The following is a 55,712-nucleotide window of genomic DNA, read 5'->3' as shown; positions in this document are numbered from 1 at the left end:
CCAGCCCGGCCGCCGGCCGCGCGCCAGTCAGCGCGGGTCTGATGAGGCAACACCCCTGCCCGCAGCTGATCCCTCCAACTCCGCGGTTCACGTCCTCCGCCACCAGGCGCCAGGTCGAGCAAACCCCGAACGCCGAACGGCCACCACCAGGCCGAGCCCAGCCAACCCCGTCCGAATCCACCGTGGCCCCACAGCCTTGCGCGGGACAGCGGGCGAGCCGGGCCAGGGCAAGAACAATGCCTCCGGCGGGGGCGCTCAGGCTCCGGGATGACGGGGGCCGGCACTGCGGGTGCGGGCCGGTTTGTGGTGGAGGTGGGGAGCTGTCATCCCGTCTGCCGTCGACCCAGGCAAGCCATAGCAGACCAGGCTTCTGGGGCCCAGGTCGTTCGTCCAGCAGGGCGCTCCACCTGGGCCCCAGAAGCCTGCCCCGCTATCACTCCGTGTGGGTCGACGGCAGACGGGATGACAGCCAAGAAATCTATGGCTGAGGCGGTCGGATCCACCAGCATCCCTTAACTCAATGAAATCTCATACCAAAGAGGCCGCCACTGTCATAGGCGTCAGTCAATTGGGCGGATTCATGGAACTCTGCACTAAAACCCTCATCTTCCGCCTTCTTGAAATCATCGGAGTTGAGCGTGACCACGTACTGCATGCCTTCGCGTTCAGCAACACTAGCGGCGAGGGTCAGCGCGCTGGCCATCTGCCGACCTTCGACATCAGAGTAGAGATGACTGTCGTGTACCAGGAAGTCTGGCCCTCGGCCACTCCTGCGCGCCGTAACCGCCATCGTCAGGTCAAAGCAGAAGAGAGCCATGCTTTTTACTCCCTCACTCCGATCGCCCCCGATGGTCGGAACGAAGTTGTAGCCTGCTTTTGACGGTTCCACACTAAGGGCCGCAGGCCGGTCACTACCGTAAATCTCGTAGGCGTATGAAGAATACAGTTGGGCAATTTCATCGATCTGAACCCGCCGGTCATTCAGGTCCATACTGAAACGGAGTTCCATTTCTGCCGAACGCAACTGAAGGTGGCGGTTTGCGTTCTCCCACTTGTCAATTGTTTCGCGACGTTGCTGAAGCTCGCCGATTCTAGTGCGAACCTTAACCAGCTCCAACTGAAGTTCCTTGTACGTCTCCAATGCGCCGCCCGCCTCCAGGATGCGCATCACCTCAGAGCGTTGCGAGTCTGCGAGACTGAGCTCTTCCCTTTTCTTGTTGAGGGAATCAATTAGCGCTGCCCGTTCACCCTCTAGATAACGCCTGCGGTTTTCAACGACCGACTGATGAAAGGCGGCAACTTCATCAAATCGACGAATCACCCCCTCGGGCAGAGTGATCTGCAACTGCTCATACATCTGCTGCACGTACGAGTGGTCCGGCTGGGCTTCATCCTCCTGATTGATGGCCGTCTCTACGTCACCCAGGCGCCGTTCTTCCATGACGAGTGAATCGTTAAGCCTCCGTATGGCACGACTCAACTCATCGGCCTTTGCGCGATGCTGGGAATATTGCTCAACGACTCGAAAATCGGCTAGTTCGCGGTCGAGATTCGCGACCTGAATGCCGAGAGTGCGAATCTGAGCATCAATGTCTTGCGCCTTGCCAAGCGTCATGCCAAGCACGGGATCGTTTGCTGCCTTGCGTAGCTCATTCAGGCTTTTCTCGGCAGTAGCAATCTCTTTCGCCTGGTCAAGAAGCGCAAGGTCCAACCCGAAGAGATAGGCCAGCGGCGACTGAGATGCTGCTGCAGCCTGCTTTCGGTGAACCTCCGTCGCTTTCTCAAAGGCTCCATTCTCAACATCGCGCAGGTAGAAGGCTAGAAGAGACCGCACTGAGGGTTCGCTAGCCGCCCCAGAGAGCCCAAAGAGCTGACTTCCGAGAGCCTGCCTCCAAGCTGCCGTCTTGAACGTGACACCGTCGACCTCAACAGAACCTGGATCTGCACCAGTTCTCCTGACTTTGACTACTCGGTCACCCATGTCCAATTCGAGCTCAAAAAATGCCTCAGCCAATTCGGGCCGCCGCAGGATGTGATTCGGCCGGGCATCCGAACCCAACAGGAAATCGAGCGTGCGAATGAAGCTCGTCTTACCTACCGCATTGCGACTGTCTTGCCTTCTAGCAGATTTTGTCCGCTTGGCGATGACAATGTTCAATCCAGGCCGAAACGAGGCACTCTTAAAGTCAGGCAGATCGCTCGTTAGATTACGAAACATGACGCCCCCTTGTCAGTTCCCCGTCGCGAATCGCTACAGCACCTGTTGCGTATAGAAGATCGAGCGAAAGGGCGAACCACCAGAACGGGATGGCCGATGGCATAGATTTATCCTGGCGCCAATCGATCAGCCGCTGCCAGACAGCACTAACACTTCCCGGCCTATCCAACTGCATGAGGATCTGGGCACCTACGGCGATCATTGCTTGATCCGATGGGATAGCTTTGCTGGGAAGCAGCATTATCCACCTACCGGCGCTTCGAAAATCTCACACGTTTCGAAGAAATGAGTCACGACCATCATTGCCGCACTACGCTGCTGGTTGAGGTCACCAAATTCGGCACGCCCAAATGCTTCCTCAATCAGGTCATCACAGAGGGCATGGAAAACTGCGTCAGAGTCCTCAAGGCGAGCACGATGTCCATCGTATCGCGCTCTCAGATTCTCTGAAACTTGAGCCTGCTCCCCAGGTGACGCCTGGGAAAAATAAAAGCGCACATGCCCTGTGTGAACCTTGAACGTTTTCAGAAAATCCGACACTTCTGGACCGAAATTATTGTGCTCAATCTTCCCGAACGGAACTTCAACGACATCGCTTTGATCAGCGGGCAAACGGGTGCGCGCCAGCGACTCAACACAGCGAGCAATGTACGACATTCCCGCAGGATGCTCAGAAGGCGGAGCTCCCACTATCAGGGATAGCCTATCCCGCTCAATATCCCGCCCCACACAATTATCCCAGAGGACTTGTGGAGGACAATTCTCGATCGTGATAGCGGAGTCTTTCTTGTTTTTCCTTAGATCCATGAGCCCAGCAGCCGCCATGGTGGGCAAGCCTGCCGCATTGTTGTAAACAAAAGCCCACCTTTCCATGTGGCTTCCCCAGTACTGCTCCGCAGTTTCGAAGTCTGCCTTTATCTTATTTGCTACATATTTTTCCGATGGGCTTGAAGCTCCATAGCAGGCCAGCATGAGGCCATCCACCCAGCCGTCGCACCCCTTGTCGCCCCGGCCGGCCGGATCGATCTGCACGAAGTCGGCTCCGTGCCGGAGGTGCATCAGGGCCGTTACGAAATCCTGCCACTCGAAACCCGTCTTCCTGACACATAGAGCCAAGAACTGACTGTGGAACCAAGCTCGGTCTTGATCCAGTGACACTTTTCCCCCCATCGGCTACCCCCTGTGACGTACAACACTACTCACGCTGGTCGGCCGAGGGCACCTGTTTGAGAGCAGGAGGGATGGTCCAATCTCAGTCACTAGAACCCGACTTGACGATCTTGATGGGCCTCGTCCTGGCGGGACGACTGAACCTATGCTCCCCCGGGCGCAGTGGAGCGCCCGAGGCAGCAGCGGTGCGATGCGCGCAAGGCGCAGGCAGCCAACTGGGCGACCAGGTTGGGGCAGCCTGCACGCCGCCCGGCAGCCATGGCCTATTCGTGGACTAGTACGGCCGGTCAGCCAGTCTCCAAGCCCCTGACCTTCGGAAACGTGCGAGACACACGGGGCCTCCGGAGCCGTCTGCGGGTCGGGGTGAACACGAGCAGCGAAGCCCCGCACTGGGTCTGGGGCTTCGCTGTCGGTTGCGTGATGCTGTCACGCCGACGGCCAGCGTGGCACGTCGCCGCGTCGTTATTGCTATGGCTGCGTTGGTATCGGTAGCCGGTGGCCGCGGCTGGTTGCTACGTGGACTGCGTCCTTGAGGGCTCCGGTCAGATCCGTTGCCAGCTGGTGGAGTTCCTCCGTGTCTGCTTCCTTATCGGCCAGTACTTCGAGCGCGTGGTCCAGGAGCTCGGTAGCCAGTCCTAGTTGTGTCGCTTCGATGTTGTCGGCCAGGCGGGACAGGTAGCCGCCGTTGTCGTCGGTGCTCAGGAAGCAGGGCTTGCCGTCGGGGTCCGTCCAGGGGAGGAGTCGCAGCTCGCTGTGGGGTGTCATCCCTTTGTGCTCCTTGCTTCGCTCGTGTGGTGGGTGGTGAAGACGGCGTCAGCGCGGTCGCTGGGGAGGGCCAGGAGGGTCGCCTCGACCACGCGTCCCGTGATGTCCGTCGCCACGCGGGTGATCGAGAGGACAGCCAGGGTTGAGCTGATACGAAGGGTCGTCGCTTCGTCCGGGGTGGGGAGACGGGCGCTGACCTTCTCTTGGACTTCGGCCAGATGAGGGTTAAGGGCCGCCAGCCGCGCCGCCGCTACCCCATCGGGCAAGGAAGAGCCAGCGGGCATGTCGGCGGGCGCCCGGTCTTGGGGGACGTAGATGCGGGCCACGCTGTGGGGCGACTTGCCCTCGTAGGTGACACAGAAGAACTCGGTCAACGGGCTGTGTGGCGACACCTTGAGCAGGGCAGCCAGGTAGCCCTGCGCTCGAAGGTGTGTGGTGTGCACGCTGACTTGGTGAGCCGTGTTGAACAGGCCCGGTGTGGCGCCTCCGCCGAGGTACGTGACTCTGGGGAGGTGATGGCGGACGAAGTTGCCGCTGCCGTGGACCTTCTCCACCAGGCCTTCGCTCTGGAGGAGGGCGAGGGCATTTCGGAGCGTTGGGGTGCTGACCTTGTAGTGGGCGGCGAGTTGCGCCTCAGAGGGGAGGCGTTCGCCAGCCTTCAAGCGGCCCGCCGAGATCTCCTTTCGGAGGTCGTCGGCGATGGCGTGGCGTCGGGAAGGCACGCGCTGGATCACCACTTCCTCATCATCCGGAGCGCGACGAGCCGGGTCCGGGCGTGCATGGTGAGCAGCTCGCCCGACTCGAAGATGAGTCGCTTGGCTCCGGCCGGCAGCTGGATGACGTCAGCTACACGGCATGGCTGTCCGCCTAACTGGATGACGTCGCCGCGTTGCACGCTGATCGAGGTGATCTCGACGTTGATGGCGAGCGCACCACTCGGTGCCCATCCCCTCACCGGGCCACCTGCCGCGGCTCGCACGGATCAGCCGCCGTGTGGCACGAGCAGTCGCATGCCTCGTAGATCACGGGAACATCGACCGGTCCCGTGGTGGGGGACGACTGCGCGCACTCTCGATGTGTGCCGATCGAGCATGAGACCGACCGGAAGGGCCCTGCCCCCGCGTAGGCCACGCGGGGCTGCTTGTGGGGAGGCATCAGAGGACCCCCTCCCGGCCGGACCAGGTGAAGGCCGAGCGGCGGCGTGGCCGGCGCTTCGGTAGGCGGCGCCCCCTGGTGCGGGCGGCCGTGGGGACCATACGGTTGAACACGCTGATCAGCTCCTATCGCTGATGGCCAGGTCCCCGGACATCGCCCGTCGCGGGGACCGCTTTGCGTACGGCGGCCCAGAGGGTGCGGCCGGTCAAACTGCTGGCGAGGAGGCCGAATCGATCGGCCTCCGCCACCACTTCCAGGACCTCCCGCCACGAATCGGCGGGCAGCGCTTCCGGCACCTCCGCTTCGATCGACGTGTACGTGGCGTGCCGCTCCACACGTGTGGTCAGTCCGAGGGCGGACAGCTGGGCGACGATGACCTCGGCCCTTGCTTCCGAAGCGGGCACAGAAGGGCCTCCGTCGCCGATTGATCACGTTAAGTGAAGCTAGTTAACTAGATTAGAGCTAGTGGACTAGATTTTCCACATGCCTGAGCAGCCGCCCTATCTCCGCATCGCCGACGTACTGCGGCAGCGGATCGCGGAGCACGAGTGGACCCCCGGTGATCGGCTCCCCTCACGTGCCCAGATCGCCGCGGAGTGCGGTGTCGGCGAGAACGTGGTCCGGCGTGCGCAGGAGTTGTTGATCTCCCAAGGCGTGCTGGAGGGCCGCGCAGGTTCGGGTACGTACGTCGCGGAGCCCCGGCAGCGTGTGCGCGTAGTGCGTTCCTCAGCCCGGGAGCAACGCGGCGGATCTCCGTTCCGTGCCGATATGCAGGTCCTGGGTAAGCAGGGCAACTGGGAGAGTCGCACCGAGGCCAAGGTCCCCGCGCCGGCCGAGATCGCAGCACGCCTTGGGATCGCCGAGGGCGATCTGTGTGTCCGCACGGTCTATGAATTCCTGGCCGACGGTCGGCCGGTGCAGTTGTCCACGAGTTGGGAGCCGTACGAGCTCACCGGCGGCACCCTCGTTGTGCTGCCTGAGGGCGGGCCGCACGCCGGGGCAGGCGTCGTGAATCGTATGGCCGAGATCGGCATCTCGGTCAGTCACGCCGTCGAGCAGCCGGAGCCGCGACAGGCCACGGCCGAGGAGGCGTCGCTCCTGGGGATCCAGAAGGCGGCCCTGGTAACCCATATCCGACGGACCTACTACAGCGATCAGGGTCAGCCCGTGGAGACGGCGGACATCGTCATTCCCGTCGCGCTGTGCGAGATCGTCTACGAGGTCCCGATCAGTCGCCAGTGAGCGACTCCCCCGACCTGGGCCCCTTCCTCACCCGTCCATAGGCTCAGCGGCATGACGAGCGAGAACCGGGCGTGCCCCGAGTGCGGACAGGACCTGAAGTTCGGCGGGTTCGTGCTCTGCGGGCGGGAGGACGACGGCCGTCGGACGTGTCGTTCGCTGTGGAAGTGCCCGGGGCGGCATGTGTGGTGGAACTGGGCCGATCGGCCGGACGAGCCGTTGGAGGCCTGCCCGGTGCCGCAGCTGTTTCGCTGACATCCACTGCTGACATCAACGGGCACGGACAGGCGCAGCAGTAGGCGGTTACTGGTAGCCCGGTTGGGCGCGCGTCCGGGACCGCCCACAGGGTGTGGATCGAACTCCTAAAGCGGGTGTCGCAGGTTCGAATCCTGCCGGGGGCACCGTCTCCGAGGCCTCCAGCCGTTTCGGCTGGGGGCCTTTGGCGTGTGCGGTGTGCGAGAGCCCTCCCGGGTGGGCCGGAAGGGCTGGGTCACGGGGATGTGGGGATCAGCTCAGGCCTCTGCTGCGCTCGCCGATGCGGTCGCCCTGCGGGGTGCCGGCCCGCTTGAGGTCCGCCTTCGTGTGCGCTCCGCCCTTGACCTTGCTCCGCAGCGGGCCTTCGAAGCCGTGGCCTGCCGGGTGGGGCGGGCGGTCCGCTTCGTGGGCCTGGGGCTGGAGGGCCGCCTTGACGTCCTGCTTCTGCGCTCTGCTCATCCCGTCGTCAACTCCTCGGGAAGCACCCAATCGGACTATTGGGATGGTATGCAGATATGCGGACCACCGCACCCGGACCGGACGTAAAAACTGCCGATCAAGGACCCGGCACCCCGCGGACCAGCTCCTCCGGGCACGGCGTTCCGCGCGGCAGCTGGTACTTCGCCGCCACCCGGTACTGGCCCGGCGCCGGGGCCAGCAGCTCCGTCCAGACGTCCCCCGACTCGTCGGGAGCCGCCTTGAACAGACAGCCGGCCGTGTTCGCGTACTCCTTCGGCAGCGTCCCGCCACGCCCGCTGCGCGCCTTCGAGGCGAAGGTCTCCTGCGGCGGCGCCACCGGCCTGCCCGCCGCGTCCAGCAGCCCCAGCCACGGCGAATGGGGGATCCGCACCAGTACGCGCCCGGCCGCGCGGACGTCGATGACCAGCTGGTCCGCGCCCGCCCGGACCACCTCGGCCTGCCCGGACACCAGCTCCGTCGGGGCGTCCACCTTGAACAGCTGCCAGTTCGCGTCGCCCCACACCAGCTGGAGGTACGGGAGCCCCTCACGCACCAGCTTCGCCTCGTCCTCACCGCCCGAGTCGGGTTTGTCGGCGGGCAGTACCACATAGCGCACGGCCCAGCGCTCCAGCCAGGTCCGGTAGTTCTCGGCGGTGAGGGTGTCGTCGTAGAAGAGCGGATTGCGTTCGAGGTCCGCCTGCCGGTTCCAGCCGCGGGCGAGGTTCACGTACGAGGGGAAGGCCGAGGACTCGCGGTGGCTGCTGGCCGGGACCACCTCGACGCGCCCGCGCTCGGCGCCCGCCTTCTGCAGCTGGTCCACCAGCGGGGCCAGCTCGCGGTTCCAGGCGGCCACCGGGGTGGTGCGCACGATGTCCGTGATGCTGTTGGCGGTGATCCACCCGGCCAGGCCCACACAGGCGACCACCAGCGCGTACCGGTGCCGCGAGCGCGGGACCGCGTACGGCAGGGCCGCGCACAGCACCGCCCCGCCGAACAGCATGACCAGACGGGTGACGTTCGACCCGACCTGTGAATCGATCGCCCAGGTCAGGAGCACGCCGAGGGTGTAGACCGCCGAGGCGATCCGGACGGTTTTCCACCGCTTCGGCACGAGGACGAAGATCAGGATCCCGAACAGGAACGGCGGCGCCGCCGAGCCCAGCTTCATCGGCTGCGTCCCGGAGAACGGGAACAGCCAGGCCGACAGCCCGACCACCGCCACCGGGGCCAGGCCCAGCGCGTACGCCCCCGGCCGGCGCCCGCTCAGGAACAGCGCTGCCGCGATCACCCCGAGGAACAGCCCGGCGACCGGGCTGGCCGCGGTGGCCAGCCCCGCGAGCGGGGCCGCGACGGCGGCCTTGGCCCAGCGCCGCTCGGCCCATTTGCGGGGCCAGCAGAAGACCGCGGCGACCGCGCCGAGCGCGAACATCGCGCCGAGCCCGAAGGTGACGCGGCCCGACAGCGCGTTGCAGAGGAGCCCGTACACACCGGCCAGCGCCGGCCACAACGGCTCGCGGACGGCGCCGCGGCACCGGGTGAGGATCAGCGCGAGCAGCCCGGCCGAGACGGTGCCCGCGACCATCATCGTGGTCCGTACACCGATCATGTACATCACGTACGGGGAGACCACGCTGTACGAGACGGGGTGCATGCCGCCGTACCAGGCGAGGTTGTACGCCGAGTCCGGATGGCGGCCGACGAACTCCGCCCAGGCGTCCTGCGCGGCGAGGTCCCCGCCGCTGTTGGCGAAGCAGAAGAACCAGACCACGTGCAGGACGGCGGCCAGAACGGTGGCGACGGCCACCGGATGCCGACGGGCCCACCCCACGGCCCCGGCCCGCGCCCCGGCCTGCGACACAGCCGGTGCCCCGGCCGAAGCGGCCGCCGCCCCGGGTACCCCGGGCACGCCGGAGCCACCGGCTTCGGCGGCCGGCACGCCCTGGCTCTCTTGCTCGGCGGTCGTCACTGCGCTACTCCGGTGCTCCCCGGCACAGGCACATGGCCATGCGTCATCAACACGTCAACACCTGCGTCCCGGTCCCAAGACGCGCGGCGGCGCCCCGGGGTTGCCCGGGGCGCCGGAACCACGCGGTCAGCGATCAGCCGACACGGGTCAGTTTGCTGCCGATACCGGGAGCGGCGAGATCACTCTGCAGCGCCACCGGCACCTTCACCTGGCTGGCCCCCTCGCCGACGGTCAGCATGCCGATCTCGGTGCCGGCCTTGGCGGTCTGGGGCAGCTTCCCGTCGCCGCCGACGAGCTTGACGTCGATGTGGAGCGACGGCCAGCCGACCGCCTCGACATCGGCAGTGGCCACGACCGGGGTGTGGCCGCCGAGGCCGTCGTCCACGTACCCGACGACGTCGCCCTTCTTCAGGACGGGGGCGCTCGTGAGCATCTTCTGCGTGGCGAGCATGACGTTCTTGCTCGCGGTGATGGCGGTGCCGAGGATCGGCACGCCGTGCTGGCCGAGGACCGCGCCGACGATCAGCTGGTTGGTCTTGCCGACCTTCTTCTCGGCGGCGAAGAGCAGGTTGCCGCCGGCCTTGGTGGTGGAGCCGGTCTTGATGCCGACGGCGCCGTTGTACGGGACCAGGTCGTTCCAGTTGCGCCAGGACTTGCCCGAGGGGTCGGTCCAGCTCGGCAGCTTGGTGATGGCCATCAGCTCGGACATCTCGACCACCTTCAGGCCCAGCTTGACCTGGTCCTCGGCGGTGCTGACGGTGGTCGCGTCCAGACCCGAGGGGTCGGTGTACGTGGTGTTGGCCATGCCGAGGTCCTTGGCGGCCTCGTTCATCTTCTTGACGAAGGCCTCCTGGTCGCCGCCGGTGTCCCAGCGGGCCAGGAGCCGCGCGACGTTGTTCGCCGACGGGATCATGATCGCGGCGAGGGCGTCGTACTCGGAGATCTTGTCGCCCTCCTTCAGCGTGTTGACCGTCGACTCGCCGTCGGAGTCCTTCTTGCCGTCGTCGACAGCGGTCTTGTCGATGTCGATCATCGGACCCTTTTCCCCCTTCTTGAGGGGGTGGTTCTTCAGGATCACGTAGGCCGTCATCGTCTTGGCGACGCTGCCGATGGCGATGGGCTTCTGCTCGCCGAAGGTGCCGACGGTGCCGAGGCCGGCCGCGGCCATGTGGCCCTGGCCTTCCTTGGGCCAGGGGAGGGACGGGTTGCCGCCGTCGAAGGTGTACGAGTTCTGCGCGGTCATCTTGAGCTTCGGCTCGGGCAGCGGCCGGACCAGCTGAACGACGGCGATGATGATCGCGAGGAGCACGACGAGCGGGGCGTAGATCTTGAACCGCCGGATGACGGTACGCAGCGGGCTCGGCGGCGGGGGCGGGTTGTTGGTGAGGTCCGCGAGCAGATCGAGCGGCGGCATGGGCGGCAGCGGCTGCTGCGTGGTCCGCTCGGTCCGGTCGAGGGCCGGGGCGGTGTCCTTCGGCGGAGCCTGGACCGACGGGGCCGGGGTCTGGGCCGAGGGCTGGGCCGGGGCCGGGGCCGGGGCCGCGGTGGCAGCGACGGGCTTCGCGGAGCCCTCACCGCCCTTGCGCAGCGGGACGAAGGTGCTCGCCCGCTCCCCGCCGCCGGCCTTCGGCGGCACGGGCCGGGAAGCGGCGGGCTTGTCCGCCGCCGGGGCGGAGCCGGGCTTCACGGCGCGGAACACGGCGGTGCGCTCGCTGTCGGCGGGCTCGTCGGAGGCCGCCTCCTTCGCTTCCGGTGAAGCCGAAGCGGAACCCGGCTTCACCGCCCGGAAGACGGCCGTACGCTCACTGTCCGCGGCCTTGTCGGCAGCCGGGGCCGCGGGCTTCGACCCGGGCTTCGGAGCCCGGAAAACGGCGGTCCGCTCGCTGTCGGCCGGCTTGTCCTCGGCCGCCGGGGCCTCCGGCTTCGGCGCACGGAAGACGGCGGTCCGCTCGCTGTCGGCCGCCTTGTCCTCGGCCGCCGGGGCCTCCGGCTTCGGCGCACGGAAGACGGCGGTCCGCTCGCTGTCGGCCGGCTCGGCAGCCTCCGGCTTCGGCGCGCGCGCAGCCTCGTCGGCCGCGGCCGCAGCGGGCTTCGCCCCGTCCGCCTCCGACACGGAACCGGAACCCGTAGCGGAACCCGAAGCGGAACCGGCATCCGGCTCCGAACCCGACCCCGCCGAGGACTCGGAAGCCCCAGAAGCACCGGAGGCCTTGGAGGCACCGGAAGCGCCGGACGCTTCCTCCGGCTCGGGGGCTTCGACCACTTCGGACGCTTCGGAAACACCGGAAGCTTCGGAGGCTTCGGCCGGCTCGGCGGCTTCGGCTACCCGGGAGTCCTCGGGGGCACCGGAAGCTTCCGCCGACTCGGGGGCTTCGGACACACCGGAAGGGGCGGCCGACTCGGGCGCATCGGCCACTTCGGAGGCTTCGGCCGACTCGGAGGCTTCGGAAGCGTCGGCCCCGTCGGCCGACTCGGGCGCATCGGCCGAGGGCTTCGAAGCCTCGGCGTCGGCCTCGGCCTCCTCCCCCGAACCGCCGGAGGCCCCGGCGCCGGCCACCCACGCCGCCACCGCCGCCCGCAGCGGATCCGGCCCGGCCTTCTCGGCGGAGGACTCGGGCTCCCGCGGCCGGAACACCGACAACCTCGGGTCACGCTCCGCGGAGGACCGCGCCTCGCCCGACGTTCCTTCATCTACCGACTTGTCGGGGGACTCGCCCGCCACCAGTTCCTCCTCGATCGCCACCACGTCCGGCTGTCCGAATGTCTAACAGTGTCCCGTCTAGGGGGCATCGCCCCCGTGCCAGACGAGAACGACATAGCTGCCGGTTCCCCCATAAAGCGACCAGGCGCTCTCGACAGATGAATGTGAGAGGCGTCACCCTGTCACTCATCCACGCGGGGAGGCATGGATGGGCAGGAGCCGCAGAACAATTCCGGAGGAGCTTCTGCTGCTCGCTTTGGACCCGACCACGGGTACCACGGCGCAGCCGCAGTCGCTCGACCTCGGCCTGGCCGGGGCACAGCTAGTGGAGCTGGCTCTGGCAGGACGGATAGCCCCTGACGGGGATCGTATCGCCGTGGTGATGCCACGGCCGACAGGAGATCCGACTCTGGACTCCGCATTGGAACTGCTGCGCAGGCGCGGCAGCCCGGTACGGGCCGTCCACTGGATCGGCGGACCCCGGCTGGGGCTCCGCCAGATTTACCTCGCCCACCTGGAGCGTTGCGGCATGGTCCATGCCGTGGCGGGCCAGATGTGCGGGGTGCTGCCGACGACTCGCTACCAGGCGACCGACACGGCGATCAGCCGGGAGATCCGTACCCGGCTCGACAATGCGATCCGCACCGGTGTACCGCCGGACCCGCGGACCGCGGCGCTCGCCGCACTGGCCCATGCGGTCGGACTCGGCAAGCACCTGTACCCCGGTAACGAGGGGCGCTCGTCCAGGTCCCGGCTGCGGGACCTGATCCGGCACGACCCCATGGGCGGTCTCGTGGCGCATGCCGTCATGGACGTCCAGAACGGTGTGGCGCAGCCACGCCGTGACCGCGCCCCGGCACCGCCGGCCGCCCGGGCCACGGCGAGCGGCGTTCCGCTGCAGCCGCGCCGGACGGGTGCGATGGCCCGGGTGGCCGCGCACTGATCCGACCGACCGCCGCACGCCCGAACGACCCTGAACCACCCCGAACGGCCCCGAACCACCCCGTACGAGCCCGTACGACCCCGTACGACCCCCGAACGACCGCTGCACCCCCTGCACGACATAGCACCACGCGCAGATCCACCGCTCCACCGCAACGCCATCGCCGCAACCGGCGTGCCCGGCGCGCGGGGTGGCGGGGCCGGTCCACCGGTCCCGCCACCCCGCGCGTCCGTATTTCCGGGCCGTTCTCCGGCGCCGCCGCGCCCTTCGGTGGCAGTCTGCTCACCATCAGACACGCAGAGAGACAGAACCAGAGAAGAAGGCGGAGGTGCCGTTCACGTGGCGTCCAATGTCAATCCCACCGTCCGACGCCGCCGACTGGGCATGGAGTTGCGCAAGCTCCGCGAGGACAAGGGCATGACGGCCGAGCAGGTGGCCGAGCGCCTCCTCGTCTCCCAGTCCAAGATCAGCAGGTTGGAGAACGGCCGCCGTTCCATCAGCCAGCGCGACGTCCGCGACCTGTGCGACGTGTACGAGGTAGAGGACCGCCGGCTCGTCGACTCGCTGATGCAGATGGCGAAGGACTCCCGACAGCAGGGCTGGTGGCACGCCTTCGGCGACATCCCGTACAGCGTCTACATCGGGCTGGAGACGGACGCCGCCAGTCTGCGCACGTACGAACCGCAGATGGTCCCGGGCCTGCTCCAGACCCCGGAGTACGCCCATGCCCTCATCCGCGGCGCGCTGCCGGAGACCGCCCCGGCGGACGTGGAGAAGCGCGTCAACGTGCGGATGCACCGGCAGAAGCGGCTCTCCGAGACCGACAACAACAACCCGGAGGTCGGCCCGCTGCGCCTGTGGGCCGTCATCGACGAGGCCGCCCTGCGCCGCCACGTGGGCGACGCCCAGCTGATGATCAGGCAGCTGGAGTACTTGATAGAGCAGTCGGAGCAGCCGTACATCACCGTGCAGGTGATGCCCTTCTCGATGGGCGCCCATCCGGGGGTGAACGGGCAGTACGCCATCCTGGAGTTCCCGGACGCGTCCGACTCCACCGTCGTCTACATCGAGGGCGTGACGAGCGACCTGTACCTGGAGAAGGCCAATGACGTGCAGAAGTACAGCGTGATGTACGAGCACTTGCGCGCCCAGGCGCTCAACGTCGAACAGACACGGCAGTTCATCTCCGAGATCATCGACCAATATGCGGGCAAGGCCAAGTAAAAGCGGAGGAAACCGGGCAGGTGGCGAGGGGGGCGCGCACGGTACACCGTGACTCCCCGGCCACAGAAGGCCTGAATGGAATATGCCACTCGGTCGGGTGAATGACCCCTTCACCCCTCGGAAGGTGCCGGTAGCGTCGATCACGTCGGCCGGGAAAGCGAATTGGCCGACGTCCCACTGGCACTGCTCGCTGAACCGGAGAACACCATGGCTATTCGTCAGGGCGCCACCGACAACTGGACCAAGTCCTCCTACTCCGGCGGGAACGGCGCATGCGTCGAGGTCAAGTCCCCCGTCGTGGAGGCCATCGCGGTCCGCGACTCGAAGGTGCAGGACGGCCCGTCGCTGACCTTCGCCCCGGACTCCTGGACCTCGTTCGTCGCCGATGTCACCGAGGGCCGGCTGGGGCGCCTCGTCTGAACGTCAGGCGTACGCCCCGACCGTCCCACCGGCAAAACAAGCAGCACCGGCACCACACGCAGCACACGCAGTACCAGCACCACACGCAGCACCAGCAGCACCAGCAGCACCTGCACCTGCACCACCTGACTGAAGCCCTCTCGACTGGCCCGCCGTCCCGGCCGAGGGGGCTCGGCCATGTCCGCCTCCTGCACTCCTACTGCCGGAGCCGGTCCACGTACCGGTCGGTCCCCGGCACGGTCGGGATGAAGGGCGCCACCAGCTCCACCCGCCCCAGACCCGCTTCCGCGACTTCCGTGTCCAGCCCTTGGAAACGGTCCCAGCAGGTCAGCGGATCGGCCTCCAGGAACCACAGCAGCGTCAGCCGGGTGTCGACCCCTTCGACCTGCTTGACGTACGCCATCCGGTCGCCGGGCAGCGGCGTCGGCCGGAAGACCGTCACCATGGCGGCCGGGGAACCCACGAGGCGCCTCGGCAGGGCGCGCGAGCGCAGCCACTCCAGCAGCTCCGCCCGCTGCTCGGGCCCCTCGGCGTCCACGACCTGGAGGACGAGCCCGGCGTAGGGGTGGTCGAGCGCGTGGAAGTCCCGCGGCCCGGCGGCGCCGTCGCGGTAGACGGTCGCCTCGTGGTCCTGGAAGGCCGTGAAGACATGGGTGCGGTCCTGGTAGACGCGGCCGTCGCGGTTCAGCCGCTTGTTGATGCCGACCGTCCACTTCATGTGCTCGTCGTAGCGGCCCTCGGTCACCCAGTACGTCGACATGTAGCATCCGGCGGTGATCGGCTGGGCGACGGCCGACTTCTCCGGATAGCGCAGCTCCTGCAGCTCCCGCGTGGCCACCCAGCGGCGGCCGGCGTACATCCAGGGCATGGCCATGGCACCGGCGTAGTAGTGGTCGTCCTCGTACCAGCGGTTGTACGCGTACTCGTGCCCCGGGTGCGGTTCGACCATGGTGATCAGCGCATGGCCGGGCCGGACGCCGTACGGCCCGACGGCCGCGAGTGCGGCGTAGTCGTCGGTGCGGGTGTCTTCGCGGTTCTCCGGGTGGGGTGTCATGGGAACGGTGTATCTGACAACACGTCACATGAGGAGAGGTGCGACGGGTTCCGCACTCCCCACACGCGCTCCCCGCCCTTACCGCCGACCCGTCCGCCCCCGGCCGCACCCCTTCCCTCCCCCCGCCCGGGCGCCTATTCTGACGGATCGTCAGATCACCTCCGTCCTCCCCACCCCCTCCAGGAGGCTCCGCATGCCGACACCGCCTGCGCTGTTGCTGCAAGGCAGGACCGTCATCGTCTCCGGCGTCGGGGCCGGGCTCGGACACCAGGTGGCTGCCGCCGTCGTGCGCGACGGGGGCAATGCCGTGCTCGGAGCGCGGACCGAGGCCCATCTCGCCAAGACGGCCGCCGAGATCGACCCCGACGGCGCGCACACCGCGTACCTGCCGACCGACATCACCGACGAGCGCCAGTGCTCCGCCCTCGCCGAACTGGCCCGGGAGCGCTTCGGCGGGATCGACGCCGTCGTGCACGTCGCCGCCTGGGACTCGTACTTCGGCGGGCTGGAGGACGCCGACTTCGGGACCTGGCAGCAGATCCTCGACGTGAACCTGCTCGGCACGCTGCGCATGACCCGGGCCTGCCTGCCCGTCCTCAAGGCGGGCGGCGGCGGGGCCGTCGTCATCATCGGCACCCAGTCGGCCGTCGCCGCCCCCAACGAGGTGCAGCAGGCCGCCTACGCCGCCTCCAAGGGCGCGCTGACCTCCGCCATGTACTCCATGGCCCGGGAGCTCGGGCCGCACCGGATCCGGGTCAACACCGTGCTGCCCGGCTGGATGTGGGGCCCTCCCGTGCAGGCCTTCGTCACCTTCACCGCGCACTCCGAGGGCATCCCCGAGGCCGAGGTCCGGGCCCGCCTCGCCGAGCGGATGGCGCTGCCCGACCTCGCCACCGACGGGGACGTCGCCGATGCCGTCGCATTCCTCGCCTCCGACCGGGCACGGGCGATAACCGGCCAGTCGTTGCTGGTCAACGCCGGTGAACTGATGCGATGAGGCTGATCGGCGCCCCCGCCCCCGCATCCTCGGATCGTATGCTCACGGCATGACCACTCCGAGTGACGCTCCGACCGACAACGCGATGCGCCGCGCGCTGCGGCGGGCCCGCGACGGCGTCGCGCTCGACGCGACCGAGGCGGCCGTACTCCTCCAGGCGCGGGGCGCGGACCTGGAGGACCTCGCCGCCTCCGCCGCCCGGGTGCGCGACGCGGGCCTGGCGGCCGCCGGGCGCCCCGGCGTCATCACGTACTCGAAGAGCGTGTTCATCCCCCTCACCCGCCTGTGTCGCGACAAGTGCCACTACTGCACCTTCGCCACCGTCCCCGGCAAGCTGCGCCGGGCCGGCCACGGGATGTTCATGTCCCCCGACGAGGTGCTCGACATCGCCCGCCGCGGCGCGGCGCTGGGCTGCAAGGAAGCGCTCATCACCCTCGGCGACAAGCCCGAGGACCGCTGGCCCGAGGCGCGCGAGTGGCTGGAGGCGCACGGCTACGACGACACCATTTCCTACGTGCGCGCCATCTCGATCCTCATCCTGGAGGAGACGGGCCTCCTCCCTCACCTCAACCCGGGTGTGATGTCCTGGGCGGACTTCCAGCGCCTCAAGCCGGTCGCCCCCTCCATGGGCATGATGCTGGAGACCACGGCGACGCGTCTGTGGTCCGAGCCCGGCGGCCCGCACTTCGGCTCCCCCGACAAGGAGCCGGCGGTGCGCCTGCGCGTGCTGGAGGACGCGGGGCGTTCCTCGGTCCCCTTCACCAGCGGGCTGCTCATCGGCATCGGCGAGACCTACCAGGAGCGCGCCGAGTCGCTGTTCGCGCTGCGCCGGATATCGCGCTCCTACCACGGCATCCAGGAGCTGATCATCCAGAACTTCCGCGCCAAGCCGGACACGGCGATGCGCGGGATGCCGGACGCCGAGCTGGACGACCTGGTCGCCACGGTGGCGGTCGCCCGGCACATCATGGGCCCGTCGGGCTGCCTCCAGGCCCCGCCGAACCTGGTCGACGGGGAGTACGCCCGGCTGATCGGCGCCGGTATCGACGACTGGGGCGGTGTCTCGCCGCTGACACCCGACCACGTGAACCCGGAGCGTCCCTGGCCGCAGATCGACGTGCTGGCCGACCAGTCCGCGGCGGCCGGTTTCGAGCTGCGCGAACGCCTCTGCGTGTACCCGGAGTTCGTGCAGCGCGGTGAGCCGTGGCTGGATCCGCGGCTGCTGCCGCACGTACGGGCGCTCGCGGATCCGCAGACCGGCCTCGCCCTCCCGGACGCCGAGGTCACGGGCCGTCCGTGGCAGGAGCCGGAGGAGGTGTTCACGGCGGCGGGGCGCACCGACCTGCACGCCGCCATCGACACCGAGGGCCGTACGGGCGACCGCCGTGAGGACTTCGACCTCGTCTACGGCGACTGGGAGGCGCTGCGCGAGGCGGCCGCCCCGGGCATGGTGGCGGAGCGCATCGACACCGACGTACGGGCCGCGCTCGCCCGGGCCGCCGACGATCCGACGAAGCTCACCGACGAGCAGGCGCTGGCCCTGCTGCACGCGGACGGCCCGGCGCTCGACGCGCTGTGCCGGATCGCGGACGACCTGCGCAGGTCGGTGGTGGGCGACGAGGTGACGTACATCGTCACCCGGAACATCAACTTCACGAACGTCTGCTACACCGGCTGCCGTTTCTGCGCCTTCGCGCAGCGCCGCACCGACGCCGACGCGTACACGCTGTCGCTGGAGCAGGTCGCCGACCGGGCCGCGCAGGCCTGGGACGTGGGCGCGGTCGAGGTGTGCATGCAGGGCGGCATCCACCCGGACCTGCCCGGGACGGCGTACTTCGACATCGCGCGCGCGGTCAAGAAGCGGGTGCCCGACATGCACGTGCACGCCTTCTCCCCGATGGAGGTCGTCAACGGCGCCACGCGGACGGGCATGTCCGTACGGGACTGGCTGACGGCGGCCAAGGAGGCCGGGCTGGACACGATCCCCGGGACGGCGGCGGAGATCCTCGACGACGAGGTCCGCTGGGTGCTGACCAAGGGCAAGCTGCCGACGGCGGACTGGATCGACGTGGTCACCACCGCCCACGAGCTCGGCATCCGGTCCTCGTCGACGATGATGTACGGGCACGTGGACCAGCCGCGGCACTGGCTCGGACACCTGCGCACGCTGGCGCGCATCCAGCAGCAGACCGGCGGTTTCACCGAGTTCGTGACGCTGCCGTTCATCCACACCAACGCGCCGGTGTACCTGGCGGGCATCGCCCGGCCCGGCCCGACGGTCCGCGACAACCGGGCGGTGACGGCGATGGCCAGGCTCCTGCTGCACCCGCACATCACCAACATCCAGACGAGCTGGGTGAAGCTGGGTGCGGAGGGCGCGGCGCAGATGCTGCGGTCCGGGGCGAACGACCTGGGCGGGACGCTCATGGAGGAGACGATCTCGCGGATGGCGGGGTCGAGTTACGGCTCGTACAAGTCGGTGCAGGACCTGATCGCCGTGGCGGAGGCCGCCGGGCGGCCCGCGAAGCCCCGTACGACGCTGTACGGGGAGGTGCCGCAGGAGCGGCAGGACGCGGCGCGCGCCTCGGACGGGCACCTGCCGGAACTGCTGCCCGTACTGGACTAGGCCGAGCCCCCGGCCGGGCGCGGGCCCGGCCGGGGGCACGGCGTCGGCAGGGTGCACGGCGCCGGCCGTGAGCCGTACGAACCGCGGCCGTCACCGCCGCCACGCTCGTGTCGTGGCGGTGGGCGGCCGAGGAACCCCACCTGAACGAGACATGGCCGAAACCGGCTCATCCCAAGGCGAACGGCAAAACGTGCCACCCCTTGCGGTTTCCCCTCACGGATTCCGGCCTTTCTCTGCTCGGGCTTTCGAATTCGACCGAGCCGGTCCACTACAGTGCGCGCCAGAGCAAGGGGGATCGCGATGGACACGGACACAGCGACGGCCACACCCGCGAGCAGGCCGACGGCCGGCGCGCAGCACACCCTCGCCGGCCGCCCGGCCGTGACCACCGGCCTGTGGGGCCGCGCCGGACAGCAGGACTTCCGCAGCCGCGTCCGCGGCACCCTCCTCGGCTCCGCGATCGGCGACGCCCTCGGCGCGCCCCTGGCCGCCCTGTCCCTGGACGCCATCCGCGCGGCCCACGGCTCCGAGGGGCTGACCGCGCCCGCCCCCGCCCACGGCCGGCGCGGCAGCATCACCGCCGCCACGCAGCTCACCCTGTTCACCGTCGACGGGCTCATACGGGCGCACGTACGCCGTGACACCGGAGCCTGGCACCCGCCCACCGACCTCCACCGCGCCTACCGGCGCTGGGCCGCCACCCAGCACGACTGGGGCCCCGACGAACGCCGCAAGGACAACGGCTGGCTCGCCCGGGAGGAATGGCTCTACGCCCGCCGCAGCCCGGACCGCGCCTGCCTGACCGGCTTCGCCGACGAGGCCCTCGCCACCCTCGCCCAGCCGAAGAACCCCACCGACCAGGGCGCCGCCGCGGCCACCCGCTCGGCCCCCTTCGGGCTGCTGGTCGGCTGGGAACCCGCCCTGGTCCTCCAGCTCACCGTCGAATGCGCCGCCCAGAGCCACGGCCACCCCAGCGCGTACCTCTCCGCCGGGGCCTTCGCCGTCATCGTCCACGGCCTGACCCGCGGCGCATCCCTCGACTCCGCCCTCCAGCAGGCCCTCGGCCTGCTCGGCTCCCGCCCGGGCCGGCAGCCCGTCACCGACGCCCTCCAGCGGGCGGTCGCCGCCGTACCCGAGGGTGCCCCCTCCGCGGAGATCGTCGAATCCCTCGCCACCGGAGACGGCCGGAGCGCCGAGGACGCCCTCGCCGTCGCCGTCTACTGCGCCCTGGTCGCCGAGGACGTCCCGCACGGGCTGCGCCTCGCCGTCAACCACGGCGGCGACTCCACCGCCACCGGCGCCCTGTGCGGAGCCCTGCTCGGCGCCCTGCACGGCGAGACCGCCCTCCCGGGCGCCTGGCTCGCGGACCTCGAAGGCCGCGCCACGCTGCTGGAACTCGCCGACGACTTCGCCCTGGAGATGACCCAGGGCCCCACCCTGCACGGCCCGGCGGCGGACTCCCCGGTCTGGCCGGCCCGCTATCCCGTCGGCTGACACCCCCTCAACAATCCGGGCACGAGCCCGTACCGTGAGGTCTCGCCAAGCCCAGGAGCCCCGGAGCGCCACGGAGGTGCCCTCACCCATGCGGATCGCCACGACCATCTTCCTGACCGACCAGTCCGTCTCCCCCGTCCGCCTCGCCCGCAGCCTGGAGGAACGCGGCTTCGCCGGCCTCTACCTCCCCGAGCACACGCACATCCCGGTCAGCCGCGACACCGACGCGCCGATGGGCGGGGAGCTCCCGCAGATGTACGGGCGCACCCTCGACCCCTTCGTGGCCCTCGCCCAGGCCGCCGCCGTCACCGAGCGCCTCCACCTCGGCACCGGCATCACCCTGGTCGCCCAGCACGACCCGATCGACCTCGCGAAGCAGATCGCGACGCTGGACCACCTGTCCGCGGGCCGCTTCACCCTCGGTGTCGGCTACGGCTGGAACGTCGAGGAGGCCGCCGACCACGGCGTCGAGTGGCGCACCCGCCGTGAGCTGGTCCGCGACCGGATGGCCCTGATGCGGGCCCTGTGGGCGCCCGAACCGACCGCGTACGTGGGCCAGTTCTGCTCGGTCAGGGCCAGCGCGGCCCACCCCAAGCCGGTCCAGCCGCCCCGCGAACTCGCCCCGGGCGAGCCCCTCCACGGCCCCCGCACCCTGATCGGCGGCCAGGCCGGCCCCAAGCTCTTCGCGGCCATCGCGGACCACGCCGACGGCTGGCTCCCGATCGGCGGCGGCGGCCTCTCGGAGTCCCTGCCCGCCCTGCGCCAGGTCTGGGAAGCCGCGGGCCGCGACCCCAAAACCCTCCAGGTGGTCCCGTACGCGGTCCAGCCCAACCCGGGCAAACTGGCCCACTACGCCGACCTGGGCATCGAGGAGGTCGTCCTCCAACTCCCCTCGGCCCCGGAACCGGAAGTCCTCCGCGCCCTGGACGACTTCGCCCAATACCTCTGACGTCGCACCGGCGGCGCCGCTCGGCCCGGACCGTCTTGCCGATCAGCCGGTAACTGCCCCGCACTCGTGATCCACGGCCTGCCTCGGGGGCTTCACCACCACGGTCCGCGAGTTCCTCGCGAGCGTCTGAAGGCTGCCCCCGCTGCCTACGAGGCGGAGACCAGGGACTGGCTGGTGACCAGCTCCCGGTATGGGGCGCACTCGTCCATGAGGGCGCCGTGAGTCCCCGCATCCACCGCTGTTCCGGCGGCGAGCATGATGACGTGGTCGGCGTTTTGCACGGTCGAGAGCCGATGGGTGACGACCAGGACGGCCCGGGTCGCGGCCATGTCGTCCACGACCTGGCGGAAGCGCTCCTCGTTGATGCTGTCCATCTGGGAAGTGGGCTCGTCCATCAGGACGATCTCGGCGTCGGTGAGCAGGACGCGGGCGAGGGCCAAGCGCTGCCGCTGCCCGCCGGAAAGGTCGTTCTCCCGGCCCAGCACGGTGTCCAGGCCGTCCGGCAGCGCCTCGATGTCCTCCCGCAGTCCCACCGCGGCCAAGGCCTCGGCCAGTTCGGAGTCGGAGGCCGGACGACCGCACCCGAGCTGCAGGTTGTCGCGGACCGAGCCCTCCAGCAGGGTGAACTGCTGGTCCACGTACGCGATGCGGCGGCGCAGATCGTCGAGGGGCCAGTCCCCCACGGGGTGTCCGAGGACGGATATCCGGCCCCCGTCCGGGTGCACGAAGCGGTCGATGAGGTTGAGGGCTGTCGTCTTTCCCGCTCCGGAGGGTCCCACGAAGGCCGTCAGGCCGGTACGCGGCGCGCTGAATCCGAGCCCGGCGAGGGTCGTCGTACCGGTGTAGGAGAACGACACCGAGTCGAAGACGACTGCCGGTGCACCTGGTACCGGCTCGGGACGGGGCGTTCCCGGGGACCTGTCGTCCGATTCCTGTGGCAGGGAGAGCAACTCCTCGAAGCGCACCCGGGCGGCGAGCCCGGCCTGCAGGCGGCCGATACCGGTGGCGACCACTGTGACCGGCCCGACCAGCTGCAGGAGGTAGAGCAGGAACGCCGCGAAGTCCGGGGCGGACAGCTTGCCGTCGGCCATCCGGGCGCCGCCGCCGACGATCACCGAGACCAGGGCGACCTGCTGCCCCAGCCCCATGACGGGAGAGATGAACGACTGGAGCCGGGCTCCGGCCATGGAGGTCGAGGTGAGCTGCCGGGCGTCCTCGCCCAACCGGTCGGCCGCCCCCCGCTCGAAGCGGTAGGCCTTGATGGTGGTGAGCGCGGACAGGTAGGTGGTGAAGCGCTGGGCGAGTTCGCCCATGGCGCCCTGCTGTTCGACGACGTTGCGCTTGACGCGCACCAGGACGAACCCGATGGCGATGCCGGCGACGGCGAAAGACGCGATGCTGATGAGCACCAGCGCCCAGTCCAGGAACGCCATGACCGCCAAGGTGGCGACGACCGTCAGGACGGCGAGGGGCAGCTGTACGACTCCCACGTCTATGACTGCCCGCAGCAGGATGGCGTCCGAGGTGATCCGGGCCACGAGGTTCCCGATGCCCTGGACCCGGAGGGTGGCCATGGGCAGCCGCAGCGCGTGCGCCATGACACGGCGGCGCAGTCGCAGGATCATGTGCTCACCGACCCTGGCCAGGAGGTAGCCCGAGACCGCCAGCGTCACCGCTGCGGCGAGCGCCGCACCCGCCATCATCAGAATGGGGCGGACGATGGGTTCGTCCTTGGCGAACGCGTCGATGACCTCCTTGACGATCAGCGGCACGGCCAGGGTGCCGGCCGTCGAGACCAGGGCCAGCAGCAACGCCACGGCGAGCATGCCCCGGCCCGAGGCGAGGATGTCGGCACCGATGCGGATGTTTGCCCGAGGCCGACTCGTGGACGGCGGCACCTCAGCGCTCCGCCGCGAGCGTGACCAGAGCGACCGCTTCGCCGAGGCCGAGACCCGGAACGGCCTGGCGAAGCTTCTTGATGGTGCGGGCGCTGGTGTCGCCGGCAGGGACGCCGGCTTCGTCGAGGTACTGGCGTGCCCAGCGGATCTTGATGTCGGTGTCGCTGTGTCGGTACTCGTCCAGCAGGGACAGGGCGCGGCGCAGCCCGGGGGCTTCGGACTCGTCCGCGGTGGAGGCGGCCTGCTCGATGGCAGCCCGCACAGGGTCGAGGTCGTGGAGGACGACGAGGTTGATGCCGTGGGTTTTCACAGGAGGCTCCTTCGGGAGGTGGGCGACGAGGACAATGGGGGCGGGGGGTGGGGTGCGTGCGGGCCGGCCGCCGGCTCAGACGCCACCGTCGAGTGCGGCCAGCCCGTCGGTGTCGATGTAGCGGATCGCGGTCCGCGCGTAGAGTTCGAGCTCGGGGTGCCAGCCCACGTATGAGGCGAAGTCGTGGGCGTGGGTGAGCATGCGCAAAGTCGCCGCCCGCCCCGCGACGATCGGGTCGACGGGGACGCCGTAGCCGGCGAGCAGCGCCTTTGGCAGCTCGGAGAGGATCGGCCGTGGCACGAGGCGATGGACGGCGGTCATCCGCAGTTCCAGCAACTCGCCGAGCATCCATCCGAGATCGAACCCGGCCGGACCGAGGGCCAGTTCCTCCCCGATGAGCAGGGCCCCGGCGGTCGGAGGCGGGGCGCCCCCGTCGGTGAGTCCCTCCTCGTCCGCGGAGTGCCGGGCCGGCCCCGCTGGGAGCACGAGGGAACCGGTGCTCGGCGCACCGTGCAGGAGCGTCGCGTCCGGACCGGGTCGGGCGAGGTCGCGGCACCAGTCGCGGACCGCGGCCCAGCGTGTCGCGCCGACGCCGTCACGCAGCAGGCCGTGCATCCGGGCGGCGGCGCGGGGGCCGTGCCCGCCGTCCATCCAGGCGGCCAAGCGGGCCGGTCCGACAGGGCCTCCGGTGGCACTACCGGGAGGTGCGGGGTGGGAGTGCAGCAGCCTGAGCACCTTGCCGACGGACCGCATGGCCCCGGCCAGGCGCACGCTGTCGGCCGGTGAGGGCTCCGACCACAGCACCTTCGCTGCCGTGGTCGAGCCCGGGACCGCGTAGCGCAGTCCGTTCCCGGACACGGTCGGCAGGCTGAGGGTGAGGAGGCCCGGGCGGGCCAGGGACGCCACATGACTCCGGGCCGCAGCGGAGGGCGCGGTGAGGGGCGTCGGCCGGTCCAGGCCGGCGCCGCGCGTCCACAGGAACGTGCCGTCGCCGAGCCGGTGGATCGTCGTGCGCTGGAATCCGGTCGCGAACATGTCCACGAGGACGGGCTCTGTCACGGGTTCGGCTCCGTCCGCTCGCTCCGCGCCGTGCCTTCCGTGGCGACCCCGGTGTCCGTGGCCCCGCCCGCGGCGGCGGCCCGCAGCCGCTCCGCGGCCAGCAGGACCTCGGGAAGCGGCGCGGCGGTCGCCGCATCGGGCTTGCCGGTGGTGATGCTCACCCCGGGATGGGGCGGGACGACGTGGACGTTGGCCCGCCGTTCGAGGGCCGCCATGTGGGACTCCCACGCGGCCGAGGCCAGGGCTCCGGGCGGCAGGGCCGGAGCCAGCACGATGGGGGCGCGCGTGCACTGCAGCGCGAGCAGTACCGGGGTGTCCGCCACTCCGAGCGCCAGGCGGCTGGTGAAGTGGAACGTGGCGGGATGCACGATGACGGTGTCCGCCCACTCGGCCATCTCGACGTGGGCTGCGGACTTCTCGGGTTCCTCAGTCCAGGAGTCGAGCTGCGGAGTGTGCCCGGCGAACACCGAGAGCGCTGTCGGCGTGACGAACTTGGTCGCGGACCGGGTGATGATGGTGCGTACGGCCAGTTCGGGGTAGGCGGCGCGGAGCCAGTGCACCCACATGGGCATGAACATCACCCCGAGGGAGCCCGTACCCACGTAGAGCAGCCGGCGGGCGGTGAACGGCGGTGCCGCGGTGGGGTTCTCATGCATGGCGGCCGTCCACCGCGGCGAGGATCTGCTGCATGTCCGTCATGGCCGCCCCCATGCCGAGAGCGGTGTAGACGCCGCAGACATTGAGGATGACCTCGCCCACACCCGCCGCCCGGTACCGGTCGAGGCCGTCCGCGATCTCGTCGGGGGTGCCGGCGACGAACGTGCCGGAGGAGACGAGGAGCGCCGCGCCGCCCTTGGTGTCCGCCGGGTCGGCCGGGACGCCCGCTTGGCGCAGCATGTCGGTGTAGTGCGGGCTGCCCAGGTGGGCGTAGGCCGCGGAGTGGGCTATGGCCTCGATGTCGCGGCCGGGGCGTCGCACCGCCACGTGGACAACGGTCGCCACACGGGGAACGGGGCGCTCGGCCTGCGCCGCCCCCTGTTCCAGCGCGGGAACGAGTGCCTCCTCGATGAACCGTGGTGGAGTCAGCCAGGTGATGGCGACATCGGCGACCCGGCCCGCCGCGCGGGCCATGGCCGGGCGCAGGACCCCGAGCCCCAGCTCGACCGGGGGCGCGTCCATGACCGGCAGTGCTCCGTGCGTGCTGTGCTCCAGCCCGTCGGTGTCGGCCCCGCCCCGGCTCTCGATCAGTTCCCGCATCGTGGTGATGTACTGGCTGCTGACGGTGACGGGCTTCGGCAAGGGGGCGGTACGGACCATGCGCTGGAACGCCTCCCCTCCCGGGCCGATGCCCGCCACGAACGGCAGCCCGGACAGTTGGGCGACGGAGCGGGCCTGCACCGCCGCGTCGTACGGATGACGGAGACCCGCCAGGGCGACCGAGGTACCGAAGGGGATGCGGATCCCCGCTCCCGCGAGCGCGGCGAAGACGTGGTGCGTCTCGACGCCCAGGGACTGCCCCAGCCACAGACGTCCCGAGCCGCGCCGCTGGAGCAGTTGGGCGAAGGGGAGGACCTGCGCGACCTGAGTGGGCTGGACGGGGAAGACGATGCTCGTGGTGTGCGGGGAGATCACAGGAACTTCTCCGTCTCGAAGGGGGTGGGGGAGTCTCCGATGACGACGCCGTGGAAGTCGTCGGGATCGAAGAAGCGGCCGGCCGCGGCGGCCACGTCGTCCTCGGTCACCGCGGTGAAGTCGTCCAAGATGCGGCTGATGCGCTCGGGCTCCTGCCCGGTGGCCAGGGCGAGCATCAGGCTGCTCGCCCAGCCCTGCTGGGAGGAGGCCGCCAGAGCGGTCATCCCGGTGACGTACCGCCGGGCCGCCTCGATCTCGGCCGAGGTCGGCGGTTCCGTGCGCATGCGCCGCAGTTGCGCCCGCAGGTGGTCGAGGGTCCTGCGGCCGTGCTCCGTGGCGGTGTCGGCCTCCACCGCCACGACCAGTTGGTCGAGGTGGTCCCGGAAGATCGACTCGCACCGGTAGGCCAGCCCGTGCCGTTCGCGGACCTCCGCGACCAGGCGCGAGGAGAAGTACCCGCCGAAGACGATGTTGGCCAGCGTCAAGGCCGCGAAGCCGGGGTCGGTGCGGGCGAGTCCCGGGCGGACCAGGCGGATCTGGGTCTGTGTCGCCCCCGGTCGGGGCACCCGGGCGATAGTGCGGGCGCGCGGCTGCGGCAGCAGAGGACCTCCCGTCGCCTCCCACGTCGTCGTGCCGGCCGCTTCCCACTCCGCGAAGGCTCGGGCCACCTGCTCCACGGCCAAGTCGGGATCGAGATCGCCCACCAGGATCAGCGCCGCCCGGTCGGGCCGTACGCACTGGCGGTGGGCCAGGCGTACCTGTTCGTGGCCGACCGCGGCGAGGTCCGCCTCGCGCGGCACGTCCTGCATCTGCGGCAGCGGCCCGTAGAGGTGTTCCACCAGCGCCTCGGAGGCGATGAGTTGGGGCTGCGCGCGCGTGGCGGCGAGTTGCCCCCGGGCGCGCACCGTGACCGCGCGGACCACGTCGTCGGTGAAACGAGGGCGTGCCAGGGACCGGGCCAGGACGTCCAGTTGCAGAGGAAGGAGCGAGCTGGGGCCGGAGCCGGCGACGCCGAGCCACCGCGCGGAGCGAGTGGCGGACAGGAGGCTTCCGGATGCGGCCAGACCGTCGTCGGCCGGTCCCTGCTCCCCGGCCGCGGTGTGCCCCAGCAGCGATGCGGCCAACACTTCCTGGACGGCCGCATCGGCGAACGACTCCACGTGGAGCGGGATCGCCAGTCGCAGCTCCGTCATGGGGGTGGAGGCGTGGCGGGCGGCGATGACGCGCAGCCCGTTCTCCAGGCGTACGTCGGCCAGCGGGGGCAGGGCGACCGGGACGGGGGGACCGATCGGGGGGAGCACGCTGCTGCGGTTCACCGGTGGACTCCCGTGGGCGTGATGAGGGACAGCACGGCGCGCCTGCCTCTCGCGAGGTGCGCCGCGGCGGAGCGGATGTCGTCGGCGCTGACGGCCGCGAGTCGTGGGGCCAGGGTGTCGACGAGTTCCGGGGCCCCGAAGAGCAGCTCGTAGGTGCCGAGCGCCCGGGTCCGTACGACGAGGTTGTCGAATCCTCGCCACGTTCCGGCGGAGGCCAGTGCTCTGCCCTCCTCAAGCTCCAGCCCAGTGGGGCCGTTCGCCGCCAGCTCGGCGATCTCGGTGTCGAGGACGTCGAGGACCGTGTCGACGGGTGTGGTGCGCGGGTGCATGGCCAGGACCACCAGGGTCTCGGGGGACCGGGCGCGCAGCGGGCCGAACAGTCCGCAGCTGCTGCTGACATCCGTCATGAGCCCGCTCCGGTGGGCCGTGTGCCGTCTCAGGCGGGCGGAGTCCCGTCCGGTGAGCATCTGGGTCAGCACCATGTGACTCAGGTACCGGGGCAGCGAAGTCGCCGGATCGGGCAGGCGGTAGCCGAGAGCAGTGGCGGCGAGCACGGCATGCGGGTCACGGTGTTCGCCCCGCAGCTCCCCGGCCGGCTCGGGCTCGTCGAGGAACGGAGGCGCGGGGCGGGGGCGGGCCGGGATGCCGCCGAAATGACGGTCCGCCAGGTCCAGGGCGTGCCGCGGATCGACGTTCCCGCAGATGGTCAGGACCGCGTTGGCCGGGGTGTAGTACGTCTCGTGGAACGCCTGACACTCCTCCAGCGAGGCGGCCTCCAGGTCCCCGAACGAGCCGTAGCCGTTGTGGGCGTTGCGGAACTCCCGGTAGAGGACCCCGGGCAGCACGGTCCAGGGGAATCCGCCGTAGGGCTTGTCCGTGACCGACTGCCGGATCTCCTCCTTGACCACGGCGATCTGGGTGCGCAGCGTCTCCTCGGTGATGCGCAGGGCCCTCATCCGGTCGGCTTCCAGGAACAGCAGCCGGTCCAGCGCCGATGCGGGCAGCACCTGGTAGAAATCGGTGTAGTCCTGGTGGGTGGAGCCGTTGGCGGTCCCGCCCGAGGCTTGGACGTGGCGGAAATGATCGGCCGGCCCGACGTGTTCGCTGCCCTGGAACATCACGTGCTCGAAGAGGTGCGCGAATCCGCTCCGGCCCGGAAGTTCAGACCGGAATCCGACGTCGTAGTGGACGGCGACGCCTACGGACGGCATGCCGGGCAACGGCTGCACCACGAGGCGCAGGCCGTTGGACAGTGTTGAGCGGATCACTGGGGCGCGGGACATGTCGGCACTCTAGGAATGCGCGGCGAGGCCAAAGTAATGCCGTCCGGCGCATTACTTTGCCCAGGAGAACCACGCCCGGCCGACCGCGGTGCGGCAGCGAATTGTCGTACGGACACGGCGCCCGCACGGGAAAAGTTATCCCGATACTTTGCCCTTGCCGAGATCCACGGGAAGTGCCTACCGTGCCGCCGCGTGACAAGAATCCAAGGAGCTCCCAACAAGGAATCCGCGCCCACCCGGTCCCGGTACGCCCCCGCCGATCTCGCCGGAGTCCCGGAGGTCGCGGCGTTGCTCGGCGCGCTCGGCCTGGGCGCGTTCGACCCGGACGACGTGACGTCCCGGGTGGGCCGCAACGACAACTGGGCCGGTACGACGACGACGGGCGCACGCGTCTTCGTCAAGCGGCTGAGGGGCCCGGAGCCGGCCGAGGCCCGCAGCCGGTACGACCGCATCCTGGCCTTCGAGGCACTGGCGGCCCGCCACCCGGGATCGGCCCTCATCGGTCCGTCCCTGCTCGGCTCCGACGCCGACGCGATGCTCGTCGTCTTCGAACTCTTGGAGGACGCCCGTTCCGGGTCCGAGCTCAACGCCGACGATGCGTTCGACGAGGAGTTGAGCCACCAGGCCGGACGGCTCACGGGGGAGTTGCACGCCCTGCCCGCGGACGCGGGCCTGCTGGACACGACGCCACATCCGATGCCCCCGCTCCACCCGCACAACGCCGTGTCCCTGAGGGGCCTGCTCTCCTCGACGTTCGGCGAACTGGAGACCTGGAGGCTGATCCAGTCCGACCGGAAGGTCGTCGACGCCCTGCACCAGCTGCGCGCCGCCGAGGCCGCGGTGCAGGACCGCAGGCCGATCCACGGAGACCTGAGGCTCGACCAGTTCCTCCTGACCCCGCAAAGGCTGCTTCTGACGGACTGGGAGGAGTTCCGTCTCGGGGACCCCGCCCGGGACCTCGGTGCCGTCATCGGCGAGTGGCTCTACACCGCCATCCACGGCATTCCCCGCTCCATCGGGGACACCCCCGGGTTCACCTTCGACCAGCAGACCTCCCACGAGGAGATCCTCGAACACGGGGTACGGGAACTCGACCGGCTACGGCCACGGATGCGTGCCTTCTGGGCCGGATACCGCTCCGTGCGCGGCGCGGCCGCGGACGACGGGCTGCGTATCCGCGCCGCCTCGTACGCCGGGTGGCACATGTTCGACCGCATGCTCGCCACCGCGATGGTCGGTGGACGCGTGATCGCCGCCGATCGGGCCGGCGCGGGCATCGGGCGGAGCATCCTGCTGGCGCCCGAGAGCAGCACCGACATCCTGGGACTGGGAGACGCACTGTGATACCGATGACCACCGATGCCCTCGCTCCCGCCCTCGTACGGACCGCCCGGGACATCTCCGTCTCCTCCGACGGACTGAGCGCGACGATCGGATCGGAGTCCCTGGAGGCAGACGCGCCCGGCAAGCTGGCGGGGAAGCTGTCGCAGACCCTGTACCAGCTGGTACACACGGGTAAGGACAGGGCGGAGACCACCCGTCCACGGAGCCTGCGCGATCCGGAGTTCGACCGCCTGCTGACCGAGGCCATGCCGCACTCCCACACGCTCGCCGACGCGGTCGTCCGCGAACGCACCGATGACGGCATGCTCGTGGCGGAGCTGGGCGGACTGCGCGTCCTCCTGCCCGCGGACACGCTCGTGGGCGAGCCTCCCGCGAAGCTGCCGAGCGCTGCGGCGATACGGCTGCCCGCGGCCCGGCCGGCCCTGTCCACCGGGTTCTTCCTGACCGACGGCTCGGCGGGCACAGGTGTCGGCCGAGGGGCGCAGACCCTTCGTGTGTACGTCCACGTCACCTCGGCGGAGGCGGCACCCCGGGTGTGGAACACGGTGCTGACGTACCTGGAGGAAAGGCGGCTGGTGTACCGGGCGAAGATCACCTCCAGTCCCCAGCTGTTCCCGCGACGCGACGCCCTCGTCGTCTACCTGCCCCCGCAGAGTTGGTCGGCCGTTCGGGGGATCGGGGCGTGCGTGTCGGGTCTCGACGGGCTGGGTCCGGACACCTCGCCATTCGCCCACCAGGTGGTGCCCGGCGTCGCCGTCGCCTGGGAGCCTCAGGACCCCCGTCCCGGGATGCAGGGCCTGAGTTTCGGTGAACACCGAAGCGGTGCGCTGGCCCAGGCCATGGTCAAGCACCGGGTGCGGCCCGACGGCGTCGGTCTGGAGGACACGCTGCGGGAGGTGTTCTGGGACGCCGGGATCGACCCGTTGGCGCCGGCCCGCAACCTGGCCTCACCGCCGCTGCCCGACCTCGGGCTGTCGTAGGCCGCCGCGTGCTGCGCTGTCCGACCGCGTCGGCAGCCCTGCGGATCCGGGCGGTCATGAGCCTGCTGTCCCGTGCGGAGCCGCGCGATGCGCTCTGCCGGCGGTTGGGCGTGTGCTCCCCGTGTCTGGAGGAGTGGGCCGATGCGTTCTTGACTCATGCCCTCCAGGGCCTGACGTCTCCGGGCGCTCCCGTGGACCGGTACGAGGTGCTTGCCAAGGAGGCGGACGCCCTGGCCCGAGGGCTCGACGAGACACGGACGGAACTAGAGGTGTGGGAAAGGCTGGTCCGCCGCGCGACGAGCAATTGAGGACAACGGCGGATATCGAAGAAAGGGACCCGTGGGCACGGGTCCCTTTCTCGTGTCCGGAATGCCGGTGCCCGGCCGGCGCATCGAAAGTCGTGCCGGACGTAATTTGTTGTGGCGTCCCGAAGAATGTGCAGCTCAGGGCTTTGCGGAGAGAACCAAGCCATAAGTTTCCGGCTTCTTCGGGCGGGGCCCGCGTGGTCAACTGATTCCCGCAAAGCACATTCCGATGCACATACGAGAGAGGCCAGACGTGAACGCCACTCAGCTGATCGCCGGTTACACCGCTTACACCACCGCCGAGGAGTTCGGCGGCACTGCGCAGGGTGACGCCCCGGCGACCACGCCGTCGATCCTCAGCTTCATCGACATTTCGAGCCCCGCGTGCGGTGCCGCCGTCAGCGCCGTCAGCGCCGCCTCCGTGGGCGCCACCGCCCACGTCGGCTGCTGATCCACCCACCCCACTCACATCTCAGGAGAAGTTCCATGAACGCCAGTCAGCTGATCGCCGGTTACACCGCTTACACCACCGCCGAGGAGTTCGGCGCCACTGCGCAGGGTGACGCCCCGGCGACCACGCCGCTGACGGTCACCACGGTCTCCTCGCCCGAGTGCACCGCGTTCTCCGTCAGCGCCGCGAGCGGCGTCCTGACCAGCGTGTCCATCACGCACGCGGCGGGCTGCTGATCCACTGGGAACGGGGTGGAGCCGCCGAAGGGCATTCGGCGGCTCCATCCACCGGTCCCAGACCGTGTTCTCCGGAGCCGTCGTACTTTCCCTGCGAGAGGATCGCGTGGAAAGTACGGCGGCTCCGGCGCGTCCGGCCCGCGGTACCGGGTCCGGGGCGCCCGGCTCAGCCCAGGCTAGCGCCACGCCCCCGGGCCTGATCGGCGATCTGCTGCAAGGCCGAGAGATGGCCGGCGAGATTGCTTCGGCCGGTACCGGTCAGCGTCAGCCAGGTGCGGGGGCGTTTGCCCACGTACCCCTTCCGCACCGCGACGTACCCGGCGTCCTCCAGGGCGGTCACGATCTTGCTCAGGGCGGAGTCGGTCAGGTCCAGCCCGTCGCGCACCGCCTTGAACTCGGCCTCCGTGCAACTGGACAGGAAGGCGACGACCGCGAGTTTGCTGGGGTGTTGGACGACCGCGTCCAGCTGCGGCAGCGGATCCGGTCCGATCATGCCGGGCTGCCGTTCCTCAAGCGCACCAGCTGGAACCAGACAAGTACCCCCAGACCGATCCCGGCGACCGCCAGACAGCCGACGACGCCGGCGAACAGCGCCCCGAAGCCGCCGGCGACGAACGGCAGCAGCGCGGGGAGCTGACGCAGCGTCCGCTCCCGCGTGGTGCCCGCGGGAGCGGGCACCACGCCACCAGCACGGACCGTGGAAGCGACGGCGAGAAGGCAGAGAACAAGACAGATGACGGCCGCGACGAGGAAGGCCGGTTCGTCACGATATTTGTACGCGAAGCCGAAATTGACGAACCCTCCGGCGAGCAGCAGGCCGGCCGCCGGGGGAAGCCAGGAGGGCATCGGGCGGGGGCCGCGAGCGGCGTGACTTGCCGAACCGGCCACCGTGAGAGCCGAGTTCGCCTCATCGGGAGTGGGAAGGTTTTCCATGCCTCCACCCTGGCACTTACTTTCCCGCCAGGCAAGTAGTTTCTCGGACGCGCGGTTTGCCGGTCGGGCCGGGCGCTCCCTAGGCTCGACCTTGATCAACGAGGGCGACGACCACCTGCGCACCGGGCACGTCCCGACGCGGGCGCCCGGAACCGCGCGATGGGGGATCTTTCATGAACGGGGGCCGGAGCCTCGGGGAACCTGTGGGCGAGCACCCCTCGCCGGCACGGGCCGCGCAAGGCCACCCGCTCTCCGGAACGACGGTCGTTCCCGTGCGGGGGAACCGACGGGGTTTCGACCGAACCTGAAAATGCGGTGACACCAGCCTGCGACGCCCTCTTTTCGATTGGGCGGAGCAGGCTGTTCGCGCTGTCTGAAATCAGGTACTCGCACTGCGGGACCCCTCTGAAGCGTTCCTCAGATCTTCCTCAATGAACTTGCAGGCGCAGGGGGAACGTAAACAAGATGTGGCGCACACGCTTCGTTGTCGGGTCCGCGGCGACCACCGGTGGACAGCGCTTTACGACAACGAAACAGACCGGGGGAGAGGTTTCTACGTGCCCAGACCACCCGTAATACCTCCAGAAGAGAAGGCGAAGCTCGTACTGACCATTCTGTCCGGCGACCTGTCCGTGTCGCAGGCAGCCAGCAGTGTCGGCGTCTCGGAACAGGCGGTCGGCAACTGGAAGCGTCAGTTCATCAGCTCCGGAACCCAGGGACTCGAAGGCGGAGTCAGTCAGAGCAGCGAGCGGGAACGCCGCCTGCTCGCCCAGATCACGGAGCTGAAGACGGCGCTCGGCGAGGTGTACATCCAGCTCAGGGCCCGGCGGAACGCAGTGGACCACCATGCGGTCCCTTCCCGGACCTCGACGCCGTACGGAGCGAATGCGGGCTCAGCGTTTCGAGGTTCTGCCAGATCATCGGCATAGCCCGCAGCACCTATACACAAAGGCGTCTGACCCACGCCAACAGCACATCAGAACGAAAGTTCTCCACGGGGGACGAGTGAAATCCGATCAGGCAGTACTTGAAATAGAAGGAATCTCGAAGCGTTACGGCAGTCACGTCGCGCTCGACAAAATGGAATTCAGCGTAGGAGCCGGAGAAGTGTTCGGCTTCGTCGGCGGCAACGGCGCCGGCAAGACCACGACCATGCGCATCATCATCGGGGTACTGGAAAAGGACGCCGGAGCCGTCCGATGGAGCGGACGCCCCATCGACGCAAGGACCCGGACCTCATTCGGCTACATGCCGGAAGAACGCGGTCTCTATCCCAGGATGACCGTCGGCAACCACCTCGAATACCTCGCGCGGCTGCACGGGATGGACCGGCATGCCGCCCGCACGGCCATGCACACCTGGACCGAACGGCTCGACATCGGGCAGCACCGCGATCGCGCGGTCGACTCCCTCAGCCTCGGAAACCAGCAGCGCGTGCAGCTGGCCGCCGCCCTGGTGCACGACCCTCGGTTCCTGCTTCTCGACGAACCGTTCTCCGGCCTCGACCCACTGGCCGTCGACACCATGAGCAGCGTCCTGCGGAGCAAGGCGGACGAGGGGGTCCCCGTGCTCTTCTCCAGCCATCAGCTCGACCTCGTCGAGCGGCTCTGCGACCGCGTGGGCATCGCGAGCAAGGGGACGATGGTGGCCTGCGGCCCAGTGGAGGAACTCCGCGCCGGCGCCGACAACAGCGTCTACATCGAGGTCGACGACGCCCCCGGCGACTGGCCCGCATCCCTCCCGGGCGCCGATGGCCTCACCGCCCACCGACAGGGCGCGGGAATCGTCCTGGGTCTGCCGCACGGCTTCGACGAGAACCGACTCCTGCACCACGCCATGACGGTGGGACGTGTCGTGGCCTTCCACCGCCAACGACCGTCCCTCGCCGAGCTCTTCCGCTCCGCCGTCACCGACGAACCGCAGGAGGCGGCATGAGCCCGGCACAGAAGACGGCGGTCGCGGCATCCGCGCGCACCGCGGTGTGGCTGGTCACCTGGCGGGAGATCCACGCCCGCGTCGGCACCCGCTCCTTCGTGGTGGGAACCCTGGTGAACATCGGAGTCATCCTCGGGCTCCTCTTCGCCTTCGGCTCCCCGGACAGCGAAGACCAGCCCGTCGTGGTGGTCGCGGGCACGCCGGTGGCGGCCTTCGCAACGGGGGCGCCGGGCAGGGACGCGGCACGGTGGGAAAGCGCCGCGGACGCCGCCGACGCCCGCCGGAAGGTCACGGACAAGGACGCGGACGCCGCCCTCGTCACCGACGGCGACCGAACGCGGCTCATCCTCCGGCACAACAGCCCGTCCGCAGCCCGGGAAGCAGCGGCTGCGGCCGCGGAACGCTGGGCCACATCCCGCGCACTCCAGCAGCAGAACGTCGACGAGGAACGGATGCGCGGTCTCGTGGCCGAGGCCCTTCCGGCCCCCGAACTCGTCGGCGACCCGGTGCCGGGCGGAGCAGGGCTCGGCGCGGCCCTCGGCGTCGTGACCATCTTGTTCTTCCAGCTCTTCGGCTACGGGATGACGGTCGCCCAGGGCGTGGTGGAGGAGAAGTCGACCCGCGTCGTCGAGGTCCTGCTCGCAACGCTCACCCCTTTCCGCCTCATGACGGGCAAGGTGCTCGGCATCGGCGCGGCGGCGCTCCTCCAGACCGCGCTGTTCGGAGCGTCAGTGGTCCTCGCGGTTCGCTTCGGGCACGTCCTGCCCGCCACGTTCCCCGCGACGGTGACGATGGCCGCCGCCGTGGCCTGGTTCGTGCTGGGGTTCGCCTTCTTCGCCTTCCTCTTCGCCGCCGCCGGCTCCCTGGTCTCGCGTGCGGAGGAGGTCTCGGGAGCCGTGATGCCGGTCCTGATGGCGACACTGGTGCCCTACGGTGTCGCGGTCGCCGCGGCGATGGACCTGACGGCCCCGTGGGTGGGCGTTGTCCAGTACATACCGCCGTTCTCAATGCTGATCATGCCGTTGCAGGTGAGCGCGCACACCGCGGGGTGGACGGAGAACCTGGCCGCAGCGGCCTTGATGGCCGTTGCGGCGGCCGGCCTGGCGGTCGGCGCAGCCCGCGTCTACGAGCGGTCGATCCTGAGGATGGGATCGGCCATCCGCTGGAGCGTCGCCATGCGCGGCCACCGGGAGCCCCTCGCCGACTGACGCGGTGCCGTACTGCCTCGGGCCGCCGGCCCGAGGCAGTACGGCGTCCCCGCTCGCGCGGGAGACAGGTGACCGTCGGCGCCGCCCCGCACGTCGCCCGCAGATCCCGCTCTGTCACGGCTGACGAAGCTCGGCCCAGACCGTCTTGCCGATCAGCCGGTCCGTGACGCCCCAGCCGGTGGCCACGGCGTCCACGATGCGCAGGCCGTACCCCTCCTCCGCCTGGTACGCGTGCGGCCGTACCGCCGGCCGGCGGTCGCCGCGGGCATCGGAGACCTCGATGCGCAGGGCGTCGGCCTCGGGGAACAGCGTCATCCGCAGCTCGAAGTCCCGCCCGGGCACCGGCCCGTGGGACACCGCATTGGCGGCGAGCTCGGCGACGACGAGTCCGGCGTGGTCCGACAGGACGGTGCGCTCGGGGACACCCCAGCCGTGCAGCTCGACCAGCGCCAACTGCCGCGCGAGGCGGGCGCCGCGGCGGGTGCTGCTGAAACGCTGCGTGAACGTGCGTACGGGGGTCTGGGTGGGGGTTGCGGGTGCGGTCATGGGTTCAACGTGCCGTGGGGCCGTGCCGGTTCCCCAGAAAGCCGACCGCTACTTTTCATCTGTACGAGTTCACGCTCTGGACAGTAGCGGTCACGGCTCGTGACGATGGGTCGGGAGGTGACCGCGATGGCGAGCCAGGACGACAGCGGTGACGGCGAGGTGGAGCCGGACAGCGACCTGCGGAACTTCGGCGAGACCGTGAAGGCGTTTCGCAAGCGAGCCGAGCTGACCCAGGAGCAAGTGGCCGATGTGGTGCGGTACTCGGTGCAGTACGTAGGCTCGGTCGAGCAGGGCCGCCGGCACCCGTCCGCCAAGTTCGTGAGCCGGGCGGAGGAGGCACTGGACGCCTTCGGCGTCATCCGTATCGCGGCGAGGCAGTTGCAGCGCCGACGGGGGCTCGCGTCGTGGTTCAGGCGCTGGGCCGAGCTGGAGGACATCGCCGTCGCGCTCAATACGTACGAGTGCCGCTCGATCCCCGGCCTGTTACAGACGGAGGCGTACGCCCGCGCCCAGATCGACAACGTCCCGCCCCTGGCCGCGCCGGGGGAGGTCGAGGCACGCATCGCGGCCCGCACCGAACGCCAGAAGCTGCTCCACCGAACCCCCTACATCGCCTTCAACTTCATCATCGAGCAGTCGGTGATCGAACGGCAGACCGGCGGAGTGGAGGTCACGCGCGAGCTGATCGACCACCTGCTGGAGTGCGCGAAGCTGCCCAACGTGGACATCCAGATCATGCCGACGATCCAACCGCTTCACGCGGGCACCGACGGCCCCTTCCAACTCCTCGAAACCGAGGACAACGAGTGGCTGGGCTACAGCGAGGGCCAGAAGACGGGTCACGTCATCTCGGACCCGAAAGCCATCAGTGTGCTTCACCAGCGGTATGCCAAACTTCGCATCCAGGCCCTCAATCCCGCAGACAGCGTGGGCCTGTTGATGCGATTGCGAGGATCCCTGTGAACAGCTCACCGTTGCGGTGGTTCAAGAGCAGCTACAGCGGAAGCCAGGGCGACGACTGCGTCGAGGTCGCCCTGTCCTGGCACAAGTCGACCTACAGCGGCAGTGAAGGCGACAGCTGCGTCGAGGTGGCGCAGTGCGCCGAAGCCGTGCACATCCGCGACTCGAAGCTCGCGGCGAGCCCCGAACTGGCCGTACACCCGACGACCTGGACGGCTTTCCTCAGCGGAGTCACGGGGACCTGAGCTCCGGCGCGACGGGGTCGGAGGAGGGCCGGGGGCTGCCCGTCAGTCTCACTGTCCTTCCGCGTCCGCCCGGCCCCTCAAGGGCGCTCCTTCGTCGCGTCGCTACGCGATGGCCTGCGGCCACCCTTGACCGACCGGCCCGCCGCGGAAAGACAAAGACTGTCGGGAAGCCCCCGAAGGAACGGCATGGGGGACAGATCGACACACGGGCACGTCAGCGGTGCCCGGGCAGGCTGACGGGTGCGTCAGATCGCTACGCGCTCCTCTGGTCCCGGCGGCGGCCGGCCGTCCGGGGCCGGACATGGGCCGCCCACGCACCGCACATGGGCAGCCTGTCGGGCGTCTGCGACGAGGACGTGGGCGGGCGATCACGTGAGAAGCCGGATGACCAGGGGTACTGCGGTGGCCCCACCGTTTGTCCAACCTCTGCTGTTCATATGAGCTGAGGCGGAACGGCATGAGGGAGGGACCGGCCGGACTGGTCCTAGCCGGTGACCCTGGCGGTGAAGGAGTCCAGATTCCCCAGCGAGCGCGCGATCTTCTCGTCCACGTCCACGGTCTCCTCGTGACGCCCTCCCCGCAGCTTCGGCTGGCGCTTGCCACGGATGTAGAGGGAGCAGGCGAGGTCGGCACAGACGTAGATGCCGACGGTGTTCCCCTCACGACCCCGGGCGCCCGCGAGGGGCGCGACGAGCAGGGAGACACCCGAGGCCGCGTGGGCGGTCAGACAGATCTGGCAGACGCTCGACTTGATGGCGCTCGTGCGGCTCACACTCGGCACACGGAGCGTGATGCCGATGGGCTCGCCATCCGCCCGCGGCCGCACGATGTGGGCGCGAAGGGGCGCGCCCGGGTCCACCCAGCCGAGGAAGTCGAGGTCCTCCCAAGGGAGCTGGTCGAACTCCTGCGGCAGCTTCATGCGCGCCGCCTCGCCCTTCGTGCAGTTCACGAAGGAAGAACGGATCTGTTTGTCGGTGAGCGGCTCCATGAAAAGGGACCGTACGCGGCAATAGATGCCCCGGTCATCTTGTTTTCCCGCCGCCGAGCAACCCCAGACGGCCGTCGGACGCCATGCCGGGAGGAGCGCGTAGCGATTTGAGGCGGTGGTGGCCCCTGCGGGCCCCGGATGCCCATCCGATTGGCCCCGCGGGCATCGCCCCCGAAGCTCCCCCCGCCCTACGCCGCCCCCTCCCAGAACTGCGACAGCGCACCCTCCCTGTACGGAGCCGGACTCACGCTCAGTTCGCCCGCGAACGGGCGGTCCAGGACCATCACCAGCAGCAGGCTGAAGCCGATCAGCGCCGCCACCGCCGAGACGAACAGCAGCTGCATCTTCAGGCTGCGCAGGCCGAACAGGAACGTGAGCGGGAGGATCACCAGCGCGCCCCCGTACACCAGCACCTGGAGGAGCACCGGCAGGGACGTCTCGGCCATCGTCACGCGGGCCCGGCGCTGCGCCGCGACGTCGTTGATGCGTTCGGCGGCTTCGCCGTAGAAGGTCTCGTTGCGCGCGCCGGCGGGTTCGTACGCCTGGAGCGCCTTGTACAGCGCGTGCGTCTGCTCGGCAGTGGCCTCGTAGCTCGGGTGGCCTGCGCGCATCAGCGGCCACTGGATGTCGACGACGGCGTGTACGTAGTCCCCCACCGCACGGTCCACACGGGCGCGGTCGGCAGCCGGGAAGGCCTCGGCGCTGCGGACGACCAGGGCGAGATCGGTGGCTTCGGTGGCGACGGTGGTCTGGGTGTTCTCCAGCTGGGTCCACAGGGTGACGACGACGAAGGCGAGGATGATGCCGTAGATCGCGCCGAACATGCCGAGGGCGACGCCGACCATCTCGTTGTGCTCGCCGCCCGCCAGGTGCGGGAAGCGGCGGCGGGCGGCGAGGCTGCCGATGACGGCGAGGGCGACGAAGCCGCCGACGAGGAGCACGCCGAGGGTGAAGGTGCTGAGGGTGTTGAGCAACCACAGGATCATGCGCTGATCAACGACCAGCCTGGCGCGAGGTCCCCGGTCACGAACCGCGCAAGATCCCCGGCAGCGAACCGTACGAGGTCCCCGTCGGCGACCCTGGCAGGGTCCCCCGTTTCAGCGGACCTTCGGAGCCCTGGGCAGGTTGCCGTGCAGGGAGTTTCCGGCGCCCGTGAGGGAGGAGTCGGTGGCCTTGGTGGCGGCGCCGGCGGCGGAGGCGGTGACGGCGACGGCCGTCTTGGCGTCGTTGACGGCCGACCCGGGGTGATCGGCGATCTCGCCGACGCGGTGGGCGAGCGGCGTGAGGGCGGTGTGGTCGTCGGCGTGGGCGGCGACGGGAGTCAGGACGAGGGCGGCGCCACCGGAGAGCACGAGGGCGGCAAGGCTGCGCTTCATGGCGTTCTTGGCGTTCATGCCGTGCAGAACGACCCGCCCGACCCCCGGTCACCGCGCGCCCCCACTTTGGGGTGACTCCGGGGGACGGGCGGACGGCCGGACCGGATCAGTCCTCGATCAGTCCTCGACCACCAGGGCCGGGGTGGCCTTGGTCAGGATCTCGCCGCGGAAGAAGGCGGGGCTGCGGCGGGCGGTGACCAGCATGATCACCAGGCCGAGGACGAGCAGGCCGACGCCGATGACGAAGACGCTGCCCACGCCGAGTCCGGGGATGGTGGAACCGGATCCGTAGGCCGGGTCCCAGGCGTCGTAGAGGGTTTTGCCGAAGACCGCCGCGAGCAGCAGGCCGCCCAGCACCGGGAAGACACCCTTGAACAGCAGGTCCCGGGCCGAGCGGCGCAGGTCTCCGCGGAAGTACCAGGCGCAGGCGAAGGCCGTCAGCGAGTAGTAGAAGCAGATCATCAGGCCGAGCGCGAAGATCGTGTCGGTCAGGACGTTCTCGCTGACCAGCGTCATCACCGTGTAGAAGAGACCGGTGGCGACGCCCGCCATGACCGTGGCGCGGCCGGGGGTCTTGAAGCGCGGGTGGACCTTGGCGTAGGAGGCCGGCAGGGCCTCGTACGTGGCCATGGCCAGCACCGTACGGGCGACCGGGATGAAGGTGGTCTGCAGGGAGGCGGCCGCCGAGGCGAGGACCGCGACGAAGAGCAGGATGCCGAGCGCGGGGCCCATGACCGGGCCGGCGAGGGCGGCGAAGACGTTGCCGGAGGTCTCCGGGTTGCCGAGGCCGAGGCCCTTGTCGCCGGAGCCGACGGCCATCTGGGCGGCGACGCCGGTGGCCAGGTACGAGCCGACCAGCACCACCATCGCGATGAGCGAGGCGCGGCCCGGGGTCTTGGCCGAGCCGATGGTCTCCTCGTTGGCGGTGAGGCAGGTGTCCCAGCCCCAGTACATGAAGATCGAGAGGGAGAGCCCGGCGGTGAAGGCCGCCATGGACCCGACCGCGAAGGGGTTCATCCACTGCCAGGAGAAGTCGAGGCCGGTGTCGAAGGTGCCGGCGGAGGCCTTCTGGACGGCCATCGCCACGAAGACGGCCAGGACGGCGAGCTGGAGGCCGACCAGGGTGTACTGGACCCCCTTGGTGGCCGTCATGCCGCGGTAGCTGATGGCGGTGGCGACGGCGATCAGGGTCAGGCAGGTGGCGATGTGGACGAGCTTGTTGTCGTCCAGGGCGGCGACCGACGGATTGCCCGTGATCTCGCCGGCCAGCAGCCAGAAGTAGGAGGTCGCGACGCCGGCCAGGTTGGACAGCACGATGATCGTGGCGACCACCAGGCCCCAGCCGCACATCCAGCCGATCCGCGGGCCGAAGGCCTTGACGGTCCAGGTGAAGGAGGTGCCGCAGTCGGGCATCGCCTTGTTGAGCTCGCGGTAGGCGAAGGCGACGAGCAGCATCGGCAGGAAGCCCGCGAGGAAGACCGCCGGCATCTGGACGCCGACCTCGCCGGCGGTGGAGCCGAGGGTGGAGGTCAGGCAGTACACGGGGGCGACGGTGGAGATGCCGATGACGGCACTTCCGACCAGTCCCACGGATCCCTTGCCGAGGCCCTTGCCGCGTACGCCGCCCTCGGCGCCGCTCTCGGGGCTGCCGCTCATCGTGTCCGAGGCCTCGGGCCGCACGTCCAGCTGTGTCATGAGTAAGGACGGTAGAGGGTGCGTTTTCCATATCTGGAGGCCTTGACTCCGCAAGTCGGCCCACCGGAAGCCCTTCAAATCAACCGGCAAGCCACCCTCTTCGGCATGCAATACAAGGTTCACCCAATCAACCATCCCCATCATGACAGGACGCGGACATGGCGTTCCGGAATGCGGAAACCGCAGCCATGTCCGTTTTGGGCGTTTCCAAAGTTTCCCGTGTGACTTTCACGAGCCCCGCCTCTAGAGTCACCGCCGATCAAGGTCATTTACCGGGGGGACGCCGAACCCATGCGCATCACGCCTTCGCTCGCCACCGCCACGGCCGTCACGGCCCTTTTCGCACTCACGGCCTGCGGAAGCGGCGACGGCTCCAACAGGGAGGCCGCCGCCATCGTGGGCGGCGGCGTCGGCGGCGTCGGTGCGGGTAGCGCGGGCGGGGAGGGCAGCGGCGTCGCGCCGAAGGACGGAACCCGCCTCCAGCAGCTGCCCAAGGCGGGCAGCATGGCCGCGGCCGCCCGCTTCGTCGGCGGATACACGCGCTGCTCCTCGATCTCGGTCGGCCCCGACAACTACGAGTACTTCGAAGAGGACCAGAAGTACGACGCCTCGTGGTCGGTCACCGAACGCGGCTCCTGCGGCAAGGGCACCCGCATCTTCAAGTTCAAGGACGCCAAGACCTTCCAGGCCGCGTACAAGGCCCAGCTCGACCGGGAACTGAAGGAGAGCCCCAACCGCGGCCTGAAGGGCGGCTTCCTCGTCGGCCAGGACTTCGCCGTCATCGCCACCAGCAGCTCGGCCGTCTCCTCCCTGGCCAAGCCGGGCGGGCTCCTCATCCTGAACTGCCACCCCAAGTTCACCGCACCCAGCGGATACGTGAAGGAGCTCGCCCAGGTGAAGGGCTGCGTCCTCACCGACTACGTGAACGACAACTGATCGTCACCTGGTCACCTCCCTCACCTCAGCCCGCCCACACGATCGACTGGATCTCGCTGTACGCGTGCAGCGCGTACGAGCCCACGTCCCGGCCGACCCCCGACCGCTTGAAGCCCCCGAACGGCGCCTCCATGTTCCGCCCGATGGTGTTGACGCCGACCCCGCCCGCCCGCAGCCGCCGCGCCACCCGGAAGGCGCGGGCGGCGTCCCCGGACCACACGTAGCTCAGCAGACCGAAGTCGCTGTCGTTGGCCAGCGCCACCGCCTCGTCCTCACCCCCGTCCGCACCCCCGTCGAAGGGGACGACCACGACCACCGGCCCGAAGATCTCCTCCCGGACCACCCGCATGTCGTTCGTGCAGTCCACCAGCAGGGTCGGCGCGACGTAGAAGCCGCGGCCCTCCCCCACCACCGGCCGCTCGCCGCCGTACGCGATCCGGGCGCCCTCCTTGCGGCCGAGCTCGATGTACGACTCCACCCGGTCGCGGTGTGCCGCCGAGATCACCGGGCCGACCACCGTGCCCGCCGCCGCCGGGTCCCCGACCTTCATGAAGGCCAGGTAGCCGGTCAGCTTCGCCACCAGCTGCTCGTACACGGACCGCTGCACGATCACCCGGGTCGGTGCGGTGCAGATCTGGCCGCTGTAGAAGGAGAAGGTGGTGCCGATCCCGAGCACGGCGGCGTCCAGGTCGGCGTCCTCGAAGACGATCGCCGCGCCCTTGCCGCCGAGCTCCATCAGCTGCCGCTTCATCGACCGGCCGCAGACCTCGGCGATCCGCTGCCCGACCGCCGTCGACCCGGTGAACGACACCATGTCCACGTGGGGGGAGTCGACGGCCGCCTCGCCCACCTCGACCGACTGCCCGTTCACCACGTTCACCACGCCCGGCGGTACGCCCGCCTCGTCGAGCGCCTGCGCCATCTTGAACACCGACAGCGGGTCCTGCGGGGCCGGCTTGACCACCACTGTGTTGCCCATGGCCAGGGCCGGGGCCACCTTGCCCGCCGGGTTCGCCCAGGGGTTGTTGTACGAGGTGATGCAGGTGACCACCCCGACGGGCTGGCGCACCTCCAGCGCGCCCAGGATGCCCGCCCTCCCCATCGGGCCGGCCTCGGTGACCTGCGGCGGCAGCCCCCGCTCCACCGGCTCCAGGGCGCCCTTCGCGTACCGCCGGAAGCGGGCCACCCCGACCGCGACCTGCATCCCGCGCGCGATGCCGGTCGGCGCGCCCGTCTCCGCCCGGGCCAGCTCCGTCCACGGCTCGAACTCCCGCTGCATGATGTCCGCGGCGCGGTCCAGGATCGCCGCCCGCTCCTCGGGCCGGGTACGGGACCAGGCCTCGAAGGCCGCGGCCGCGGCGCGCGCCGCCTCCTCGACCTGGCCGCGCGAGGCCTCCGGAGCAAGGCCCACCACCGACTCGTCCGCCGGGTTGACCACCTCGTAGTGGCCGCCGTCCGGCTCGACCCACTCCCCGCCCACGTACAGCTTCCGGGGCCCGTCGGTCATCGGGTGCTCACCGTCCTCGTGTCCCGGCCCGACCGGAGCACGATCCCCGGCACGGCGCCCGTCACCTCGTCGTCGCGGATGGTCTCCACGCCGTTGACCCGTACGGACACGATCCCGATCGCCCGGGCGTCCAGCCGCGGGCTGTCCCCGGGCAGGTCGTGCACGAGCGTCGCCGGGCCGGCCTCGATCCGCTCCGGGTCGAACAGCACCAGGTCCGCGTGGAAGCCCTCGGCGATCCGGCCGCGCTCGCGCAGCCCGAACAGCTGCGCCGGCTCGTCGGTGAGCATCCCTACCGCCTGCTCCAGCGGCACCAGCTTGCGGCCGCGCAGGCAGTCCCCCAGGAACCGGGTCGTGTACGGGGCGCCGCACATGCGGTCCAGGTGGGCGCCCGCGTCGGAGCCGCCCAGCATGACGTCCTCGTGCTGCCAGGTCTCGGCGCGCAGCGCCCAGCTCGCCGGGTCGTTGTCGGTCGGCATCGGCCAGAGCACCGTGCGCAGGTCGTCGTTGGCGCAGATCTCCACCAGGCAGTGGAAGGGGTCCTGGCCGCGCTCGGCCGCGATGTCGTTGACGACCCGGCCGGAGAGGCCCTCGTTCTCCTTGCTGTACGTGTCGCCGATGACGTAGCGGCCGAAGTTGGCCAGGCGACGGAAGACGCCGGCCTCCTTGCTGTCGGCGCGGCGCAGCATCTCGGCCCGGACGGCCGGGTCGCGGAGTGTGGCGATGCGCTGCGGCACGGGCAGGCCCAGGATCTCGCCCCAGCCGGGGATCAGGTTCAGGGCGCAGAAGGTGCCGAGCGACATGTTCATGGGGGTGAGGATCGGCATCGTGAGGGCGACGATCCGGCCGCCTGCCTTGCGGGCCCGTTCGCTCGGGATCAGCTGGCGCGGCACGCGCTCCGGGACGGCGGCGTCGATGGTGAGGACGTTCCAGTTCAGGGGGCGTCCTGCGGCCGCGCTCATGTCGACGAAGAGGTCGATCTCCTCGTCCGAGAACTGGTCGAGGCAGCCCGCGACGATCGCTTCGAGCTGGGTTCCCTCGTGCTCGGCGACCGCACGGGACAGGGCGAGGAGCTCGGCGGGTTGGGCGTGCCTGGAGGCGACGGGTGCGCCGGAGCCGTCGGAGTGGGTGGAGGACTGGGTGGTGGACAGGCCCCAGGCGCCGGCGTCCATGGCCTCGTGGAAGAGCGCGAGCATCTCCTCCATCTGGGCGGGGGTGGGCTGCCCGCCGACGGCGTCGGCGCCCATCACGTACCGGCGCAGGGCGCAGTGTCCGACCATGAAGCCGGCGTTGACGGCGATCCGCCCTTCCAGGGCGTCGAGGTACTCGCCGAAGGTGGACCAGCTCCAGTCGACGCCTTCTTCGAGGGCCCGCAGGGCCATGCCCTCGACCTTGCTCATCATGCGGCGCGTGTAGTCGGCGTCCTCGGGGCGGTCGGGGTGGAGCGGGGCGAGGGTGAAGCCGCAGTTGCCGCCGGCGACGGTGGTGACGCCGTGGTTCATGGAGGGGGTCGCGTACGGGTCCCAGAACAGCTGGGCGTCGTAGTGGGTGTGCGGGTCGACGAACCCGGGGCACAGGACGAGCCCGTTCGCGTCCTCACTCGTGCGGGCCTCTTCGGTGACCGTCCCCGGCTCGGCGATGACGGCGATGCGGCCGTCCCGTATGCCGACGTCGGCGACGCGGGCGGGCGAGCCCGTCCCGTCGACGACGGTCGCTGCGCGAATGAGGTGGTCGAGCATGACGGATCTTCCCTCCGGTTTGCCGGTGTACGACTGCGTCGAGCTGGGCGGCCGCCCCGTACGCAGGGCGGCCGGAGCGCGTACGGCAGGCCGCTGCCCTGCGCGCTCCGGCCGACACCGCCGGGGCCGGGCCCCGTTCCGGGCGGCGGTCCGGGAAGACGCCGCCCCGTCGGTTGACCGTCCGGCGCCGTGCTAGACGGACTGGCGGAAGCGCGTGGTGCGGTGCACCGGGTCGGTGTCGATCTTCGGGATCACGTGCTCGCCGATGAGCTTGATGGTGGTCATCGTGTCCTCGTACGAGACCCCGGTCGGCAGGCCGAAGGAGAGCTGGTCGGCTCCGGCCTGCTCCCAGCGCTTGCACTGGGCGAGGACCTCCGACGGGTCGCCGCAGATCAGCAGCTCCTCGGCGATCAGCAGCTCGATGATCTCGGCGTTGTACTCGGGGAGGGTCTCGGGCCACTGCGGGATGGCCTCGGGCCGCGGGAAGGTGTCGTGGTAGCGGAAGACCAGCGACTGGAAGCGGTTCATGTTGGCGTTGACCGCGATCTCGACAGCCTTGTCGTGGGTCTCGGCGCAGATCGCGGTCGAGGTGACCATGACGTTGTCGTTGACGAAGGCGCCGATGGCCTTGGCCTCCTGGATGGCGGTCTTGTACTGCTCCAGCACCCACTCCATGTCGGAGACCTTCTGGACGCTGAAGCCGAGGACGCCGAGGCCCTTCTTCGCCGCCATGGCGTACGAGGAGGGGGAGCCGGCCGCGTACCACATGGCCGGGTGGGCCTTGCCGTACGGCTTGGGGAAGACCTTGCGCGGGGGCAGCGACCAGTGCTTGCCCTGGAACCCCTCGTATTCCTCCTGGAGGAACATCTTGGGGAACTCGGCGATGGTCTCCTCCCAGATCTCCTTGGTGTGGTTCATGTCCGTGATGCCGGGGAGGAATCCGAGGATCTCGTGGCTGCCCGCGCCGCGGCCGGTGCCGAACTCGAAGCGGCCCTTGGAGAGGTGGTCGAGCATGGCGACCTTCTCGGCCACCTTGACCGGGTGGTTCACCGGGGCGAGGGGGTTGAAGATGCCGGAGCCGAGGTGGATGCGCTCGGTCGCGTGGGCGAGGTAGGCGAGGAAGACCTCGTTCGCCGACAGGTGCGAGTACTCCTCCAGGAAGTGGTGCTCGGAGGCCCAGGCGTACTTGAAGCCGGACTTGTCGGCCTGGATGACGTACTCGGTCTCCTCGATCAGCGCCTTGTGCTCTGCCTCGGGGTCGACCTTGGACCGCGCCTCAGGCACGTATCCCTGCACGAAGAGCCCGAATTCCAAGGGGGTTCACCGTCCTTCGTTTTCTGACGTTACGTCAGATCAGATGTGCCGACTGTTCCACCGGGGAGGCCGGAGCGTCAATACCTGACGCTCCATCAGATATCGTCAGAGGATGCTGACCCCGGCCATCCAGCCGCCGTCGATGACGAACGGCTGACCGGTGATGTACGAGGAGTCCTCGCTGCTCAGGAAGAGGGCGAGCCGCGCGATCTCCTCGGGCCGGCCCACCCGGCCCATCGGCACGACCCGCCGGTAGAGCTCCGCCATCGCCTCCCGGGCCTCGTCGCTCAGGTCGGCCGGGTCCAGCAGGCCCGGATTGGCCATCGGAGTGTCCACCGCGCCCGGGCACATCGCGTTGACCCGGATGTTCTTCGCGGCGAGCTCCAGCGCGGCCACCCGGGTCAGGCCCACGATCGCCGCCTTCGTCGCGGCGTACGAGCCGACGTACGCCATGCCCGTCAGACCCGTGTACGAGGAGGTGTTGACGATGGTGCCGCCGCCGGCCGCCTCGATCTCGGGGGCGACGGTCTTGATGCCGAGGAAGGCGCCGACCTGGTTGACCTGCACCACCTGCTGGAACTCCTCCAGCGGGGTCGAGACCAGCTCGTTGAACCGCAGGATGCCGGCGTTGTTGACCAGGCCGTCGACCCGGCCGAAGGCCTCCTTGGCCGCGGCGACGGCCGCCGCCCAGTCCCCCTCCCGGCTCACGTCGAGCCGTACGTACCGGGCGCGCTCCTCGCCGATCTCCTTGGCGACGGCGGTGCCCTGCTCGTCCAGCACGTCTCCGAGCACCACCTGCGCGCCCTCGGCGGCGAAGAGGCGGGCCTCCTGTTCACCCTGGCCGCGCGCCGCACCCGTGACGATGACGACGCGCCCGTCCAGCTTGCCCATGCCGGTGCTCCTAGTCGTTGAGGAGGGGGGCCACCTCGGCCCCGAAAGCGGTGATCTGGTCGGTCAGTTCGGCCCGGTCCCGGCTGCGCAGGCGCACCTGGATCTGGTCCACGCCGAGCGCCGCGTACTCCCGCAGGGACTCGGCGAGCACCTCCGCCTTGCCGGTCAGGGTGCGGCGGCCGGTGTCCCAGCCGGGCTCGCCGACGTACAGCGCCTCGGTGATCGCCCCGAACTCGATCGGCTCGGCGATCCCGGCCGCCTCGCGCAGCTCCCTGATCCGGGCGATCCCGCCCGGGAGCCGGTCGCGCGGGTCGCCCTGCGGGAGCCAGCCGTCCCCGCGTACGGCCGCGCGGCGCAGGGCCGCGGGAGAGGAGCCGCCGACCCAGACGGGAATCCGCTCCTGGGCGGGCCGCGGCAGCTGGCCAAGGTCAGCGAAGGAGAACAGCTCGCCCTCGAAGCGCGGGAACTCCTCGGGGCCGAGGGCGGCGCGCAGGGCGTCGAGGGTCTCGTCGAGGACGGCGCCGCGGCGGGCGAAGTCCACCCCGAGGAGCTCGAACTCCTCCTGCACGTGTCCGGCGCCGACCCCGAGGATGAGGCGGCCGCCCGAGAGGTGGTCGACGGTGGCGTACTGCTTGGCGCTGAGCAGCGGATGGCGCAGGCCCAGGATCGCGACGTGGCTCAGCAGGCGCACCCGCCCGGTGATCCCGGCGAGGAAGGCGAGGGTGGCCACCGGGTCGTACCAGACGGTGCTCATGGCGCCGGCGAGGCGGCGCGGAATGGCCACGTGGTCGCAGGTGGCGAGGTAGTCGAAGCCGGCCCGGTCGGCGGCGCGCGCGACCTCGGCGAGGTCGGCGGCGGTGGCCCGGGCCTCCCAGGGCTCGGCGTACAGGGTGCTCTGCGACTGGATCGGGAGCTGCATCCCGTACGCCAGCCGGCCTTCCGCAAACACGCGCGCCATGCCGTCCCCGCCTCGTCCTCGTGTGCCGAACCGTCATGTCGGCGCCGGGGGGACATCGTCGTATCTGACGGTTCGTCAGGCAATAGGGGGGACAGGATCCGGCAGGCGCGGGCCGGGGCGGGGCTGGATCCCGGCAGGGGACGGGGCGGGGTCCGGCCAGGGCCGGGGCGGGGCGGTCAGAAACCCTGCGGGCCCATCACGATGACCGGCTTCGCCGCCGGGTCGAGGGTGGCCAGGATCTTCTTCATGGCCTCCTTCGGGATGCCGACACAGCCCCGCGAGGGCCCGTCGTGGTCCACGTGGAGCCAGATGTACCCGCCCTTGTCCCGGCCGTCCGGCTGCGTCGGGTCCAAGGGCGAGACCCCCGGCTTGCGGTTGAAGTCGATCGCGACGACATAGTCGAAGACCCCGTCCAGCGGCTCCCCGTTCACTCCGCTGCCCGAGGGGACGAAGGACTCGTCCTGGTCGTACGGGAGCTTCGTGCCCGGCGGCTTCGGCAGCAGGCCGCCCGCGTCGGTGAGTGCGAACACGCCCTGCGGGGAGGTCAGGTCGCCGTAGGTGCGCTTCGTCGACCAGCCCTTGGCCCCGTTGCGCGCGGGCCAGCTCTCCGCCCGGATCCAGTCCGCGCCGGCCGCCGGCCGGGTGTAGAGCGTCGCGGTGGACTCCGAGGAGTGCCTCGCCTTGCCGGCGACGAGGATGAGCTGGCGGGAGGCCGCGGGGATCCTGGCCCGGGTCCGGTCGCTGACACCGGGCAGCCCCTGCCGGGGCGCCCTGCGCGCCACGCGGGGCGGGGCCGCCTGCGGAGCCTGCGGGCGGGCGACGGCGGGCCGCGCCTTGGCGTCCGCGGCCGCGGAGGCGGAGGCGTCCTGGTGCTGGGCGGTGTACACCCACCCGGCACCGAAGGTCAGCAGACCGAGAGCTGCTGCTACAAGGGCCACGGGTCGCGACGCACGGGGGCAACGCGTGCCGTCAGGACGCGGGGCACGGGCGCGGACGCGGGCTCGGCGGGGCGTGCTCATCCCCCCGACCGTACACAGGCGATCTTCAGTTCCGTGGCAGGCGGATGCTGTCGGGCGCTGGGGTCGGCCCTTCGGGCAGGGGGAAGCGGACGCGGACCGTCAGTCCGCCCTCCGGACCCGGATTGGCCTCGGCCGCCAGCCGCGCGCCGTGCGCCCGCGCGATCGAGGCGACGATCGACAGCCCCAGACCGGCGCCCTCGCCCGCGGTGTGCCGCCGCTCGGCGCTGCGCCGGAACGGCTCCAGCAGCCGCGGCACATCGGCCGGATCGATCACCGGCCCGGTGTTCGACACCCTCAGCACCCCGTCGGCGGAGGTCGACAGCTCCAGCCGGCCGCCAGGGCGGTTGTGCCGCACGGCATTGGCCAGCAGGTTCCGCACCAGGTGGCCCAGGAGCGTCCCGTCCCCGGCCACGGTCAGCGGCGCGAGGCCCCGTACGACCGTCGGGTCCTGGGGCGGGCCTGCCGGGCCGGCGCCCGGTTCCGCCGCGGCAAGCTCCGTCGCGGCCAGGGCCGCCAGGTCCACCGGGCTGGTGTGCTCCAGACCCTCCTCCGAGACCGCGAGCAGCAGCAGCGACTCGATGAGGTGCTCGCTGGAGTCCGCGACCCCGATCAGGCGGGTGCGGATCCTGGCCACCTTCTCCGGCGGCGGGTCCCCGGCCAGCCCGATCTCGGCGGCGGCCCGCTGGACGGCGAGCGGGGTGCGCAGCTCGTGGGCGGCGTTGGCGGCGAACCGGCGCTGCGCGCCGACCAGGTTCTCCATCCGGTCGAGCATCCCATCGAAGGTGTCGGCCAGCCGCTTGAGCTCGCCGGGCGGGGCCTTCAGGCCGATCCGCTCGTGCAGGTTCGCGCCGGACAGGCGGCGTGCGGTCTCGGTGATCACGCCGACGGGGCGCAGGACGCGGCCCGCCATCCACCAGGCCAGCCAGATCGAGAGGACGGCGAGGGCGATGAGGGAGACGGTGAGCAGCTCGTGGAGGGTGGCCTGTTCGACGGCGGTGGACAGGGGGCATCCGGTGTACGGGCGCCCCTCCCTCTCCCGTCGACGCCCGACGGGAGAGGGAGGGGGCCCGGCGCGGGCACGGCTGGTCCGTCAGAGCTTGTGCACTCCGCGCCAGGTCCATCCCGCCCCGGTGACCGTGTCGCGCAGGGGGTTCTTCATGTCCCGGGTGTCCAGGCTGAAGGTCTCGACCTTGTGCCGGCGGCCGTCGGGCCCCTTCTCGTACGTCCACTCCTTGTGGACCGAGCGCATCGGCCCCCGGCCGCGCTCGCGTCCCACGGTCAGCCCGGGCGGGTTCCCGGCCCGGGTCACCGACCACTGCTCGTCCATGGCGCGCACCACGCGCTCCCCGGGGAGCAGGCGCATCCAGATCTTGAGGGTGCGCTCCACCTGGCGGCGGGACACGCCGCTGCCCCAGGCGGGCTCCAGGATCCGCCACTCCGCCAGCAGGTCCGACCCGGCCGGGCCGGCGTCGCGCACGCCGAACGGCACGCCCGTGCCGTTCAGCGCGAGCAGCGCGGTCCGGAGCTCCATGGTGGGAAGCGGCGTGACGCCGCTGTCGGGGTACCGGGTACCCATGTACTTGTCCCAGAGGCGGCCCATCGCTAGACCTCCTCCCCGCCCACCTGTTGGCCCTGACCGCAGTCCGTCGGCACGTTGCGCCTCCCCCGTCGTCGAACGCCGATCATATGACCGCTCGACGGCCTTCACCCCCTCCCCACGCCGCCCTCACGCCACCTGGCCGCACCGAACTGCCCTTCTCATCGGGTCACATGGGGCACCGCGGGCCTCCTGAGGCGACGTGAGGTGCGGCGGGCCGGCCGGGGCCGGGAGGTGCCCGTCCCGCGGGATCCCCTCCAACCCCTCCCCGTCGTACGCTGATCTGATGAGAACTCCACGTCAGGCTGCGCGCATCGTCATCCTGTCCCCCGCCGGATCCGTGTTCCTCTTCCGCGAGAACAACGTCGAGGTGGGCATCCACTGGCTGCCGCCCGGCGGGGGGATCGATCCCGGGGAGACCCCCGAGGAGTGCGTGCGGCGGGAACTGCGCGAGGAGACCGGGTGGACCGACCTGGAGCCGCAGCGGCTCCTGTGCACCTGGGAGCACGACTTCACGCACCAGGGCATCCCGGTCCGCCAGCACGAGCACATCTACGTCACCACCGGACCCCACCGCGACCCGGTCCCGGAATCCCCCGACGCGCACTGGCGCTGGCTGACGCCCCGGGACCTGGCAGGGCTCGGCGAGCCCCTGTGGCCTCCGCGGCTCGCGGACCTGCTGGCCGACTCCCTGGCCGAGCCCGTCCACCTCGGCCTGGTGGCCAACGGCAACTAGGACAGGAACCGACCTGGTCGGCCGCCTACGGTTCTCGCAGCCGAGCACGGACGACGAAGAGGAGCGGCAACATGCTGCGAGGTCTGACCACCGTCAGTTTCTGGGCCGACGACCTGACTGCGGCCAAGGCCCGGTACGCCGGGATTCGCACGCCCGGGACCGAAGACCCCGCCGGTCAGGGGTGCTGACCGCGGCTCACCGCCGGTTGCCGGCGGCCGCTCCCGGCGAGGCCGCCGTCGCCTTCGCGTAGAGCGCGGCCGCGTACTCGCCCAGGATGGTGCTGGTCGAGACGTCGTCCGTGTCGCCGCCCGTCAGGATGCCGATGACCTTCCCGTCGCGGGCCAGCCAGGCGCTGCCACTGGTGCCGCCGGGGAAGTCGGCGCAGTCGAAGCGCTGCTCCGTCGGTGTCTCGCGGACCGCCACCGCCGTGCAGGTCCGGGAGACCTTGCGGTCGGCCGGGTAGCCGGTGACGGTGATCTCCTCGTCCGAGCGGCCGGTGGTGTCGAGGACGGCCGCGCCCGTCACGTCCTCGATGGAGCGGCCGGTGGCGTCCGGGGCGAGCCGGGCGAAGGCGAGGTCGTAGTCGTCGTCCGTGTCGTCGGACCAGCGGGGGTCCTCGAAGACCTCCTCGACCTTCCAGGACCCGTACGGGGCCGCTCCGTTCGCGTACGCGGGTGCGAAGACCGCGCCGCCGTCGCCGGACTTTCCGGCGAGCAGGCAGTGCCCGGCGGTGACGATGAGGTTGCGGCCCGGGCTGTGCACCACGGTCGCCGTACAGAAGTGGTCGCCCTGCACACTGCCCGAGAACAGGGCACCGGTGAAGGCCGCGGGGCTGCCCGCCCTGGGCGTGCCCGTGGCCGACAGCTGCGGTTGCTTTGCCGCTTGCGATCGTGATGACGGGCTCGGGGAGGCGGTCGCGGGAGCGGCTGCTTTGGTGCGCGCCTCCGGCCGGCCCTCGGCGGCCGGCACCACCTTCGTCATGACAGCGGACGCGCCCAGCGCCGCCACCGCGCACAACACCCCGGTCACCACGGTCCGCTTGTCCACCACAGTCGCCCCTCCAGCTTTGCTCTGGCGAAGCATGCCCTGGCGTCCCGTCGGCCGCAAGGGGCGGGTGGGCCGAAGCCCGGCCCCCGGCCTACGCCCCCGCCCAGAGGCCGTCCGCCGTCAGCCCCAGCAGGTCGATGGCGTTGCCGCGCACGATGCGCTCCACCACGTCCGGGGCCAGGTGGCCCATCTGGGCCTCGCCCACCTCGCGGGACTTCGGCCAGGTGGAGTCCGAGTGGGGGTAGTCCGTCTCGTACAGCACGTTGGCCACGCCGATCGCGTCCAGGTTCCTCAGTCCGAACGCGTCGTCGAAGAAGCAGCCGAAGACATGCTCCGCGAAGAGTTCCGACGGCGGGCGCAGTACCTTCTCCGCGACGCCGCCCCAGCCGCGGTTCTCCTCCCACACCACGTTCGCGCGTTCCAGGATGTAGGGGATCCAGCCGATCTGGCCCTCCGCGTACATGATCCTCAGGTTGGGGAAGCGTTCGAACTTCCCGCTCATCAGCCAGTCGACCATCGAGAAGCAGCAGTTGGCGAAGGTGATGGTGGATCCGACCGCGGGCGGGGCGTCCGCCGAGGTCGACGGCATCCTCGACGAGGAGCCGATGTGCATGGCGATGACCGTGCCGGTCTCGTTGCACGCCTCCAGGAAGGGGTCCCACGCGTCGGTGTGGATGGAGGGCAGTCCCAGGTGGGGCGGTATCTCGGAGAACGCGACCGCACGTACGCCGCGCGCCGCGTTGCGGCGGACCTCGGCGGCGGCCAGGCGGGCGTCCCACAGCGGGATCAGGGTGAGCGGGATGAGCCGGCCCTGCGCCTCGGGGCCGCACCACTCCTCCACCATCCAGTCGTTGTACGCCCGGACGCCGAGCAGCCCGAGTTCGCGGTCCTTGGCTTCGGTGAAGGTCTGGCCGCAGAAGCGGGGGAACGTCGGGAAGCAGAGCGCCGACTGGACGTGGTTGACGTCCATGTCCGCGAGGCGGTCGGGAACCGAGAAGGAGCCCGGGCGCATCTGTTCGTACGTGATCACCTCAAGCCGGATCTCGTCGCGGTCGTAGCCGACGGCCGTGTCGAGGCGGGTCAGCGGCCGGTGCAGGTCCTCGTACACCCACCAGTCGCCGATCGGCCCGTCGTCGCCCTTGGCGCCCATCACGGGGGCGAACTTGCCGCCGAGGAAGGTCATTTCCTTCAGGGGGGCGCGGACGATCCGGGGGCCGGAGTCGCGGTATCTCGACGGGAGCCGGTCCCGCCAGACGTGAGGGGGCTCCACCGTGTGGTCGTCCACCGAGATGATCTTCGGGAAGGTCTCCATGCCTCCCACGGTAGCGTTGATCTGACGAACCGTCAGCTAGTTCGGAGGCGATCGGTCCGACACGGGCTGACGGGTACGAGCAAGACAGGGCAGACTGGCCCTTACACCGACGGAAGGCAGGGGGGACGACAGATGGACGGCATACCGGCCATCCCGCACCAGCGGAACCACCCCGAGACAGCCCGACGCCGCCGCGCCGCCGCGCCGAGCACGCCTCCCGGGCCCCACCCCGCCCCCGCCGCGCAGCAGCGGAACCAGGACGGCTACACCGATCGGGAGCAGTAGGCAGAGGAAGAGTGCCAGACGGCCCCGGCGAGTGAGCCG

At 70.1% G+C, this 55,712-nt stretch carries 56 protein-coding genes; 21 read left to right on the top strand and 35 right to left on the bottom strand.

Translation table 11 applies throughout. The features are described from left to right. Positions 1-517: 517 nt before the first annotated feature. The 7 genes from AB0B01_RS04910 to AB0B01_RS04880 form a co-directional block, all read right to left on the bottom strand. Positions 518-2,218, bottom strand: a complete 1,701-nt coding sequence (locus AB0B01_RS04910) for an ABC-three component system protein (protein WP_361712956.1) — start codon at positions 2,216-2,218, stop codon at positions 518-520. After that, complete coding sequence (locus AB0B01_RS04905) at positions 2,208-2,459, bottom strand: ABC-three component system middle component 6 (protein ID WP_361712954.1); 252 nt, start codon at positions 2,457-2,459, stop codon at positions 2,208-2,210. Before AB0B01_RS04905 ends, AB0B01_RS04910 begins: the two co-directional genes overlap by 11 nt. Continuing rightward, positions 2,459-3,250, bottom strand: a complete 792-nt coding sequence (locus AB0B01_RS04900; protein WP_361712952.1) for an ABC-three component system protein — start codon at positions 3,248-3,250, stop codon at positions 2,459-2,461. Before AB0B01_RS04900 ends, AB0B01_RS04905 begins: the two co-directional genes overlap by 1 nt. A 606-nt stretch (positions 3,251-3,856) precedes the next feature. Continuing rightward, on the bottom strand, positions 3,857-4,153 hold the full coding sequence (locus AB0B01_RS04895; RefSeq protein WP_361712950.1) for a hypothetical protein: 297 nt from the start codon (positions 4,151-4,153) through the stop codon (positions 3,857-3,859). Further along, a complete protein-coding gene (locus AB0B01_RS04890; protein ID WP_361713135.1) occupies positions 4,150-4,887 on the bottom strand; it encodes a GntR family transcriptional regulator in 738 nt (245 codons plus the stop codon). Before AB0B01_RS04890 ends, AB0B01_RS04895 begins: the two co-directional genes overlap by 4 nt. Further along, positions 4,884-5,108: a hypothetical protein gene (locus tag AB0B01_RS04885; RefSeq protein ID WP_361712948.1), complete on the bottom strand. Its 225-nt coding sequence runs from the start codon at positions 5,106-5,108 to the stop codon at positions 4,884-4,886. Before AB0B01_RS04885 ends, AB0B01_RS04890 begins: the two co-directional genes overlap by 4 nt. A gap of 325 nt (positions 5,109-5,433) precedes the next feature. Next, entirely contained in the window at positions 5,434-5,712 is a 279-nt protein-coding gene (locus AB0B01_RS04880; protein ID WP_361712946.1) for a hypothetical protein, read from the bottom strand. Positions 5,713-5,791: 79 nt separating this feature from the next. Here AB0B01_RS04880 and AB0B01_RS04875 point away from each other — a divergent pair, with 79 nt between their 5' ends. Further along, a complete protein-coding gene (locus AB0B01_RS04875; RefSeq protein ID WP_361712944.1) occupies positions 5,792-6,550 on the top strand; it encodes a GntR family transcriptional regulator in 759 nt (252 codons plus the stop codon). A 51-nt stretch (positions 6,551-6,601) separates the two neighbouring features. Further along, positions 6,602-6,802 (top strand): dehydrogenase, encoded by a 201-nt coding sequence (locus AB0B01_RS04870; RefSeq protein WP_361712942.1) that lies wholly within the window; start codon positions 6,602-6,604, stop codon positions 6,800-6,802. A gap of 252 nt (positions 6,803-7,054) precedes the next feature. Here AB0B01_RS04870 and AB0B01_RS04865 read toward each other — a convergent pair whose 3' ends face one another. From AB0B01_RS04865 to AB0B01_RS04855, 3 genes are all read right to left on the bottom strand, one after another. After that, a complete protein-coding gene (locus AB0B01_RS04865; protein WP_361712940.1) occupies positions 7,055-7,261 on the bottom strand; it encodes a hypothetical protein in 207 nt (68 codons plus the stop codon). A gap of 97 nt (positions 7,262-7,358) precedes the next feature. Continuing rightward, on the bottom strand, positions 7,359-9,089 hold the full coding sequence (locus AB0B01_RS04860) for an MFS transporter (RefSeq protein ID WP_361713133.1): 1,731 nt from the start codon (positions 9,087-9,089) through the stop codon (positions 7,359-7,361). 271 nt (positions 9,090-9,360) lie between these two features. Further along, entirely contained in the window at positions 9,361-11,973 is a 2,613-nt protein-coding gene (locus AB0B01_RS04855; RefSeq protein WP_361712938.1) for a hypothetical protein, read from the bottom strand. A 163-nt stretch (positions 11,974-12,136) separates the two neighbouring features. On the opposite strand from AB0B01_RS04855, the gene AB0B01_RS04850 reads away from it, so the two are divergent. The 3 genes from AB0B01_RS04850 (at position 12,137) to AB0B01_RS04840 (ending at position 14,515) form a co-directional block, all read left to right on the top strand. Then, positions 12,137-12,871 carry a GPP34 family phosphoprotein gene (locus AB0B01_RS04850; RefSeq protein WP_361712936.1) on the top strand — a complete coding sequence of 245 codons (735 nt, stop codon included), beginning with the start codon at positions 12,137-12,139 and terminating at the stop codon, positions 12,869-12,871. Between the two features lie 339 nt (positions 12,872-13,210). Next, the gene (locus tag AB0B01_RS04845) at positions 13,211-14,095 is read left to right on the top strand and encodes a helix-turn-helix transcriptional regulator (RefSeq protein WP_361712934.1); all 885 of its coding nucleotides are present in this window, start codon (positions 13,211-13,213) and stop codon (positions 14,093-14,095) included. Positions 14,096-14,302: 207 nt separating this feature from the next. After that, positions 14,303-14,515 carry a DUF397 domain-containing protein gene (locus tag AB0B01_RS04840; protein WP_361712932.1) on the top strand — a complete coding sequence of 71 codons (213 nt, stop codon included), beginning with the start codon at positions 14,303-14,305 and terminating at the stop codon, positions 14,513-14,515. Positions 14,516-14,711: 196 nt separating this feature from the next. On the opposite strand, the gene AB0B01_RS04835 is transcribed toward AB0B01_RS04840, so the two are convergent. Continuing rightward, on the bottom strand, positions 14,712-15,569 hold the full coding sequence (locus tag AB0B01_RS04835) for a hypothetical protein (protein ID WP_361712930.1): 858 nt from the start codon (positions 15,567-15,569) through the stop codon (positions 14,712-14,714). Positions 15,570-15,762: 193 nt separating this feature from the next. On the opposite strand from AB0B01_RS04835, the gene AB0B01_RS04830 reads away from it, so the two are divergent. From AB0B01_RS04830 to AB0B01_RS04815, 4 genes are all read left to right on the top strand, one after another. Further along, positions 15,763-16,566, top strand: coding sequence for an SDR family oxidoreductase (locus tag AB0B01_RS04830; RefSeq protein WP_361712928.1), 804 nt, complete (start codon positions 15,763-15,765; stop codon positions 16,564-16,566). Between the two features lie 49 nt (positions 16,567-16,615). Continuing rightward, on the top strand, positions 16,616-19,192 hold the full coding sequence (locus tag AB0B01_RS04825; RefSeq protein WP_361712926.1) for a bifunctional FO biosynthesis protein CofGH: 2,577 nt from the start codon (positions 16,616-16,618) through the stop codon (positions 19,190-19,192). A gap of 381 nt (positions 19,193-19,573) precedes the next feature. Continuing rightward, positions 19,574-20,686, top strand: coding sequence for an ADP-ribosylglycohydrolase family protein (locus tag AB0B01_RS04820; RefSeq protein WP_361713131.1), 1,113 nt, complete (start codon positions 19,574-19,576; stop codon positions 20,684-20,686). A gap of 88 nt (positions 20,687-20,774) precedes the next feature. Continuing rightward, positions 20,775-21,635 (top strand): LLM class F420-dependent oxidoreductase, encoded by an 861-nt coding sequence (locus AB0B01_RS04815; RefSeq protein WP_361712924.1) that lies wholly within the window; start codon positions 20,775-20,777, stop codon positions 21,633-21,635. Positions 21,636-21,781: 146 nt separating this feature from the next. On the opposite strand, the gene AB0B01_RS04810 is transcribed toward AB0B01_RS04815, so the two are convergent. From AB0B01_RS04810 to AB0B01_RS04780, 7 genes are all read right to left on the bottom strand, one after another. Further along, positions 21,782-23,533, bottom strand: coding sequence for an ABC transporter ATP-binding protein (locus tag AB0B01_RS04810; protein ID WP_361712923.1), 1,752 nt, complete (start codon positions 23,531-23,533; stop codon positions 21,782-21,784). 1 nt (position 23,534) lies between these two features. Next, positions 23,535-23,843: a hypothetical protein gene (locus AB0B01_RS04805; protein WP_361712922.1), complete on the bottom strand. Its 309-nt coding sequence runs from the start codon at positions 23,841-23,843 to the stop codon at positions 23,535-23,537. Positions 23,844-23,918: 75 nt separating this feature from the next. Next, entirely contained in the window at positions 23,919-24,902 is a 984-nt protein-coding gene (locus tag AB0B01_RS04800) for a hypothetical protein (RefSeq protein ID WP_361712921.1), read from the bottom strand. Continuing rightward, a complete protein-coding gene (locus AB0B01_RS04795; RefSeq protein WP_361712919.1) occupies positions 24,899-25,558 on the bottom strand; it encodes a flavoprotein in 660 nt (219 codons plus the stop codon). The genes AB0B01_RS04800 and AB0B01_RS04795 overlap by 4 nt, the downstream gene beginning before the upstream one ends. Then, the gene (locus tag AB0B01_RS04790) at positions 25,551-26,534 is read right to left on the bottom strand and encodes an LLM class flavin-dependent oxidoreductase (RefSeq protein WP_361712917.1); all 984 of its coding nucleotides are present in this window, start codon (positions 26,532-26,534) and stop codon (positions 25,551-25,553) included. The genes AB0B01_RS04795 and AB0B01_RS04790 overlap by 8 nt, the downstream gene beginning before the upstream one ends. Then, entirely contained in the window at positions 26,531-27,850 is a 1,320-nt protein-coding gene (locus AB0B01_RS04785) for a pitrilysin family protein (RefSeq protein ID WP_361712915.1), read from the bottom strand. The genes AB0B01_RS04790 and AB0B01_RS04785 overlap by 4 nt, the downstream gene beginning before the upstream one ends. Continuing rightward, positions 27,847-29,133 carry a pitrilysin family protein gene (locus AB0B01_RS04780; protein ID WP_361712913.1) on the bottom strand — a complete coding sequence of 429 codons (1,287 nt, stop codon included), beginning with the start codon at positions 29,131-29,133 and terminating at the stop codon, positions 27,847-27,849. Before AB0B01_RS04780 ends, AB0B01_RS04785 begins: the two co-directional genes overlap by 4 nt. A gap of 192 nt (positions 29,134-29,325) precedes the next feature. Here AB0B01_RS04780 and lxmK point away from each other — a divergent pair, with 192 nt between their 5' ends. From lxmK to AB0B01_RS04760, 4 genes are all read left to right on the top strand, one after another. Beyond that, entirely contained in the window at positions 29,326-30,477 is a 1,152-nt protein-coding gene (lxmK, locus tag AB0B01_RS04775) for a class V lanthionine synthetase subunit LxmK (protein ID WP_361712911.1), read from the top strand. A 5-nt stretch (positions 30,478-30,482) separates the two neighbouring features. Beyond that, positions 30,483-31,457, top strand: coding sequence for a T3SS effector HopA1 family protein (locus AB0B01_RS04770; RefSeq protein WP_361712909.1), 975 nt, complete (start codon positions 30,483-30,485; stop codon positions 31,455-31,457). 558 nt (positions 31,458-32,015) lie between these two features. Continuing rightward, on the top strand, positions 32,016-32,213 hold the full coding sequence (locus AB0B01_RS04765; protein ID WP_361712907.1) for an LxmA leader domain family RiPP: 198 nt from the start codon (positions 32,016-32,018) through the stop codon (positions 32,211-32,213). A 35-nt stretch (positions 32,214-32,248) separates the two neighbouring features. Then, entirely contained in the window at positions 32,249-32,449 is a 201-nt protein-coding gene (locus AB0B01_RS04760) for an LxmA leader domain family RiPP (RefSeq protein WP_329202929.1), read from the top strand. A 166-nt stretch (positions 32,450-32,615) separates the two neighbouring features. Here the strand turns inward: AB0B01_RS04760 and AB0B01_RS04755 are convergent, their stop codons facing one another. Then, positions 32,616-32,942, bottom strand: a complete 327-nt coding sequence (locus tag AB0B01_RS04755; RefSeq protein ID WP_361712905.1) for a transcriptional regulator — start codon at positions 32,940-32,942, stop codon at positions 32,616-32,618. Then, positions 32,939-33,382 (bottom strand): hypothetical protein, encoded by a 444-nt coding sequence (locus AB0B01_RS04750; RefSeq protein ID WP_361712903.1) that lies wholly within the window; start codon positions 33,380-33,382, stop codon positions 32,939-32,941. The genes AB0B01_RS04755 and AB0B01_RS04750 overlap by 4 nt, the downstream gene beginning before the upstream one ends. Before the next feature lie 467 nt (positions 33,383-33,849). Between AB0B01_RS04750 and AB0B01_RS04745 the strand changes: the two genes are divergently transcribed. From AB0B01_RS04745 to AB0B01_RS04735, 3 genes are all read left to right on the top strand, one after another. Continuing rightward, complete coding sequence (locus tag AB0B01_RS04745) at positions 33,850-34,311, top strand: transposase (RefSeq protein WP_361712901.1); 462 nt, start codon at positions 33,850-33,852, stop codon at positions 34,309-34,311. A gap of 151 nt (positions 34,312-34,462) precedes the next feature. Beyond that, positions 34,463-35,317, top strand: a complete 855-nt coding sequence (locus AB0B01_RS04740) for an ATP-binding cassette domain-containing protein (protein ID WP_361712899.1) — start codon at positions 34,463-34,465, stop codon at positions 35,315-35,317. Further along, positions 35,314-36,525 (top strand): ABC transporter permease, encoded by a 1,212-nt coding sequence (locus AB0B01_RS04735; protein ID WP_361712897.1) that lies wholly within the window; start codon positions 35,314-35,316, stop codon positions 36,523-36,525. Before AB0B01_RS04740 ends, AB0B01_RS04735 begins: the two co-directional genes overlap by 4 nt. 114 nt (positions 36,526-36,639) lie before the next feature. On the opposite strand, the gene AB0B01_RS04730 is transcribed toward AB0B01_RS04735, so the two are convergent. Then, complete coding sequence (locus AB0B01_RS04730) at positions 36,640-37,071, bottom strand: ATP-binding protein (protein ID WP_361712895.1); 432 nt, start codon at positions 37,069-37,071, stop codon at positions 36,640-36,642. 126 nt (positions 37,072-37,197) lie between these two features. On the opposite strand from AB0B01_RS04730, the gene AB0B01_RS04725 reads away from it, so the two are divergent. Beyond that, complete coding sequence (locus AB0B01_RS04725) at positions 37,198-38,034, top strand: helix-turn-helix transcriptional regulator (protein ID WP_361712893.1); 837 nt, start codon at positions 37,198-37,200, stop codon at positions 38,032-38,034. After that, entirely contained in the window at positions 38,031-38,276 is a 246-nt protein-coding gene (locus AB0B01_RS04720; protein WP_361712891.1) for a DUF397 domain-containing protein, read from the top strand. Before AB0B01_RS04725 ends, AB0B01_RS04720 begins: the two co-directional genes overlap by 4 nt. A gap of 484 nt (positions 38,277-38,760) precedes the next feature. Here the strand turns inward: AB0B01_RS04720 and AB0B01_RS04715 are convergent, their stop codons facing one another. The 4 genes from AB0B01_RS04715 to AB0B01_RS04700 all read right to left on the bottom strand — a co-directional run bounded on the left by AB0B01_RS04715 (position 38,761) and on the right by AB0B01_RS04700 (position 42,335). Beyond that, positions 38,761-39,264: an FBP domain-containing protein gene (locus AB0B01_RS04715; RefSeq protein WP_361712889.1), complete on the bottom strand. Its 504-nt coding sequence runs from the start codon at positions 39,262-39,264 to the stop codon at positions 38,761-38,763. A gap of 188 nt (positions 39,265-39,452) precedes the next feature. Continuing rightward, positions 39,453-40,250: a DUF4239 domain-containing protein gene (locus AB0B01_RS04710; RefSeq protein ID WP_361712887.1), complete on the bottom strand. Its 798-nt coding sequence runs from the start codon at positions 40,248-40,250 to the stop codon at positions 39,453-39,455. A gap of 111 nt (positions 40,251-40,361) precedes the next feature. Further along, positions 40,362-40,658 carry a hypothetical protein gene (locus AB0B01_RS04705; protein ID WP_361712885.1) on the bottom strand — a complete coding sequence of 99 codons (297 nt, stop codon included), beginning with the start codon at positions 40,656-40,658 and terminating at the stop codon, positions 40,362-40,364. A 99-nt stretch (positions 40,659-40,757) separates the two neighbouring features. Further along, positions 40,758-42,335, bottom strand: a complete 1,578-nt coding sequence (locus AB0B01_RS04700) for an APC family permease (protein ID WP_361712883.1) — start codon at positions 42,333-42,335, stop codon at positions 40,758-40,760. A 291-nt stretch (positions 42,336-42,626) separates the two neighbouring features. On the opposite strand from AB0B01_RS04700, the gene AB0B01_RS04695 reads away from it, so the two are divergent. Then, positions 42,627-43,271 carry a hypothetical protein gene (locus AB0B01_RS04695; RefSeq protein WP_361712881.1) on the top strand — a complete coding sequence of 215 codons (645 nt, stop codon included), beginning with the start codon at positions 42,627-42,629 and terminating at the stop codon, positions 43,269-43,271. 25 nt (positions 43,272-43,296) lie between these two features. Here AB0B01_RS04695 and AB0B01_RS04690 read toward each other — a convergent pair whose 3' ends face one another. The 8 genes from AB0B01_RS04690 to AB0B01_RS04655 form a co-directional block, all read right to left on the bottom strand. After that, positions 43,297-44,778 (bottom strand): aldehyde dehydrogenase family protein, encoded by a 1,482-nt coding sequence (locus AB0B01_RS04690; protein ID WP_361712879.1) that lies wholly within the window; start codon positions 44,776-44,778, stop codon positions 43,297-43,299. After that, positions 44,775-46,514 (bottom strand): D-aminoacylase, encoded by a 1,740-nt coding sequence (locus tag AB0B01_RS04685; RefSeq protein WP_361712877.1) that lies wholly within the window; start codon positions 46,512-46,514, stop codon positions 44,775-44,777. Before AB0B01_RS04685 ends, AB0B01_RS04690 begins: the two co-directional genes overlap by 4 nt. Before the next feature lie 192 nt (positions 46,515-46,706). Further along, positions 46,707-47,828: an LLM class flavin-dependent oxidoreductase gene (locus AB0B01_RS04680; RefSeq protein ID WP_361712875.1), complete on the bottom strand. Its 1,122-nt coding sequence runs from the start codon at positions 47,826-47,828 to the stop codon at positions 46,707-46,709. 105 nt (positions 47,829-47,933) lie between these two features. Next, positions 47,934-48,719, bottom strand: coding sequence for a glucose 1-dehydrogenase (locus AB0B01_RS04675; protein WP_361712873.1), 786 nt, complete (start codon positions 48,717-48,719; stop codon positions 47,934-47,936). A gap of 10 nt (positions 48,720-48,729) precedes the next feature. Continuing rightward, positions 48,730-49,677 (bottom strand): LLM class F420-dependent oxidoreductase, encoded by a 948-nt coding sequence (locus AB0B01_RS04670; RefSeq protein WP_361712871.1) that lies wholly within the window; start codon positions 49,675-49,677, stop codon positions 48,730-48,732. Between the two features lie 176 nt (positions 49,678-49,853). After that, on the bottom strand, positions 49,854-50,615 hold the full coding sequence (locus AB0B01_RS04665; RefSeq protein WP_361712869.1) for a L,D-transpeptidase family protein: 762 nt from the start codon (positions 50,613-50,615) through the stop codon (positions 49,854-49,856). A gap of 106 nt (positions 50,616-50,721) precedes the next feature. Then, on the bottom strand, positions 50,722-51,606 hold the full coding sequence (locus AB0B01_RS04660; RefSeq protein WP_361712867.1) for a HAMP domain-containing sensor histidine kinase: 885 nt from the start codon (positions 51,604-51,606) through the stop codon (positions 50,722-50,724). Between the two features lie 180 nt (positions 51,607-51,786). Beyond that, on the bottom strand, positions 51,787-52,296 hold the full coding sequence (locus tag AB0B01_RS04655; RefSeq protein ID WP_361712865.1) for a hypothetical protein: 510 nt from the start codon (positions 52,294-52,296) through the stop codon (positions 51,787-51,789). A gap of 283 nt (positions 52,297-52,579) precedes the next feature. On the opposite strand from AB0B01_RS04655, the gene AB0B01_RS04650 reads away from it, so the two are divergent. Then, positions 52,580-53,029, top strand: coding sequence for an NUDIX domain-containing protein (locus AB0B01_RS04650; RefSeq protein WP_361712863.1), 450 nt, complete (start codon positions 52,580-52,582; stop codon positions 53,027-53,029). Between the two features lie 195 nt (positions 53,030-53,224). Here AB0B01_RS04650 and AB0B01_RS04645 read toward each other — a convergent pair whose 3' ends face one another. Further along, on the bottom strand, positions 53,225-54,076 hold the full coding sequence (locus tag AB0B01_RS04645) for a trypsin-like serine protease (RefSeq protein WP_361712861.1): 852 nt from the start codon (positions 54,074-54,076) through the stop codon (positions 53,225-53,227). A gap of 91 nt (positions 54,077-54,167) precedes the next feature. Beyond that, positions 54,168-55,388: an amidohydrolase family protein gene (locus AB0B01_RS04640; protein ID WP_361712859.1), complete on the bottom strand. Its 1,221-nt coding sequence runs from the start codon at positions 55,386-55,388 to the stop codon at positions 54,168-54,170. Positions 55,389-55,520: 132 nt separating this feature from the next. Between AB0B01_RS04640 and AB0B01_RS04635 the strand changes: the two genes are divergently transcribed. Next, the gene (locus AB0B01_RS04635; protein ID WP_361712857.1) at positions 55,521-55,673 is read left to right on the top strand and encodes a hypothetical protein; all 153 of its coding nucleotides are present in this window, start codon (positions 55,521-55,523) and stop codon (positions 55,671-55,673) included. The last annotated feature ends 39 nt before the right edge of the window (positions 55,674-55,712 follow it).

The sequence above is a fragment of the Streptomyces sp. NPDC044571 genome (assembly GCF_040647115.1).
Taxonomy (GTDB): domain Bacteria; phylum Actinomycetota; class Actinomycetes; order Streptomycetales; family Streptomycetaceae; genus Streptomyces.
The sequence above is the reverse complement of the archived record's forward strand: the minus strand, read 5'-3'. Positions and strand labels throughout refer to the sequence as shown.

Coding starts and splice junctions, on each gene's coding strand:
- AB0B01_RS04910 (WP_361712956.1), bottom strand. CDS start 2,218: ATGTTTCGTAATCTAACGAGCGATCTGCCTGACTTTAAGAGTGCCTCG.
- AB0B01_RS04905 (WP_361712954.1), bottom strand. CDS start 2,459: ATGCTGCTTCCCAGCAAAGCTATCCCATCGGATCAAGCAATGATCGCC.
- AB0B01_RS04895 (WP_361712950.1), bottom strand. CDS start 4,153: ATGACACCCCACAGCGAGCTGCGACTCCTCCCCTGGACGGACCCCGAC.
- AB0B01_RS04875 (WP_361712944.1), top strand. CDS start 5,792: ATGCCTGAGCAGCCGCCCTATCTCCGCATCGCCGACGTACTGCGGCAG.
- AB0B01_RS04870 (WP_361712942.1), top strand. CDS start 6,602: ATGACGAGCGAGAACCGGGCGTGCCCCGAGTGCGGACAGGACCTGAAG.
- AB0B01_RS04865 (WP_361712940.1), bottom strand. CDS start 7,261: ATGAGCAGAGCGCAGAAGCAGGACGTCAAGGCGGCCCTCCAGCCCCAG.
- AB0B01_RS04850 (WP_361712936.1), top strand. CDS start 12,137: ATGGGCAGGAGCCGCAGAACAATTCCGGAGGAGCTTCTGCTGCTCGCT.
- AB0B01_RS04840 (WP_361712932.1), top strand. CDS start 14,303: ATGGCTATTCGTCAGGGCGCCACCGACAACTGGACCAAGTCCTCCTAC.
- AB0B01_RS04835 (WP_361712930.1), bottom strand. CDS start 15,569: ATGACACCCCACCCGGAGAACCGCGAAGACACCCGCACCGACGACTAC.
- AB0B01_RS04830 (WP_361712928.1), top strand. CDS start 15,763: ATGCCGACACCGCCTGCGCTGTTGCTGCAAGGCAGGACCGTCATCGTC.
- AB0B01_RS04825 (WP_361712926.1), top strand. CDS start 16,616: ATGACCACTCCGAGTGACGCTCCGACCGACAACGCGATGCGCCGCGCG.
- AB0B01_RS04815 (WP_361712924.1), top strand. CDS start 20,775: ATGCGGATCGCCACGACCATCTTCCTGACCGACCAGTCCGTCTCCCCC.
- AB0B01_RS04795 (WP_361712919.1), bottom strand. CDS start 25,558: ATGCATGAGAACCCCACCGCGGCACCGCCGTTCACCGCCCGCCGGCTG.
- AB0B01_RS04780 (WP_361712913.1), bottom strand. CDS start 29,133: ATGTCCCGCGCCCCAGTGATCCGCTCAACACTGTCCAACGGCCTGCGC.
- AB0B01_RS04770 (WP_361712909.1), top strand. CDS start 30,483: ATGACCACCGATGCCCTCGCTCCCGCCCTCGTACGGACCGCCCGGGAC.
- AB0B01_RS04760 (WP_329202929.1), top strand. CDS start 32,249: ATGAACGCCAGTCAGCTGATCGCCGGTTACACCGCTTACACCACCGCC.
- AB0B01_RS04755 (WP_361712905.1), bottom strand. CDS start 32,942: ATGATCGGACCGGATCCGCTGCCGCAGCTGGACGCGGTCGTCCAACAC.
- AB0B01_RS04750 (WP_361712903.1), bottom strand. CDS start 33,382: ATGGAAAACCTTCCCACTCCCGATGAGGCGAACTCGGCTCTCACGGTG.
- AB0B01_RS04740 (WP_361712899.1), top strand. CDS start 34,463: ATGGAATTCAGCGTAGGAGCCGGAGAAGTGTTCGGCTTCGTCGGCGGC.
- AB0B01_RS04735 (WP_361712897.1), top strand. CDS start 35,314: ATGAGCCCGGCACAGAAGACGGCGGTCGCGGCATCCGCGCGCACCGCG.
- AB0B01_RS04730 (WP_361712895.1), bottom strand. CDS start 37,071: ATGACCGCACCCGCAACCCCCACCCAGACCCCCGTACGCACGTTCACG.
- AB0B01_RS04725 (WP_361712893.1), top strand. CDS start 37,198: ATGGCGAGCCAGGACGACAGCGGTGACGGCGAGGTGGAGCCGGACAGC.
- AB0B01_RS04715 (WP_361712889.1), bottom strand. CDS start 39,264: ATGGAGCCGCTCACCGACAAACAGATCCGTTCTTCCTTCGTGAACTGC.
- AB0B01_RS04710 (WP_361712887.1), bottom strand. CDS start 40,250: ATGATCCTGTGGTTGCTCAACACCCTCAGCACCTTCACCCTCGGCGTG.
- AB0B01_RS04705 (WP_361712885.1), bottom strand. CDS start 40,658: ATGAACGCCAAGAACGCCATGAAGCGCAGCCTTGCCGCCCTCGTGCTC.
- AB0B01_RS04700 (WP_361712883.1), bottom strand. CDS start 42,335: ATGACACAGCTGGACGTGCGGCCCGAGGCCTCGGACACGATGAGCGGC.
- AB0B01_RS04695 (WP_361712881.1), top strand. CDS start 42,627: ATGCGCATCACGCCTTCGCTCGCCACCGCCACGGCCGTCACGGCCCTT.
- AB0B01_RS04690 (WP_361712879.1), bottom strand. CDS start 44,778: ATGACCGACGGGCCCCGGAAGCTGTACGTGGGCGGGGAGTGGGTCGAG.
- AB0B01_RS04685 (WP_361712877.1), bottom strand. CDS start 46,514: ATGCTCGACCACCTCATTCGCGCAGCGACCGTCGTCGACGGGACGGGC.
- AB0B01_RS04675 (WP_361712873.1), bottom strand. CDS start 48,719: ATGGGCAAGCTGGACGGGCGCGTCGTCATCGTCACGGGTGCGGCGCGC.
- AB0B01_RS04670 (WP_361712871.1), bottom strand. CDS start 49,677: ATGGCGCGCGTGTTTGCGGAAGGCCGGCTGGCGTACGGGATGCAGCTC.
- AB0B01_RS04660 (WP_361712867.1), bottom strand. CDS start 51,606: ATGGCGGGCCGCGTCCTGCGCCCCGTCGGCGTGATCACCGAGACCGCA.
- AB0B01_RS04655 (WP_361712865.1), bottom strand. CDS start 52,296: ATGGGCCGCCTCTGGGACAAGTACATGGGTACCCGGTACCCCGACAGC.
- AB0B01_RS04650 (WP_361712863.1), top strand. CDS start 52,580: ATGAGAACTCCACGTCAGGCTGCGCGCATCGTCATCCTGTCCCCCGCC.
- AB0B01_RS04640 (WP_361712859.1), bottom strand. CDS start 55,388: ATGGAGACCTTCCCGAAGATCATCTCGGTGGACGACCACACGGTGGAG.
- AB0B01_RS04635 (WP_361712857.1), top strand. CDS start 55,521: ATGGACGGCATACCGGCCATCCCGCACCAGCGGAACCACCCCGAGACA.